Origin of the sequence: Pseudomonas sp. FP2254 (assembly GCF_030687695.1) — a bacterium.
Lineage (GTDB): Bacteria > Pseudomonadota > Gammaproteobacteria > Pseudomonadales > Pseudomonadaceae > Aquipseudomonas > Aquipseudomonas quebecensis.
The window spans coordinates 113,694-171,364 of sequence record NZ_CP117444.1; the positions used below are offsets into that span (position 1 = coordinate 113,694).

Annotated in this window: 35 protein-coding genes, 2 tRNA genes, 4 rRNA genes and 1 pseudogene (2 of these 42 cut by a window edge); 32 read left to right on the forward strand and 10 right to left on the reverse strand. The window is 60.6% G+C overall.

Annotated features, from left to right (window positions below):
• From PSH94_RS00550 to PSH94_RS00560, 3 genes are all read right to left on the reverse strand, one after another.
• Positions 1 to 236 carry the 5' portion of an NAD(P) transhydrogenase subunit alpha gene (locus PSH94_RS00550; protein WP_124413458.1) on the reverse strand. The gene continues 88 nt to the left of window position 1, outside the view, so the window shows 236 of its 324 coding nt (coding positions 1-236); its start codon is at positions 234 to 236; the stop codon falls past the left edge of the window.
• A 15-nt stretch (positions 237 to 251) separates the two neighbouring features.
• Positions 252 to 1,373, reverse strand: a complete 1,122-nt coding sequence (locus tag PSH94_RS00555; RefSeq protein ID WP_266245315.1) for a Re/Si-specific NAD(P)(+) transhydrogenase subunit alpha — start codon at positions 1,371 to 1,373, stop codon at positions 252 to 254.
• 438 nt (positions 1,374 to 1,811) lie between these two features.
• Positions 1,812 to 2,723 carry a LysR family transcriptional regulator gene (locus tag PSH94_RS00560; protein WP_181081878.1) on the reverse strand — a complete coding sequence of 304 codons (912 nt, stop codon included), beginning with the start codon at positions 2,721 to 2,723 and terminating at the stop codon, positions 1,812 to 1,814.
• Between the two features lie 158 nt (positions 2,724 to 2,881).
• Between PSH94_RS00560 and PSH94_RS00565 the strand changes: the two genes are divergently transcribed.
• The 9 genes from PSH94_RS00565 (at position 2,882) to PSH94_RS00605 (ending at position 13,567) form a co-directional block, all read left to right on the forward strand.
• Positions 2,882 to 4,063 (forward strand): acyl-CoA dehydrogenase, encoded by a 1,182-nt coding sequence (locus PSH94_RS00565; protein ID WP_305436082.1) that lies wholly within the window; start codon positions 2,882 to 2,884, stop codon positions 4,061 to 4,063.
• A 13-nt stretch (positions 4,064 to 4,076) separates the two neighbouring features.
• The gene (locus tag PSH94_RS00570) at positions 4,077 to 5,297 is read left to right on the forward strand and encodes a CaiB/BaiF CoA-transferase family protein (protein ID WP_305436084.1); all 1,221 of its coding nucleotides are present in this window, start codon (positions 4,077 to 4,079) and stop codon (positions 5,295 to 5,297) included.
• Positions 5,298 to 5,916: 619 nt separating this feature from the next.
• Positions 5,917 to 7,453 (forward strand): 16S ribosomal RNA (locus PSH94_RS00575).
• 82 nt (positions 7,454 to 7,535) lie between these two features.
• Positions 7,536 to 7,612, forward strand: a tRNA-Ile gene (locus PSH94_RS00580).
• Between the two features lie 30 nt (positions 7,613 to 7,642).
• A tRNA-Ala gene (locus PSH94_RS00585) sits at positions 7,643 to 7,718 on the forward strand.
• 246 nt (positions 7,719 to 7,964) lie between these two features.
• A 23S ribosomal RNA gene (locus PSH94_RS00590) occupies positions 7,965 to 10,858 on the forward strand.
• A 151-nt stretch (positions 10,859 to 11,009) separates the two neighbouring features.
• Positions 11,010 to 11,125: ribosomal RNA gene (gene rrf, locus PSH94_RS00595) — 5S ribosomal RNA — on the forward strand.
• Between the two features lie 107 nt (positions 11,126 to 11,232).
• Positions 11,233 to 11,348, forward strand: a 5S ribosomal RNA gene (gene rrf / locus PSH94_RS00600).
• Together the 16S, 23S and 5S rRNA genes with 2 tRNA genes alongside form the textbook arrangement of a ribosomal RNA operon.
• Before the next feature lie 338 nt (positions 11,349 to 11,686).
• Positions 11,687 to 13,567, forward strand: coding sequence for a methyl-accepting chemotaxis protein (locus PSH94_RS00605; protein ID WP_181081784.1), 1,881 nt, complete (start codon positions 11,687 to 11,689; stop codon positions 13,565 to 13,567).
• A gap of 38 nt (positions 13,568 to 13,605) precedes the next feature.
• Here PSH94_RS00605 and PSH94_RS00610 read toward each other — a convergent pair whose 3' ends face one another.
• From PSH94_RS00610 to PSH94_RS00630, 5 genes are all read right to left on the reverse strand, one after another.
• A complete protein-coding gene (locus PSH94_RS00610) occupies positions 13,606 to 14,070 on the reverse strand; it encodes an SRPBCC family protein (protein WP_305436086.1) in 465 nt (154 codons plus the stop codon).
• A 19-nt stretch (positions 14,071 to 14,089) separates the two neighbouring features.
• The gene (locus PSH94_RS00615) at positions 14,090 to 17,461 is read right to left on the reverse strand and encodes an amino acid adenylation domain-containing protein (protein ID WP_305436088.1); all 3,372 of its coding nucleotides are present in this window, start codon (positions 17,459 to 17,461) and stop codon (positions 14,090 to 14,092) included.
• The gene (locus PSH94_RS00620) at positions 17,458 to 18,405 is read right to left on the reverse strand and encodes a diiron oxygenase (protein ID WP_305436089.1); all 948 of its coding nucleotides are present in this window, start codon (positions 18,403 to 18,405) and stop codon (positions 17,458 to 17,460) included. Before PSH94_RS00620 ends, PSH94_RS00615 begins: the two co-directional genes overlap by 4 nt.
• Complete coding sequence (locus PSH94_RS00625) at positions 18,402 to 19,160, reverse strand: DUF3050 domain-containing protein (protein WP_181081780.1); 759 nt, start codon at positions 19,158 to 19,160, stop codon at positions 18,402 to 18,404. The genes PSH94_RS00620 and PSH94_RS00625 overlap by 4 nt, the downstream gene beginning before the upstream one ends.
• Before the next feature lie 381 nt (positions 19,161 to 19,541).
• Complete coding sequence (locus tag PSH94_RS00630; protein ID WP_181081779.1) at positions 19,542 to 20,252, reverse strand: GntR family transcriptional regulator; 711 nt, start codon at positions 20,250 to 20,252, stop codon at positions 19,542 to 19,544.
• A 311-nt stretch (positions 20,253 to 20,563) separates the two neighbouring features.
• Here PSH94_RS00630 and PSH94_RS00635 point away from each other — a divergent pair, with 311 nt between their 5' ends.
• The 8 genes from PSH94_RS00635 to PSH94_RS00670 all read left to right on the forward strand — a co-directional run bounded on the left by PSH94_RS00635 (position 20,564) and on the right by PSH94_RS00670 (position 29,599).
• Positions 20,564 to 21,457 carry a TauD/TfdA family dioxygenase gene (locus PSH94_RS00635; protein WP_305436091.1) on the forward strand — a complete coding sequence of 298 codons (894 nt, stop codon included), beginning with the start codon at positions 20,564 to 20,566 and terminating at the stop codon, positions 21,455 to 21,457.
• 13 nt (positions 21,458 to 21,470) lie between these two features.
• On the forward strand, positions 21,471 to 22,496 hold the full coding sequence (locus PSH94_RS00640; RefSeq protein WP_253509895.1) for an ABC transporter substrate-binding protein: 1,026 nt from the start codon (positions 21,471 to 21,473) through the stop codon (positions 22,494 to 22,496).
• Position 22,497: 1 nt separating this feature from the next.
• Complete coding sequence (locus PSH94_RS00645; RefSeq protein WP_266245330.1) at positions 22,498 to 23,349, forward strand: ABC transporter ATP-binding protein; 852 nt, start codon at positions 22,498 to 22,500, stop codon at positions 23,347 to 23,349.
• Between the two features lie 10 nt (positions 23,350 to 23,359).
• Positions 23,360 to 24,208, forward strand: coding sequence for an ABC transporter permease (locus PSH94_RS00650; protein WP_253509896.1), 849 nt, complete (start codon positions 23,360 to 23,362; stop codon positions 24,206 to 24,208).
• 60 nt (positions 24,209 to 24,268) lie between these two features.
• Positions 24,269 to 25,189: a LysR family transcriptional regulator gene (locus PSH94_RS00655; RefSeq protein ID WP_253509897.1), complete on the forward strand. Its 921-nt coding sequence runs from the start codon at positions 24,269 to 24,271 to the stop codon at positions 25,187 to 25,189.
• Positions 25,190 to 25,547: 358 nt separating this feature from the next.
• On the forward strand, positions 25,548 to 27,083 hold the full coding sequence (locus PSH94_RS00660; RefSeq protein ID WP_305436096.1) for an MFS transporter: 1,536 nt from the start codon (positions 25,548 to 25,550) through the stop codon (positions 27,081 to 27,083).
• A gap of 15 nt (positions 27,084 to 27,098) precedes the next feature.
• Complete coding sequence (locus tag PSH94_RS00665; RefSeq protein ID WP_181081772.1) at positions 27,099 to 28,157, forward strand: HlyD family secretion protein; 1,059 nt, start codon at positions 27,099 to 27,101, stop codon at positions 28,155 to 28,157.
• Positions 28,154 to 29,599 (forward strand): efflux transporter outer membrane subunit, encoded by a 1,446-nt coding sequence (locus tag PSH94_RS00670; RefSeq protein ID WP_181081771.1) that lies wholly within the window; start codon positions 28,154 to 28,156, stop codon positions 29,597 to 29,599. Before PSH94_RS00665 ends, PSH94_RS00670 begins: the two co-directional genes overlap by 4 nt.
• A gap of 8 nt (positions 29,600 to 29,607) precedes the next feature.
• Here the strand turns inward: PSH94_RS00670 and PSH94_RS00675 are convergent, their stop codons facing one another.
• Both PSH94_RS00675 and PSH94_RS00680 read right to left on the reverse strand, forming a co-directional pair.
• The gene (locus PSH94_RS00675) at positions 29,608 to 30,312 is read right to left on the reverse strand and encodes a DUF3142 domain-containing protein (protein ID WP_181081770.1); all 705 of its coding nucleotides are present in this window, start codon (positions 30,310 to 30,312) and stop codon (positions 29,608 to 29,610) included.
• Entirely contained in the window at positions 30,309 to 32,480 is a 2,172-nt protein-coding gene (locus tag PSH94_RS00680) for an outer membrane assembly lipoprotein YfiO (RefSeq protein WP_181081769.1), read from the reverse strand. The genes PSH94_RS00675 and PSH94_RS00680 overlap by 4 nt, the downstream gene beginning before the upstream one ends.
• A 192-nt stretch (positions 32,481 to 32,672) precedes the next feature.
• On the opposite strand from PSH94_RS00680, the gene PSH94_RS00685 reads away from it, so the two are divergent.
• The 15 genes and pseudogenes from PSH94_RS00685 to PSH94_RS00755 form a co-directional block, all read left to right on the forward strand.
• Entirely contained in the window at positions 32,673 to 34,283 is a 1,611-nt protein-coding gene (locus PSH94_RS00685) for a glycosyltransferase family 39 protein (RefSeq protein WP_305436097.1), read from the forward strand.
• A 33-nt stretch (positions 34,284 to 34,316) separates the two neighbouring features.
• Complete coding sequence (locus tag PSH94_RS00690; RefSeq protein ID WP_253509901.1) at positions 34,317 to 34,562, forward strand: DUF2789 domain-containing protein; 246 nt, start codon at positions 34,317 to 34,319, stop codon at positions 34,560 to 34,562.
• Between the two features lie 301 nt (positions 34,563 to 34,863).
• Positions 34,864 to 35,274: a MarR family winged helix-turn-helix transcriptional regulator gene (locus PSH94_RS00695; RefSeq protein WP_181081766.1), complete on the forward strand. Its 411-nt coding sequence runs from the start codon at positions 34,864 to 34,866 to the stop codon at positions 35,272 to 35,274.
• On the forward strand, positions 35,271 to 37,349 hold the full coding sequence (locus tag PSH94_RS00700; RefSeq protein ID WP_253509902.1) for an FUSC family protein: 2,079 nt from the start codon (positions 35,271 to 35,273) through the stop codon (positions 37,347 to 37,349). The genes PSH94_RS00695 and PSH94_RS00700 overlap by 4 nt, the downstream gene beginning before the upstream one ends.
• Positions 37,346 to 37,555, forward strand: a complete 210-nt coding sequence (locus PSH94_RS00705; protein WP_010214247.1) for a DUF1656 domain-containing protein — start codon at positions 37,346 to 37,348, stop codon at positions 37,553 to 37,555. Before PSH94_RS00700 ends, PSH94_RS00705 begins: the two co-directional genes overlap by 4 nt.
• Positions 37,552 to 38,442 (forward strand): efflux RND transporter periplasmic adaptor subunit, encoded by an 891-nt coding sequence (locus tag PSH94_RS00710; RefSeq protein ID WP_181081764.1) that lies wholly within the window; start codon positions 37,552 to 37,554, stop codon positions 38,440 to 38,442. The genes PSH94_RS00705 and PSH94_RS00710 overlap by 4 nt, the downstream gene beginning before the upstream one ends.
• The gene (locus PSH94_RS00715; RefSeq protein WP_305436098.1) at positions 38,439 to 39,881 is read left to right on the forward strand and encodes an efflux transporter outer membrane subunit; all 1,443 of its coding nucleotides are present in this window, start codon (positions 38,439 to 38,441) and stop codon (positions 39,879 to 39,881) included. The genes PSH94_RS00710 and PSH94_RS00715 overlap by 4 nt, the downstream gene beginning before the upstream one ends.
• 92 nt (positions 39,882 to 39,973) lie before the next feature.
• Entirely contained in the window at positions 39,974 to 40,606 is a 633-nt protein-coding gene (locus PSH94_RS00720) for an NADH:ubiquinone oxidoreductase subunit N (RefSeq protein WP_181081762.1), read from the forward strand.
• A gap of 146 nt (positions 40,607 to 40,752) precedes the next feature.
• Complete coding sequence (locus PSH94_RS00725) at positions 40,753 to 42,249, forward strand: YdgA family protein (RefSeq protein WP_181081761.1); 1,497 nt, start codon at positions 40,753 to 40,755, stop codon at positions 42,247 to 42,249.
• A gap of 255 nt (positions 42,250 to 42,504) precedes the next feature.
• Entirely contained in the window at positions 42,505 to 44,985 is a 2,481-nt protein-coding gene (gene pgaA, locus PSH94_RS00730; RefSeq protein WP_305436100.1) for a poly-beta-1,6 N-acetyl-D-glucosamine export porin PgaA, read from the forward strand.
• Positions 44,986 to 44,997: 12 nt separating this feature from the next.
• Positions 44,998 to 46,995: a poly-beta-1,6-N-acetyl-D-glucosamine N-deacetylase PgaB gene (pgaB, locus tag PSH94_RS00735; protein ID WP_305436101.1), complete on the forward strand. Its 1,998-nt coding sequence runs from the start codon at positions 44,998 to 45,000 to the stop codon at positions 46,993 to 46,995.
• A gap of 2 nt (positions 46,996 to 46,997) precedes the next feature.
• Positions 46,998 to 48,338 (forward strand): poly-beta-1,6-N-acetyl-D-glucosamine synthase, encoded by a 1,341-nt coding sequence (gene pgaC / locus PSH94_RS00740; RefSeq protein ID WP_305436102.1) that lies wholly within the window; start codon positions 46,998 to 47,000, stop codon positions 48,336 to 48,338.
• Positions 48,339 to 48,340: 2 nt separating this feature from the next.
• Positions 48,341 to 48,823, forward strand: coding sequence for a poly-beta-1,6-N-acetyl-D-glucosamine biosynthesis protein PgaD (pgaD, locus tag PSH94_RS00745; RefSeq protein ID WP_266245348.1), 483 nt, complete (start codon positions 48,341 to 48,343; stop codon positions 48,821 to 48,823).
• Between the two features lie 515 nt (positions 48,824 to 49,338).
• Complete coding sequence (locus tag PSH94_RS00750) at positions 49,339 to 51,060, forward strand: ShlB/FhaC/HecB family hemolysin secretion/activation protein (RefSeq protein ID WP_305436104.1); 1,722 nt, start codon at positions 49,339 to 49,341, stop codon at positions 51,058 to 51,060.
• 31 nt (positions 51,061 to 51,091) lie between these two features.
• Positions 51,092 to 57,671, forward strand: a pseudogene (locus PSH94_RS00755) (DUF637 domain-containing protein) (its annotated part continues 2,195 nt past the right edge of the window); the annotation flags it as partial.

The following is a 57,671-nucleotide window of genomic DNA, read 5'->3' on the forward strand; positions in this document are numbered from 1 at the left end:
ACGTTGACTGCGGCCAGGGCCACCGCCAGGGTGCCCATGGTTTTGCCCAGCGGCGTCACGGTGAGGGCGGCAGCCAGCATGGCGCCGACGATCACAATGGCGGAAATCGCGTTGGTCACCGCCATCAATGGAGTGTGCAGCGCGGGCGTGACGTTCCAGACCACGTGATAGCCGACATAGATCGCCAGCACAAAGATGATCAGGTTGTAGATACCGGGGGAGATAAGCTCTTCCATCGTCTGAATCCCTGCTTAGGCGTTTTTGCGGATGACTTGGCCGTCGCGGCACATCAGGCACGCGGCGACGATGTCGTCTTCGAGGTTGATTTCGAACTGCCCTTCCTTGGTGAAGACCAGCTTCAGGAAGTCCAGCAGGTTGCGCGCGTACAACGCAGACGCATCGGCAGCGACGGCCCCGGCCAGATTGGTTGGGCCGCAAATGATCACGCCGTTTTCCACCACGACCTGGTCGGCGACGGTCAACGGGCAGTTCCCACCCTGGGCGGCGGCAAGGTCGATGACCACCGAGCCAGGCTTCATCTGTGCGACGGTGTCGGCGCTGAGCAGCGTGGGTGCCTTGCGGCCGGGGATCAGGGCCGTGGTAATCACGATATCGGCTTGTTTTGCGCGCTCGTGCACGGCAAGGGCCTGACGCTGCATCCAGCTTGCGGGCATCGGGCGCGCGTAACCGCCGACACCGACGGCGCACTCGCGTTCTTCATCGGTTTCGTAAGGCACCTCCACAAACTTGGCGCCGAGGGACTCGATCTGCTCCTTGACGGCCGGGCGTACGTCAGACGCTTCGATCACGGCCCCCAGACGTTTCGCCGTAGCAATTGCCTGCAGCCCGGCAACCCCCGCGCCGAGGATCAGCACGCGTGCGGCTTTTACGGTGCCTGCGGCGGTCATCAGCATCGGCATGAAGCGCGGATAGTGATGCGCGGCGAGCAGCACGGCTTTATAGCCTGCGATGTTGGCTTGGGAGGACAGTACGTCGAGGCTCTGGGCACGCGAGGTGCGTGGTGCAGCCTCGAGCGCAAAGGCAGTGACACCCTGTTCGGCCAGTTTGGTAATGGTTTCGTTGCTGAACGGATTGAGCATGCCCACCAGTACGGTGCCGCTTTTGATCAGCGCGAGCTCGCTGTCGCTGGGAGCCACGACCTTGAGGATCAGCTCGGCGCCAAATGCGTCGTTGGCACTGCCAAGGGTGGCGCCTGCTGCTTCATAGGCACTGTCGACGACGCTGGCCTTGAGGCCCGCTCCGCTTTGTACAGTGACCTTATGGCCCTGGCCGATCAGCTTTTTGATGGTTTCCGGGGTGGCAGCCACCCGCGTTTCACCGGTCTGGGTTTCGAGAGGAACACCAATGTGCACGTCAAATCTCCTGCATGATCTTTTTGCTTTTGATCTTTTTGTAAAAAGGCCAGTGCACCGCGAGTGGCGCAACTGGGGCGGCCGATCAGCACGATCCCGCTGAAATGACAGCGGGGCGCGGCATTTTGCAGGCGAACTTTACGGCCTTCAAGGGATTATGACGGGTGACGAAAAATTAACTACAAGTCACCCTGTGACTGATTGTCGCAAGGCACTGGAATAACCGCTTTAAATACAAGTGATTATGGCGTTCTAGGTGTTTTTCGCGAGGATTTTTATATTTACTGTGAATAGTCGTGTATTGACTCGTCATGGTCGTTGTAAGCCATAGGAATCATGGCTTTGAGGGTATTTCGGGCCGATGAATACAGTCTGTTTAAATGCGACATATACGTACATCTGTAGGGATAAAAAATATCTGACTACAAAGTCAGTAAGCTATTGAAGTCCTTTGATTGCTGGGCTGTAGCGTTGTGACTGATCAATAAGCCAGTCTCTGAACGCGTGCAACGAGGCGGACTCGACCTTTCGGTCAGGAATCATCAGGTAATAAGCCTTGGAGCTGGTCAGTGCTTCAGGGCTTGCGATCACCAGTTGATGCTCGTCCAGCTCGCGCTGGATCAGGAACGGCGGGATCAGCGCGATGCCCATGTCATGCGTGGCGGCTTGAGACAACATCGAGAATAGCTCGTAACGAGGGCCTGTCATGTCACGGGGAACGTTCAGTTGCCTGGCACTGAACCACTGCCGCCAGGCATAGGGGCGCGTGGTTTGCTGCAGCAGCGGTAGCTCTGCGATTTCTTCGGCGCTGAACTGAGTGCGCTCGCCCAGCAACTGCGGACTGCAGACGGGCACGGGGTTCTCCCCCATCAATCGGTGCGATTCAGTGCCGGACCAGTCGGCGTCCCCGAAGTAAATGGCCGCGTCGAAATCGGTATCCGCAAACAGGAACGGCCGCGTGCGGTTGGTGAGGTTGACTGTCACTTCCGGATGCTGGCGCTGGAAGTCCTTGAGCCTGGGGATCAGCCACTGCGTGCCGAACGTGGGGACCACGGCCAGTTCAATTACGTTGGCGCCCTGCTGACCCATTACGGACAGCGTGTCGCGTTCCACCGCGTCCAGTTGCGTCGCGACGCGACGACTATAAGACAGCCCCGCTTCGGTTAGCTTCACTCCGCGTCGCGAGCGTCGAAACAGTTCGACACCTAAAAACTCTTCAAGGCTGGCGATCTGTCGGCAAATGGCGCCTTGGGTGAGGGATAACTCCTGCGCTGCCTTGGTGAAGCTCTCATGGCGAGCCGCCGCCTCAAAACTGACAAGCGCGGTCGTGCTGGGTATTTTTCTGCGCATGTACTCTGTCCTCACTCATAAAGCCGCTGGGGGCGGATTACAACTATTACGAAGTGAGAAATTAGCACAACCCTATGCATAATCCTCGTTTGCCCCGAATGGTTACCGGGCCTAGGCTTGGTCCACGACTTCCTATGTTCTTTGCGAGGACTTGACTCATGGCTGGCAAGGCAAGCTTCAACTGGATCGATCCACTGCTGCTGGATCAACAGCTCACCGAAGAAGAGCGCATGGTGCGCGACAGTGCCGAGCAATTTGCTCAGGACAAGCTGGCGCCGCGTGTACTTGAGGCCTTCCGTCATGAGCGGACTGACCCGGCAATTTTTCGCGAGATGGGTGAGACCGGTTTGCTGGGGGCGATGATTCCCGAACAGTACGGCGGCAGTGGCTTGAATTACGTCAGCTACGGCTTGATCGCGCGCGAAGTGGAACGTGTCGACTCCGGCTACCGCTCGATGATGAGCGTGCAGTCTTCTCTGGTCATGGTGCCGATCAATGAATTCGGTACCGAGGCGCAGAAGCAGAAGTACTTACCAAAGCTGGCCTCTGGCGAATGGATCGGTTGCTTTGGTCTGACAGAGCCTAACCACGGGTCTGACCCAGGCGCGATGATTACTCGCGCACGCAAGGTGGACGGCGGCTACAGCCTGACGGGCGCGAAGATGTGGATCACCAACAGCCCGATCGCTGATGTATTTGTGGTTTGGGGCAAGGACGATGCCGGCGATATTCGAGGCTTCGTGCTGGAAAAGGGATGGAAGGGCCTAAGCGCTCCGGCGATTCACGGAAAGGTCGGCCTGCGGGCCTCGATCACCGGCGAGATCGTAATGGATAACGTGTTTGTGCCTGAAGAGAACATCTTTCCGGATGTGCGCGGCTTGAAAGGGCCTTTCACTTGCCTGAATTCTGCGCGCTATGGCATTTCCTGGGGGGCCTTGGGGGCTGCCGAATTCTGTTGGCACACCGCTCGCCAGTACACGTTGGACCGTCATCAGTTTGGTCGGCCGTTGGCGGCAACTCAATTGATCCAGAAGAAACTGGCTGATATGCAGACTGAGATCACGCTGGCCCTGCAGGGCTGCCTGCGGCTGGGGCGTATGAAGGACGAAGGCACGGCTGGGGTGGAAATCACCTCGATCATGAAGCGCAATTCGTGTGGCAAGTCCTTGGATATCGCCCGCATGGCACGGGACATGCTGGGCGGCAACGGTATTTCCGATGAGTTCGGCGTGGCGCGTCATTTGGTGAACCTTGAAGTGGTCAACACTTATGAAGGCACTCATGACGTGCACGCCTTGATACTGGGGCGCGCGCAAACCGGTCTTCAGGCCTTCTATTAATAGGAGCATTGGCATGGGCGCGCTTTCGCATTTGCGGGTACTGGATTTGTCGCGGGTATTGGCAGGCCCCTGGTCGGGACAGATCCTTGCAGATCTTGGGGCTGAGGTGATCAAGGTCGAGCGGCCAGGTAGCGGTGACGATACGCGCGCCTGGGGACCGCCCTTTTTGAAGGACGCTTATGGTGAGAACACCAGTGAGGCGGCTTACTACCTGGCGGCCAATCGCAATAAAGAGTCGGTGACAATTGATTTCACTCGGCCGGAGGGGCAAAAGCTCGTACGGGATCTGGCGGCGAAGTCCGACATCCTTATCGAGAACTTCAAGGTCGGTGGTCTCGCGGCTTATGGGCTGGATTATGAATCACTCAAGGAGATCAATCCTGAATTGATCTACTGCTCAATCACTGGGTTTGGCCAGACAGGGCCTTATGCGGCGCGGGCGGGTTACGACTTCATGATCCAAGGGTTGGGCGGGCTCATGAGTCTGACGGGGCGGCCCGAGGGCGATGAAGGGGCCGGGCCTGTAAAGGTCGGAGTGGCGTTGACCGATATCTTGACGGGGCTTTACTCAACTGTCGCGATTCTGGCTGCGCTGGCGCATCGTGATCATGACGGTGGTGGTCAGCACATTGATATGGCCCTGCTGGACGTGCAGGTCGCTTGCTTGGCCAACCAGGCGATGAATTACCTGACAACTGGGAGCGCGCCAAAGCGTCTGGGTAACGCTCACCCCAATATCGTGCCCTATCAGGACTTTCCTACGGCGGATGGCGACTTCATCCTGACGGTGGGTAATGACGGGCAGTTCCGCAAATTCGCCGAGGTGGCTGGGCAGCCCCACTGGGCGGACGACCCGCGTTTCTCTACTAATAGAATGCGGGTGGCTAATCGTGCCGAGTTGATTCCATTGATTCGTCAGGCAACAGTCTTCAAAACGACGGCGCAGTGGGTGGCGCAATTGGAGCGCGCTGGGGTTCCCTGTGGGCCGATCAACGATTTGGCGCAGGTATTTGCTGATCCGCAGGTCAAGGCGCGTGGATTGGCAATGCAACTGCCTCATGCGCTGGCGGGGGTAGTGCCCCAGGTTGCCAGTCCAATACGTTTATCCAAGACGCCCGTGGAGTATCGTAGTGCGCCCCCCTTGTTAGGTGAGCATACAGTCCAGGTGCTGCAGGGCGTGCTGGGTCTTGGAGCGGAGAATGTGGCGGCTTTGAAAGATGCAGGTGTTATCTGAATCTTTCCTTCTATATAGCTAGCTAGTGTTGGTTAGTTTTTAGCCAGATATAAGTAATTGATAGAAAGAGCAAATTAAGGGTTGACGGCAGATTCCAGAAGTCTATAATTCGCCCCACTTCCGGCGCAGTCGAAACGGAAAACTCCTTGGTAAACAAAGAGTTACGCAGAATTCGACAGCGGATCGCTTCAGTTCATCGAAGCCCAGAAGGAGTTGGTAGGGCAAGGTTGTTTGGCTCTATTAACGTTTCGATCTTCTCGGTCGAAAGCGGAGAAAAAGAGGTGTTGACAGCAGCGTGTAACGCTGTAGAATTCGCCTCCCGCTAACGAGAGATCGGAAGCGCAAGTGGTTGAAGTTGTTGAAGAAATCTTCGAAAACTTCTGAAAATAATCACTTGACAGCAAATGAGGCTGCTGTAGAATGCGCGCCTCGGTTGAGACGAAAGATCTTAACCAACCGCTCTTTAACAACTGAATCAAGCAATTCGTGTGGGTGCTTGTGGAGTCAGACTGATAGTCAACAAGATTATCAGCATCACAAGTTACTCCGCGAGAAATCAAAGATGTAACCAACGATTGCTGAGCCAAGTTTAGGGTTTCTTAAAAACCCAAAGATGTTTGAACTGAAGAGTTTGATCATGGCTCAGATTGAACGCTGGCGGCAGGCCTAACACATGCAAGTCGAGCGGTAGAGAGAAGCTTGCTTCTCTTGAGAGCGGCGGACGGGTGAGTAATGCCTAGGAATCTGCCTGGTAGTGGGGGATAACGTTCGGAAACGGACGCTAATACCGCATACGTCCTACGGGAGAAAGCAGGGGACCTTCGGGCCTTGCGCTATCAGATGAGCCTAGGTCGGATTAGCTAGTTGGTGGGGTAATGGCTCACCAAGGCGACGATCCGTAACTGGTCTGAGAGGATGATCAGTCACACTGGAACTGAGACACGGTCCAGACTCCTACGGGAGGCAGCAGTGGGGAATATTGGACAATGGGCGAAAGCCTGATCCAGCCATGCCGCGTGTGTGAAGAAGGTCTTCGGATTGTAAAGCACTTTAAGTTGGGAGGAAGGGCCATTACCTAATACGTGATGGTTTTGACGTTACCGACAGAATAAGCACCGGCTAACTCTGTGCCAGCAGCCGCGGTAATACAGAGGGTGCAAGCGTTAATCGGAATTACTGGGCGTAAAGCGCGCGTAGGTGGTTTGTTAAGTTGGATGTGAAATCCCCGGGCTCAACCTGGGAACTGCATTCAAAACTGACTGACTAGAGTATGGTAGAGGGTGGTGGAATTTCCTGTGTAGCGGTGAAATGCGTAGATATAGGAAGGAACACCAGTGGCGAAGGCGACCACCTGGACTGATACTGACACTGAGGTGCGAAAGCGTGGGGAGCAAACAGGATTAGATACCCTGGTAGTCCACGCCGTAAACGATGTCAACTAGCCGTTGGGAGCCTTGAGCTCTTAGTGGCGCAGCTAACGCATTAAGTTGACCGCCTGGGGAGTACGGCCGCAAGGTTAAAACTCAAATGAATTGACGGGGGCCCGCACAAGCGGTGGAGCATGTGGTTTAATTCGAAGCAACGCGAAGAACCTTACCAGGCCTTGACATCCAATGAACTTTCTAGAGATAGATTGGTGCCTTCGGGAACATTGAGACAGGTGCTGCATGGCTGTCGTCAGCTCGTGTCGTGAGATGTTGGGTTAAGTCCCGTAACGAGCGCAACCCTTGTCCTTAGTTACCAGCACGTTATGGTGGGCACTCTAAGGAGACTGCCGGTGACAAACCGGAGGAAGGTGGGGATGACGTCAAGTCATCATGGCCCTTACGGCCTGGGCTACACACGTGCTACAATGGTCGGTACAAAGGGTTGCCAAGCCGCGAGGTGGAGCTAATCCCATAAAACCGATCGTAGTCCGGATCGCAGTCTGCAACTCGACTGCGTGAAGTCGGAATCGCTAGTAATCGCGAATCAGAATGTCGCGGTGAATACGTTCCCGGGCCTTGTACACACCGCCCGTCACACCATGGGAGTGGGTTGCACCAGAAGTAGCTAGTCTAACCTTCGGGGGGACGGTTACCACGGTGTGATTCATGACTGGGGTGAAGTCGTAACAAGGTAGCCGTAGGGGAACCTGCGGCTGGATCACCTCCTTAATCGACGACATCAGCTGCTCCATAAGTTCCCACACGAATTGCTTGATTCATTGAAGAAGACGATAAGAAGCAGCCCGAAATTGGGTCTGTAGCTCAGTTGGTTAGAGCGCACCCCTGATAAGGGTGAGGTCGGCAGTTCGAATCTGCCCAGACCCACCAATTTTGTGTGGGAAACGCCTGTAGAAATACGGGGCCATAGCTCAGCTGGGAGAGCGCCTGCCTTGCACGCAGGAGGTCAACGGTTCGATCCCGTTTGGCTCCACCACTACTGCTTCTGTTGTATAAAGCTTAGAAATGAGCATTCCATCACTGCGATGGTGAATGTTGATTTCTAGTCTTTGACTAGTTCGTTCTTTAAAAATTTGGGTATGTGATAGAAAGATAGACTGAACGTTACTTTCACTGGTAACGGATCAGGCTAAGGTAAAATTTGTGAGTTCTCTTAATTGAGAAATTCGAATTTTCGGCGAATGTCGTCTTCACAGTATAACCAGATTGCTTGGGGTTATATGGTCAAGTGAAGAAGCGCATACGGTGGATGCCTTGGCAGTCAGAGGCGATGAAAGACGTGGTAGCCTGCGAAAAGCTTCGGGGAGTCGGCAAACAGACTTTGATCCGGAGATGTCTGAATGGGGGAACCCAGCCATCATAAGATGGTTATCTTGTACTGAATACATAGGTGCAAGAGGCGAACCAGGGGAACTGAAACATCTAAGTACCCTGAGGAAAAGAAATCAACCGAGATTCCCTTAGTAGTGGCGAGCGAACGGGGACTAGCCCTTAAGTGGCTTTGAGATTAGCGGAACGCTCTGGAAAGTGCGGCCATAGTGGGTGATAGCCCTGTACGCGAAAATCTCTTAGTCATGAAATCGAGTAGGACGGAGCACGAGAAACTTTGTCTGAATATGGGGGGACCATCCTCCAAGGCTAAATACTACTGACTGACCGATAGTGAACTAGTACCGTGAGGGAAAGGCGAAAAGAACCCCGGAGAGGGGAGTGAAATAGATCCTGAAACCGTATGCGTACAAGCAGTGGGAGCCCACTTTGTTGGGTGACTGCGTACCTTTTGTATAATGGGTCAGCGACTTATTTTCAGTGGCGAGCTTAACCGAATAGGGGAGGCGTAGCGAAAGCGAGTCTTAATAGGGCGTCTAGTCGCTGGGAATAGACCCGAAACCGGGCGATCTATCCATGGGCAGGTTGAAGGTTGGGTAACACTAACTGGAGGACCGAACCGACTACCGTTGAAAAGTTAGCGGATGACCTGTGGATCGGAGTGAAAGGCTAATCAAGCTCGGAGATAGCTGGTTCTCCTCGAAAGCTATTTAGGTAGCGCCTCATGTATCACTGTAGGGGGTAGAGCACTGTTTCGGCTAGGGGGTCATCCCGACTTACCAAACCGAAGCAAACTCCGAATACCTACAAGTGCCGAGCATGGGAGACACACGGCGGGTGCTAACGTCCGTCGTGAAAAGGGAAACAACCCAGACCGTCAGCTAAGGTCCCAAAGTTATGGTTAAGTGGGAAACGATGTGGGAAGGCTTAGACAGCTAGGAGGTTGGCTTAGAAGCAGCCACCCTTTAAAGAAAGCGTAATAGCTCACTAGTCGAGTCGGCCTGCGCGGAAGATGTAACGGGGCTCAAACCATACACCGAAGCTACGGGTATCACGTAAGTGATGCGGTAGAGGAGCGTTCTGTAAGCCTGTGAAGGTGAGTTGAGAAGCTTGCTGGAGGTATCAGAAGTGCGAATGCTGACATGAGTAACGACAATGGGTGTGAAAAACACCCACGCCGAAAGACCAAGGTTTCCTGCGCAACGTTAATCGACGCAGGGTTAGTCGGTCCCTAAGGCGAGGCTGAAAAGCGTAGTCGATGGAAAACAGGTTAATATTCCTGTACTTCTGGTTATTGCGATGGAGGGACGGAGAAGGCTAGGCCAGCTTGGCGTTGGTTGTCCAAGTTTAAGGTGGTAGGCTGAGATCTTAGGTAAATCCGGGATCTTAAGGCCGAGAGCTGATGACGAGTCATCTTTTAGATGACGAAGTGGTTGATGCCATGCTTCCAAGAAAAGCTTCTAAGCTTCAGGTAACCAGGAACCGTACCCCAAACCGACACAGGTGGTTGGGTAGAGAATACCAAGGCGCTTGAGAGAACTCGGGTGAAGGAACTAGGCAAAATGGCACCGTAACTTCGGGAGAAGGTGCGCCGGTGAGGGTGAAGGACTTGCTCCGTAAGCTCATGCCGGTCGAAGATACCAGGCCGCTGCGACTGTTTATTAAAAACACAGCACTCTGCAAACACGAAAGTGGACGTATAGGGTGTGACGCCTGCCCGGTGCCGGAAGGTTAATTGATGGGGTTAGCTAACGCGAAGCTCTTGATCGAAGCCCCGGTAAACGGCGGCCGTAACTATAACGGTCCTAAGGTAGCGAAATTCCTTGTCGGGTAAGTTCCGACCTGCACGAATGGCGTAACGATGGCGGCGCTGTCTCCACCCGAGACTCAGTGAAATTGAAATCGCTGTGAAGATGCAGTGTATCCGCGGCTAGACGGAAAGACCCCGTGAACCTTTACTATAGCTTTGCACTGGACTTTGAATTTGCTTGTGTAGGATAGGTGGGAGGCTTTGAAGCGTGGACGCCAGTCTGCGTGGAGCCATCCTTGAAATACCACCCTGGCAACTTTGAGGTTCTAACTCAGGTCCGTTATCCGGATCGAGGACAGTGTATGGTGGGTAGTTTGACTGGGGCGGTCTCCTCCTAAAGAGTAACGGAGGAGTACGAAGGTGCGCTCAGACCGGTCGGAAATCGGTCGTAGAGTATAAAGGCAAAAGCGCGCTTGACTGCGAGACAGACACGTCGAGCAGGTACGAAAGTAGGTCTTAGTGATCCGGTGGTTCTGTATGGAAGGGCCATCGCTCAACGGATAAAAGGTACTCCGGGGATAACAGGCTGATTACCGCCCAAGAAGTTCATATCGACGGCGGTGTTTGGCACCTCGATGTCGGCTCATCACATCCTGGGGCTGAAGCCGGTCCCAAGGGTATGGCTGTTCGCCATTTAAAGTGGTACGCGAGCTGGGTTTAGAACGTCGTGAGACAGTTCGGTCCCTATCTGCCGTGGACGTTTGAGATTTGAGAGGGGCTGCTCCTAGTACGAGAGGACCGGAGTGGACGAACCTCTGGTGTTCCGGTTGTCACGCCAGTGGCATTGCCGGGTAGCTATGTTCGGAATAGATAACCGCTGAAAGCATCTAAGCGGGAAACTAGCCTCAAGATGAGATCTCACTGGAACCTTGAGTTCCCTGAAGGGCCGTCGAAGACTACGACGTTGATAGGTTGGGTGTGTAAGCGCTGTGAGGCGTTGAGCTAACCAATACTAATTGCCCGTGAGGCTTGACCATATAACACCCAAGCAATTTGAGTCGAAAGGCCAGATTGCGGTGTATGAAGACGCAATGAACCGAAAGTTCGACGCTCACAAAACACCGACAGCTGTCACATACCCAATTTGCTGAAGCGAGGCCATCTGGCCGCGACTCAGTACCCGAATTTCTTGACGACCATAGAGCATTGGAACCACCTGATCCCATCCCGAACTCAGCAGTGAAACGATGCATCGCCGATGGTAGTGTGGGGTTTCCCCATGTGAGAGTAGGTCATCGTCAAGATTAAATTCCGAAACCCCAATTGCGAGAGCAGTTGGGGTTTTGTTTTATGTAGAAGTCCATGAATTTCACTGGCACGCTGCAATGCATCGTTCTGGTACACAGAATTTCTTGACGACCATAGAGCATTGGAACCACCTGATCCCATCCCGAACTCAGCAGTGAAACGATGCATCGCCGATGGTAGTGTGGGGTTTCCCCATGTGAGAGTAGGTCATCGTCAAGATCAAATTCCGAAACCCCTGTCTGCTAACGCAGGCAGGGGTTTTGTCGTTTAGGCAATCGGTATTTTCCACTCAGTATCCAACCGCAATATCCTTATATGGCGTGCGCGCAAGTGCCGGTGTGCTGCATTCCCGCAATGAATCGGTGTACCACCGGTCCGGTTTCTCGCTCAAAAAGAAGATGTTTCCTACAAACCCTTAAGATTTCACTCGATTTGGCCGAAAGCCTGATGAGCCATGCGTGCACCGAAATAGAGCGGCCCGCGAAGCCGGCTATACCGTTACATGGAATGTTCCGCTCGGCACGCTCATCCCCCTTTGGCAAAAAGAAGTCGATGAAATGAATCTCAAGTTCAGTCATAAAATTTTGTTGGCCGCGTCAGGCGTGGTGGTCCTAGCCTTCGCGTTATTTACGCTTTACAACGATTACCTGCAACGCAGTACGATCAAGCAGAATCTGGAGTCATCTATCCAGCAATCCGGTGAGCTCACCGCCAGCAGTGTGCAAAACTGGCTCAGTGGTCGAATCCTGGTACTCGAAAGTCTGACTCAGAACATTGCCCACCAAGGCAGTGCTGCGGACCTGCCAGGTTTGGTAGATCAACCTGCACTGACATCGAACTTCCAGTTCACTTATGTCGGGCAAACCAACGGTGTATTCACCCAACGCCCTGACGCCAAAATGCCGGACGACTATGATCCTCGTCAGCGCCCTTGGTACAAACAAGCTGTTGCTGCAGATAAACCCATGCTGACGCCGCCTTATATGGCGGCAGTAGGTGGTCAGATCGTTACCATCGCGATGCCGGTGAAAAAGAACGGCGAATTGCTTGGTGTGGTGGGTGGCGACCTTAGTCTGCAAACCTTGGTGAAAATCATCAACTCGGTGGACTTTGGTGGTATCGGCCATGCTTTTCTGGTCAGCGGCGACGGCCAGGTCATCGTCAGTCCAGACGAAGATCAGGTGATGAAAAACCTCAAGGACATCTATCCAGGCACCACACTTCGCATAGAAAAGCTCAACCAGGACGTAGTACTCAAAGGCCATGATCGCATTTTGTCCTTTACGCCCATCAGCGGCCTGCCAGGTGCCGATTGGTATATCGGATTGTCGATCGACAAAGACAAAGCCTACGCGCCGCTCGGTAAATTCCGCACCTCAGCCTTGATTGCCATGTTGATCGCCGTGGTAGCGATTGCGGTGTTGCTGAGCCTGTTGATCCAAGTGCTACTGCGCCCCTTGACCACCATGGGCGTCGCCATGCAGGACATCGCCCAAGGCGAGGGCGACCTGACTCGTCGCCTGGCTGTCACCAGCAAGGACGAATTTGGCGAAGTAGGCAGTGCGTTCAACCGGTTCGTTGAGCGTATTCACGCTTCGATTTCGGAAGTCTCTTCGGCCACGCGCCAGGTTCATGATTTGTCCCAGCGCGTGATGGCGTCGTCCAACGCGTCGATCATCGGCTCCGACGAGCAAAGTGCACGTACCAACAGCGTTGCTGCGGCGATCAACGAGCTGGGGGCCGCCACTCAGGAGATTGCGCGGAACGCGGCTGATGCATCTCAACACGCCAGCGGTGCCAGTGAGCAGGCTGACGATGGGCGCAAAGTGGTTGAGCAGACCATTTTGGCAATGTCTGAGCTGTCTCAGAAGATCAGTCTTTCGTGCACACAGATTGAAACGCTTAACGCCAGTACCGACAACATTGGTCACATTCTGGATGTGATCAAAGGCATTTCTCAGCAAACCAACTTGCTTGCTCTCAACGCCGCGATCGAAGCCGCGCGTGCTGGTGAGGCCGGGCGTGGCTTTGCTGTGGTGGCCGATGAAGTACGCAACCTGGCTCACCGTACCCAGGAGTCCGCCGAAGAAATTCATAAAATGATCACTTCACTGCAAGTGGGCTCCCGCGAGGCGGTGACCACCATGAATGCCAGCCAGGTCTCAAGTGAGGAAAGTGTTGAGGTCGCCAACCAGGCGGGTGAACGCCTGGTGAGCGTGACGCAGCGAATCGTTGAGATTGACGGCATGAACCAGTCCGTCGCTGCGGCCACTGAGGAGCAAACCGCCGTGGTGGAAACGCTCAACGTGGACATCAACCAGATCAATCTGCTTAACCAGCAGGGCGTAGCCAATCTCAACGAGACACTCAGAGACTGCGATGCCCTGTCGCAACAGGCCAATCGCTTGAAGCAACTGGTCGACAGCTTCAAGATCTGACTTGTCTGGGCGGTGCGTAGGAGCGAGCAGCTTCGCTCCTACGCACCGCCCAGCAGCTTACGCACGTTTGCCAGGGCGCTGTCGGCAAAGTCCTGCACAAACGCTTCGAAACCCACCTGCGTCTTGTCCACTGGCTCGGCAATGATGGTCCAGCTCACCTTGGCGCATTGCACGCCATGTGCCTGCACACGAATCCCTGCCCACAACCTGGCCACGCCCAGCGTGTTATAGATCATGGTCCAGGTCATGTGCATGGCATGATCATCTCGACTATTGAGTTGCTCGACGACACAGTTGCCATCACGGAACGTTTTGGTACGCAATGCACCCACGCCTGTGCCGATCATCTCGACAGACGCCAAGGCCGGGATGAAGGCATCAAAGCTCGAAAACTGCCCCACCATCTCCCACACGCGAAGCGCTTCGCAGTTGATGACGACGCTCGCCACAATCGGCGGGCCGTTCGGGTTGCAGATTAAAGTATCGGGTTGCAGCGGTTTCATATCGTGGTCCTGGAACGGTTCAAAGAAAGCCAATGGCCTTGAGGTACTCAAAGCCTTTGTTCAACAGCGCCGGGTCTTTTTCCGGATAGTGCTCGCCCATCTGCTCAACACCCCGTCGGGCATTGTCATGCACAATCATCTTGGTATCTCCAATGTCATCATCCAGGCGATCAAGGTAAAACCCGAGTACCCCAAACATTGCGTTGTCCTGGCTCACCGTGCGCAGGGCTTGTTGCCATTGCGCAACGCATACCCGCTCGAATCCGCCCCCCACCCGGCTTAATTCATCCAAGTAGCGCTCCCAACTCAACGGCTGTGGGTTATGCAGGTTGAACACGCAGCTATTGGCGTGAAAGCTCATGCAATGGAACGCGATGAAGCGCGCCAGGAAGTCCACCGGCATCAGGTCGAAATCCAGTTCCAAGCGGGGCAACAGGCCTAACTGCAGCGACCCCTTGAGCATCAGCATCAAGCGATTTTTTTGCGGTTGGCAAACGCCGGTGCGGCTGTTGAAACTGACGTTGCCCGGACGAAGGATGTTGACCCATGCACCTTGCTCGATCGCACGCCCCAACAGCCGTTCAGCCGTCCACTTGGACAGGTTGTAGCCATTCTTGATGAACAGCGGCGGCGCGGCACCGGCCTGAGCTTCCAGCACATGGCCCTGGGTATCGATGCAGCTGGCGGCTGAAAGCGTCGAGACAAAATTGAACACCTTCTTGCAGTGGGTCTCGCATAGACGCAGGCATTCGAAGATGGGTTCGACGTTGTCCCTGGCCAGTGAGGCGTAGTCCATCACATGGTTGACCTGCGCCGCGTTGTGCACCAGTACGCCGAACTCCCTCGCAAGCTCGTCATACACTGCGTCGGCCAACCCCAATCGAGGTTGGCTGATGTCGGCGGCCAATACCCGCACCCGGCCAAGGTCCAGGTGGTCGAGGCGGTAGTCGCGCAGTGCCTGACTGAACCGCGCCGCTGCGCACTGCCCCGGCTGTTCGCGTACCAGACACGCCACTTGGGCCGCCCCGCCGGCCAGAAGCGCTTCGACAATATGAACGCCCACAAAGCTATTGGCCCCTGTGACCACGACCTTCTTCGGATTGCCCCCAAGCCGCTCGGGCAAGGTTTTCACGCGCCACTCACGTTGCGCATCCCGAACGGCCTGGCCACAGGAGGCGTCAGGCCGCTCTCCCTCTTGCATCAACATGGCGAGCGTGCGGATCGTGGGCACTTCAATGAACTGGCTCAACGCGAAACTGCGGCCAAACTCTTCGCGTACGCGCAGCAACAGCGTCGACAGCAAAATCGAGTGACCGCCCAGGTCGAAGAAGCTGGCATCGACCGACAACTGCGCGGCGGGTACCTCCAGCACCCCGCCCCACAATTGCGCCACTCGTGCTTGAAGCGATGTCGGCGTCACGCCGCCGTTGACCTGCCTGCCTGACCGCCCCGGCAATGCGAGCAGCGCCTGCCTGTCGACTTTCCCATTGCTGGAACAGGGCAATCCTGGCAGCTCGACCCATATTCCCGGCTGCATGTAATCCGGCAACCATTGCCGCGCATGCTGCTTCACGGTTTCTAGCGTAGCGTCCGGTTCGGGCTGCGCGACAAATGCGCAGATTCGGTGGTCACGGTCGATCGCCACGGCAACCTGGCGATACAGCCGGCCGCTGCGCAAACAGTGTTCGATTTCCTGAGGCTCCACCCGGAACCCACGGATTTTCACCTGGTCATCGCGTCGCCCGACCAGCAGGATCCCGTCGGGCGTCCACTGCGCCAGATCACCGCTGCGATAGGCTCGCGTTACCTGGCCTCCCGGCATGGGCAGGTCGACAAACGGTCCATCGTTCTGCTGCGGTACATTGACGTAACCCAGGCTTACCCCAGGGCCGACGATATACACATCGCCCGTTACATGTTCATCCACCGGCTGCAAATGTTCATCGAGGATCAGCACCCGGCTATTGGCAATAGGGCGGCCGAGGTTGCGATTACTGTCGCTCTGGACGAACGTGCGGTGAGTGGCCAGCACCGTGATTTCGGTAGGGCCATACAGGTTGTGGAACTGGCACTGCCCGGCCAGTTGCTCGATGACATGAGGTTCACAGACGTCGCCGCCGGTCAGCAGATGTGTCAGGCCCAGCGGTTGCTCCAGTGGCAGGATACTAAGCAGCGCGGGCGGCAGGAATGCGTGAGTAATACGCTGCCGGCGCAGCAGCGCCAGTAGTTGCACCGGATCACGCCGTTGCGCCTGGCTGGGGACGATCAACTCGGCACCCGCTATCAGGGCAGGGAAAATATCGATCAGCGACGAGTCGAAACTCAGTGGCGAAAACTGCAGCACGCGGCAGTGCTCATCCAGCGCCATGCACGACCCGAACCAGGCTGCGAAATGCGCCAGGTTGCCCTCGCTCAACACAACGCCTTTGGGTAGGCCCGTGGTGCCCGAGGTATAGAGCACCATGCACGGCGCATCCAGGCATGGTTGATGGCACATCAGTGCGGGCCCACCGTCGACTGACTCTACAGTGCTGACATCCAACGCAGTAAAACGCTCGCGCAATGGATGTTGACCAGCATCCAGCAATACGACGGCCCGGGCGCCTTCGAGCATGGCCTGATGACGTTGCGCGGGTTGGTCTGGCTCCAGTGGCAGGTACACCGCACCACTGCCGAGCACAGCAAGAATACTGGCATAAAGATCCAGGGATTTTTCCAGGCAGACGCCCACAACCGCAGGCGCTTCAAAGGGCTGCAGCACAGGGCGCAAGCGTTGTTGGATCGCCAGAGCGCGAAGATGCAATTCACGGTAAGTCACCGTGGTGCCGGCGATATTCAATGCCGGCCGCTCGGCGAAGGCCTGCAGGCTGGCTTGTATTCGGTCAATCATGACCACTTGCGCCCGCTGCATCACTTCGGGGTTTGCCGTGCGGTTGAATCGATGCAGGAACGCCAATGCCTCAAGCTCCTGCAGGCCTTGTTCGGGCCAGTCGTTGGTGGCTGCGGTCGGTGAGAAGTAGGCGGGGTCCCGCGAAAAACCGCTGACCAACAGCGCCACCCATTCGACCAGTGCATGGGTCACCTGTTGACGCTGCCGTTGGCCGTTTCCGCTGGGCTCGTCGACGACATCCAACATGGCCACCAGCCGGTGCCCACGGTCATAAGCGCGCAATTGCAGTACCGGCAGCCCGCTTTCGGTGATCGGACCAACGCCCATGCGTAGCAGGATGCAGGCCGCGTCACCGCCATCCAGGGGCTGCGATGAGCTGCCATCTTCAATCCATAGGTCAATGGCTTCGTCGGCCGAGGCGTGCCCGTACTCCTCCAATACCCGCCTGGTGGCCGCCAGGGCCGTGCTGGTGCCGCGCCAGCCGATGGTCAGGCGCCTCATGCCAGCCCCCAGGGGCCCGGCGCGAAGGCGTTCAACGCGTCCGCCACACTCGGCGTCTGCAACAGGCCGCTGTTCTGCAGGAAACCGAGGATATTGCTCATCAAGGGGTGCTGGCGATGGATGGGAAACGCCAGCGCCCTGACGTCATCACGCAGCGCATTGCGCACGTTCGGGCTGATGTCGAGGTGGTCGATCAGGTGCAGGTCGAAATTTTTCTGCAGCTCATGGGTCAGGTAGTGCCCTAGAAACGTCGGCAGAACATGCGCGATAGCATCCCGGTCCTGTGCGCTCGCCGCTTGCCAATACAGGCGGACCAGGCTGGTCCAGAACCGGGCGTGCCGACCTTCGTCAAACAGGTGGTCGGCCATCATGCCGCGGATGGCGCCCTTGACGCTGCTGTCCTTGGAAAACGCCGCCACATCGTGGGTCACGGTATTTTCGGCGATGGCCACGCCAATCAGCTCCACGGCGTCGCGCAGGTGAGCCGGTGCCTGTGCCTGCGCCGCCGGCAACGCGCGGCTCAGTTCAATGTGCGAGGGCAGATCGAGGGGGGCAATGCCCGTCAGCGCCACGGTCTGTTGCAGGAAGTCCAGCGCGACCAGAGCGTGGTAATCCTCGTCCACTACTACGGTCATCGCGTCCACGCGACAGGCGAGCGGGAAGGGCAGCGAGAAGCGATTCTTGGCGATGGCGCGCGCGGTTTTATCGACGATTTCGGTTTCGAAGATCACCACGTCATTGATGAATTTATAGAAGCTTTGCACCAGTACGAATTCGCGCCACTGCGGGCAGTGTTCAACGAACGTCGCGCTGAGCACCAATGGCTGGCGGCACACTGGAAAGATCAGCTTATTGTCGTTTTCCAGCAGACGTCGCGGGCGGGTGCGAATGGTTGCACGGCGTTCCCAATCGTCGGCAAAGCAATGGTAGCCGGCGAGGTTCATGGACGTACCTCCTGCAGCGACACCTGCACCTCATCCCAGAACGTGATTCGGCTGTCCAGCGCGACGATCGCGGTTTCGTTGGCTTGCTGCGCATACGTCGGGTGTGCGTCGGTCAGTTGTCTGAGCAAGCGCTCTGCTGCCGGCGCGTGATCCTGGGCGTCCAGCTCGATATGGCGTCTGAGGTAGGCACATAAGATGGGCGCGCGGTCCTCAATCAGCGCGTCGGCCAGCAGCAGGCGCTCGAACATGCTGGGGATTACACGCTCGCGACCATGAAGAAATACCGCCGCGACACAGTGAGTCGGCGCGTTCAACGCCACGCGCAGCGTGTCGCTGACAAAGCGCCTGGCGCCCGAGGGGGCTTTAGCCTCATGCAACGCTGTGATCGGCGCCACACCCTGGCGTAGCAGGGCCATGAAACGGTTGATCGCGTTGGCGTTGGCGCCGATTTCGCACATTGCCTCCAGATACAGCTCGAAGTGGCTGCAATGACCGTCGCGCGGGTGTGTGTCGGACTCTTCCGCCAGCACGATTTCATTGATCAGGCGAGCTGCCTGCGGGTTGGCAGGTGGCAGCCAGGGCAGTTGAGTACACGTCAACTCCCGTTGCAGCCGTTTGGTGATGGTCATGAAGTCCCAGACAGCAAATACATGGCTCTCCATGAAAAGTTGTAACTTGTTTAGAGATGTTATTTGTTTGAAGAGCGGATGAGCGCATAACTGCTGCTTTTTTTGTTCAAGTAAAAGTTGATGCATGGTTGCTGCCTATAAGTTGTTGCGTCTGCTGTGAATACAGCGATGAGCTTTTGTGATCGGCAAAGCGATAAGAGATTTAAATCAGGCTCGGCACGCGCCTTGTAACCTGCCCGAATGCACCGATGGATAAGGTGTCTGGTTTGATGGCGAAGATGATAGTCAGGTTAAACAGTTTGACGAGCATATAAATGTGTTAGATGTTTTTCCAAATAATATGGGCTGTCAGTAAGTTGGTTTTTGAAAGTGGGAAAGTTTCCGCACACAAGCAGGCAGCCTCGGCTTGGTTATTAAGCCAAAGCGAATGTGCCCTGTTTATTTAATGGGGAAATTGCGCAGGATCAGGTAGCCCTGCCTCGCTCAAGGGGCAGGGTGCACGCGGTTTTAGTGCGGGTTGTTTCGCTCGGCCTTGCCAAGGCCATCAAGGTAGGTAGAGATCACTTCCATCCCGCGCATCAGGTGATTGCGCAGGGTCAAAATGCTTTCCTGGATCTTCTTCTGCGCCACCAGGTTCAACAGCTCGCGGTGGTCCTCCTGGGACGTCTGACCCAGTCCCATGGCCTCCAGGTTGAAACGCAGGAAGCGCTCTTCCTCATTCAGGCCATGTTCCACCAGTTTCAGCAGCCGCTGATTAGGCGCTTTGCTGTACAGGGCCATGTGAAACAAGCGATTGAGTCGGCCAATCTCGGTGTAGTCCTTTTCCTGCTCCAGCGCACGAATGAGCCCGTCAGCATTGGCGATATCAGCCTCGGTCAGCCAGGGAATCGACAAGCGCAGCGCTTCGGATTCCAGCAACATCCGCAGCTCATAGGTTTCGGCCGAATTGTCTTCGATCAAGGGGGCAACCACGGCGCCCTTGTGAGTGACTACATGCAACAGCGATTGGGCCTCCAGCTGACGCAAAGCTTCGCGCACCGGCATGCGGCTGACCCCGAAGAGGCTGGCCAGTTCCTGCTGGCGCATGGCCGTCCCGCAAGGCAGGCGGCCATCGAGTATCGCATTGCGCAGGGTTTCTTCAATCACAGAGCGGGCAAGGTGGGCGGGGATGGGACCGCTGATCTTGATGCTGTTCAAAGGTGTCGGCTTCTGCGTCACGGTTACGCTGCCCTCCTTGCTGAAATGGATGATGGCTAATTGGATCCAATGCACACTAGAGGCTGCTCCCAGGCTTGTCAAACATGCACGGTTTCGGCTTGTAAGCGTATCAACACGGCGCTCTGCGGGCTCACGACAGGGTTTGATAACGTCTTACAGCAGGTGCCGAACTCGTCCAGGCTCGGACGATTCGGCGGCGAACTTCCTGGTGCTTGCCGTCAGTTTCACGCATATGGTTATTCTTTATTAGTATTTAAATTGAAGTTCTTATGCCTATAAAGTTCAGTTCCTGACTGACCGGGAGTGAACACATGTCCACCGTCTCTACCGTTGCATCCGAGGCTACTCACCTTCAAACGTTTGAAATTCGTGCGCTTCCCGGCAGCGTCGGCGCCGAGGTGGTTGGCCTGGACTTATCCCGGCCCGTCAACGACCGCGACTTCGCGCGCATCCACCGCGCGCATCTGGATCACCACGTGGTGGTGTTTCGCGACCAACGCATCACTCCCCAGCAGCAGATCGCTTTCAGCCGGCGCTTTGGCGTGCTGCAAATCCACGTGCTCAAGCAGTTCCTGCTGGCCAATCATCCGGAAATCCTGATCGTCTCCAATATCATCGAAAACGGCCAGGCCATTGGCCTCGGAGACGCCGGCAAATTCTGGCACTCGGACCTGTCCTATAAAGAGCTGCCCAGTCTCGGCTCGATGCTGCACGCCCAGGAGCTGCCGAGTGAGGGCGGCGACACGCTGTTCGCAGACATGCACAAAGCCTGGGATCAGTTGCCCGCGCATCTGCGCACGGCGGTCGAAGGCCGCCGCGCCGCGCACTCCTACACGGCGCGTTACAGCGAAACCAAATTCGAAGGCAACTGGCGCCCGACCCTGACGCCCGAGCAGCTGGCGCAAGTCGCCGAAGTGGTGCACCCCATCGTACGTACGCACCCGGAAAGCGGCCGCAAGGCGCTGTTTGTCAGTGAGGGGTTCACCACGCGCATCGTCGGGTTGCCGGAGGACGAAAGTCGCGACCTGCTAGCGCAGCTCTACGCCCACAGCGTGTTGGCGCACAACATCTACCGCCATCAATGGCAGCCCCACGACCTGGTGTTCTGGGACAACCGCTCGCTGATCCACCTGGCCGCCGGTTGCCCAAGCCATCTGCGCCGCAAGCTGTTTCGCACCACCATCCAGGGCGACGCGCCTTTCTGATCGGAGCACGACCATGTCCAGACACCTTCCATTTGCACGACTGGCCGCCAGCGTCGGCCTGGGTTTCAGCCTGTTGGTCGGCAGCCTCGCGGCCCCATCGGTGGCGCACGCCGAAGGCGAGATCCGCATCGCCGAACAGTTCGGCATCGTCTACCTGCTGCTCAACGTGGTACGCGACCAGCATCTGATTGAAAAATACGGCAAGCAGGAAGGCATCGACATCAAGGTCGACTGGACCCAGCTGTCCGGCGGCGCGGCAGTCAACGACGCATTGCTCTCCGGTTCCATCGACATCGCCGGGGCCGGCGTCGGCCCGTTGTTGACCATCTGGGACCGCACCCACGGCAAGCAGAACGTCAAAGCCGTCGCGTCCCTGGGTAACTTTCCGTACTACCTGGTCAGCAACAACCCCAAGGTCAAGACCATCGCCGATTTTACCGACCAGGACCGCATCGCGGTTCCGGCAGTCGGTGTGTCGGTGCAGTCGCGCTTCCTTCAATACGCCGCCGCTAAGCTGTGGGGCGACCAGGATTTCAACCGCCTCGACAAGTACACCGTCGCAGTTCCGCATCCCGACGCCACTGCAGCGTTGATCGCCGGCGGCACCGAACTGACCGGGCACTTTTCCAACCCGCCGTTCCAGGAGCAAGCCCTGGCCAACCCCAACGTGCACGTGGTGCTCAACACCTACGACCTGCTGGGCCCGAACTCGCCGACCGTGCTGTTCGCCACCGAAAAATTCCGCAACGACAACCCCAAGACTTACAAAGCGTTCGTCGACGCTTTGACCGAAGCCGCACAGTTCGCCCAGAACGACAAAGGCGCGGCGGCCGACACTTACCTGCGCGTGACCAAGGCCAGGATCGATCGCGCCGAGCTGCTTAAAATCATCGACAACCCACAGTTCGAATTCAGCGTCACGCCGAAGAACACCTACCCACTGGCAGAGTTCCTGTACCGCGTCGGCGCTATCAAGCACAAACCGCAGTCGTGGCAGGACTACTTCTTCCAAGACGCCAAACCCCTGCAGGGAAGCTGAAATGAACGCGCCTTTGCCAGGCCACGCAGCCAGCAGTCTGACCCCCTGCGCGCCGTTGCTGGCGGTGGATAACGTCAGCCTGGAATACCGCACGGCCGAGCGCGTGGTACGGGCCACCCACCAGGTCAGCTTCGAGATCGACCCGGCCGACCGCTACGTGTTGCTCGGCCCGTCCGGCTGCGGCAAATCCACGTTGCTCAAAGCCATCGCCGGGTTTATCAAACCTTGCGAAGGCGAGATTCGCCTGCTGGGGCAAAAAGTCGAGCAACCGGGCCCCGACCGCATCGTGGTGTTCCAGGAGTTCGACCAGTTGCCGCCGTGGAAAACCGTCAAACAGAACGTGATGTTCCCGCTGCTGGCGTCGAATACCTGCAAGCGCGCCGAAGCCGAAGACCGTGCGCGGCATTACCTCGACAAAGTTGGCCTTAGCGCTTTTGCCGATGCGTACCCTCACACCCTGTCCGGCGGTATGAAGGCGCGCGTGGCGATTGCCCGTGCGCTGGCGATGCAACCGAAAATTTTGTTGATGGACGAACCCTTCGCCGCCCTCGATGCGCTGACTCGGCGCAAGATGCAGGAAGAGCTGTTGTTGCTCTGGGAGGAGGTGCGCTTCACCTTGCTGTTCGTCACGCACTCCATCGAGGAGGCGCTGGTGGTGGGCAATCGCATCCTGTTGCTGTCACCGCATCCCGGGCGCGTGCGCGCGGAAATCCACAGTCACCAATATGATCTGCACAGCCTCGGCGGTGCCGACTTTCAGGCCTCGGCGCGACGGATTCATCGGCTGTTGTTCGACGAAGCCACCGAGGCGGAACCCGAGCTGGATTTTGCCGATATCCGCATCGCTTACTAAGGGGCTGCCCATGCGCCAGGAATATGAAATTACCCTTGAGCCGTTGCTCAGCGTGCCGGTGGAGCGAGTACTGCCGCTGCGCCAGCGCCTGTGGCAACAGGGCTGGTTGCGCAAAGGCCTGATCCTGCTCGTGCTCGCCGTCCTCTGGGAAGCCGTTGCGCGCTACCAGGACAACGACTTGTTGCTGCCGAGTGTTGTGCAGACCTTTCACGCGTTCTACGAGGGGCTGCTCAGCGGGGAACTGCTCGGCAAAGTCAGCATCTCGCTGGCGGTGCTGATCAAGGGCTATCTGATCGGCATTGTGCTGGCGTTCGCCTTGACTACCCTGGCGGTGTCGACGCAACTGGGCCGCGACCTGCTCAGCACACTGACCTCGATGTTCAACCCATTGCCGGCCATTGCCCTACTGCCGCTGGCGCTGCTGTGGTTTGGCCTGGGCCAGAACAGCCTGATCTTTGTGCTGGTGCATTCGGTGTTGTGGGCGCTGGCGCTCAACACCTATTCGGGGTTCCTGGGCGTGTCCGAAACCCTGCGCATGGCCGGTCGCAACTATGGCCTCAAAGGCATTCGCTTTGTACTGTTTATCCTGATCCCGGCGGCGCTGCCGTCCATTCTGGCAGGCCTGAAAATCGGCTGGGCCTTCGCCTGGCGCACGTTGATCGCCGCCGAGTTGGTGTTCGGCGCCACCAGCGGCAAAGGCGGCCTGGGCTGGTACATCTTCCAGAACCGCAACGAGCTGTACACCGACAAGGTATTTGCCGGGCTGGCGGTGGTCATCCTGATCGGCCTGCTGGTGGAGAACCTAGTGTTCGATACCTTCGAACGTCTTACCGTGAAGCGTTGGGGTATGCAGCGCTGAAAGACCCATCCCTGTTACGATTGCGCCCAGTTCACTCCCCACTGCTTATGAGTGCTTGGCATGCAACTACCGGACATGAACCTGCTGGTCGCCCTCGACGCCTTGCTCGATGAAGGCAGTGTGGTCGGCGCCGCGCGCCGCATGAACCTCAGCCCTGCGGCCATGAGCCGTACCCTCACGCGCATACGTGAAGCGGTGGGCGACCCGATCCTGGTGCGTGCCGGGCGCGGCCTGGTGCCGACACCCAAGGCCTTGCAGTTGCAGGATCAGGTGCGCAACGTGGTCGAGCAGGCGGCGCTGCTGTTTCGCTCGGCCGACCAAGTGGACCTGAGTACCCTGCGCCGCCGTTTCAGCGTGCGAGCCAATGACTTTTTTATCGGGGTGTACGGCGGTCGCCTGTTCGACACCATGGAGCGCATGGCGCCGCTGTGCGAGCTGTGTTTCGTGCCCGAAGGCGACACCGACGACGAAGCACTGCGCGAAGGGCGACTGGACCTGCGCGTGAGCAACACCATGCCGGCCAGCCCTGAAGTGAAAGTCCAGAACCTGTTCTCCACCACCTTCGTGGGCCTGGCGCGGCAAGACCACCCGCTGTTCGATGACGACATCACCGCCGCACGCTTCGCCAGCTATTCCCATATCAGCATCTCGCGGCGCGGCATTGCCCGTGGTCCGATCGATACCGCGCTCAATGCCCAAGGCCTGGAGCGCCGCGTGGCGATGATCGCGCCGGGTTTTCACGGCGCAATGTTCATGCTGCCCGACTCCGACCTGCTGCTGCCGGTGCCCAAGGAAGCGCTCTACAGCGCCAACCGGTTGAAGCTGCCGCTGCGCGCCTTCCCGCTGCCCATCTCCTTGCCGACACTGGTGCTGGCCCAGTCCTGGCACCCGCGCTTCGACAACGATCCGGCGCACAAATGGCTACGCGAGACCCTGCGCGAAAGCTGCCACGCCACCTGGCTGGAAGCGCAACCCACCTGACCTCCAAATCATGCAGGGTCAAAATGTGGGAAGGCGCTTGCCCTAATGCCAGTCAGTTAAGGCGAGAGGGGTAATGACTAAAAAACCAGAGCCAGTATGCGAATCCAAACCCCCTCCTCAGTATTAACTGAAAGAACCGGCTCAAAATGTGGGAGGGGGCTTGCCCCCGATAGCGGTCGATCAGATGAAAAATCTATGCCTGTCTTACAGCGTCGAGAGCAAACCCCTTCCCACCTGGAGATTTTTGTCGGATCAAGGATTGCGTTCAGCGCACTTATAAGCTGCCGACAAGTAACTTTTTGTCATGTTTTAGTCTGATTAAACTGCTCGGGTATTTCCTACGCCGAGTTACCTGTTCATGAGTTCCCTCGCTGCCCCCACCCTCGCGGCTGCAGCCCAACCCACCGCCATTACCCCGCCCGTATTCGGCCCGCGCATCATCGTCGGCCTGGTCGGCGTATTGCTGGCGGTGCTGGTGTCCGGTCTCAACGAGATGGTCACCAAGATTGCCCTTGCTGATATCCGCGGTGCGCTGTACATCGGCTTTGACGAAGGCACTTGGCTGGTCGCCGCTTATACCGCCACCTCTGTGGCGGCCATGGCTTTCGCGCCGTGGTGTGCGGTGACGTTCTCGCTGCGCCGCTTCACGCTGTGCGCCATCGGTTTGTTCACGGTGCTGGGCATCCTTTGCCCCTTTGCGCCCGACTACAAAAGCCTGCTGCTGTTGCGCACCGTACAAGGCCTGGCCGGCGGTGCATTGCCGCCGATGCTGATGACCGTAGCGCTGCGCTTCCTGCCGGCGAACGTCAAGCTGTACGGCCTGGCCGGCTACGCACTCACCGCCACCTTCGGCCCGAGCCTGGGCACGCCGCTGGCGGCGCTGTGGACCGAATACGTCGGCTGGCAGTGGGCGTTCTGGCAAATCGTCGCACCGTGCCTGCTGGCGATGGTTGCCGTGGCTTACGGGTTACCGCAGGACCCGTTGCGCCTGGAGCGTTTCAAGCAGTTCAACTGGCGCGGCCTGCTGCTGGGCTTCCCGGCGATCTGCATGCTGGTCATCGGCGTGCTGCAAGGCAATCGCCTGGACTGGTTCGAGTCCGGTCTGATCACCTTCCTGCTCAGTGGTGGCAGCCTGTTGATGGTGTTGTTCCTGTTTAACGAATGGTCGCATCCGCTGCCGTTTTTCAAGCTGCAGATGCTGGGCCTGCGCAACCTCGCGTTTGCCTTGATCGTGTTGGCGGGCGTGCTGATGGTGCTGACCTCGGTGATCCTCATTCCGTCGAGTTTTCTCGCCCAGGTGCAGGGTTACCGGCCACTGCAAACCGCACCGCTGATGCTGCTGATGGCGCTGCCGCAATTGATCGCACTGCCGTTGGTGGCGGCGCTGTGCAACCTGCGCTGGGTCGATTGCCGCTGGGTGTTGGGCACGGGCCTGGGCCTGCTGGTGCTGTCCTGCGTGGGCAGCGCACATCTGACATCGGCGTGGATCCGCGACGACTTCTACGTGCTGTACCTGCTGCAGATCTTCGGGCAACCCATGGCCGTGTTGCCGTTATTAATGCTCTCCACCGGCAGTATCCAACCGGTGGAAGGGCCGTTCGCCTCGGCCTGGTTCAACACCGTCAAAGGCCTGGCCGCCGTGATCGCCACCGGTGTGCTGGAGGTGCTGACCACCCGCCGCGTGCATTTCCACTCGAGCACACTGGTAGACGGCCTCGGCAACTCGCCGCTGGCCGACGCCGATGCACCGGGCCTGGCGCACCGCCTGCACGAACAGGCCGTGGTGCTCACCTCGTCGGATCTGTACTACGTCATGGCTGCGGTCGCGGCGGCTCTGATCCTGCTGATTTTCTGGATGCCCACGCGGATCTTTCCGCCGCGCGCACCGACCTAGTTCAAAGGACTCCCCATGAAACGCAAAGACAAAGTTGCCGTGTCCGTAATCGCCCTGTTCGCCGTCGGTGTGCTGGTGTACCTGGCCGCGCCTGGCCTGTTGGGCAGCCGGCAGCAGACCACCAACGACGCCTTCGTCGCCGCCGACTTCACCCTGGTCGCACCGCGCGTGGCCGGTTTTATCAAGCAAGTGCTGGTCGAAGACAACCAGCGCGTCAAAGCCGGGCAACTGCTGGCGCTGATCGACGACCGCGATTTTCGCGCTGCCGCTCAGGCCGCCGATGCCGACACACTGGTGGCCCAAGCCCAACTGAAAAACGCCACCGCGACACTGGAGCGGCAAACCTCGGTGATCGCCCAAGCTCAGGCCACGGTGGCGGCGGATCGCGCCGAAGTGGCCTTCGCCGAACACGAACTGAACCGCTACAACCATCTGGCCGGTGTCGGCGCCGGCACCGTGCAGAACGCCCAGCAGGCCAAGACCCGCATCGACCAGGCCACCGCTCGCCTGGCCAAGGCCACGGCCGTGCTGGCGGCCGAGCGCAAACAGGTGGAAATCCTCATGGCCCGGCGCGATGCCGCCGAGGGCGGGCTCAAACGCGCCCAGGCGGCGCTGGAAATGGCCAGTTATCAACTGTCCTACACACGCATCGTCGCGCCGGTGGATGGCATGGTCGGTGAGCGCGCTGTGCGGGTCGGTGCCTACGTGACACCGGGCAGCAAGTTGCTGGCGGTGGTGCCGTTGGCCGAGGCGTATGTGGTGGCCAATTTCCAGGAAACCCAGCTGTCCCACATGCATGCCGGTCAGGCTGTGCAGGTGCGCGTCGACAGCCTCGACGGTGAAGTGCTCAACGGCCACCTGGAAAGCCTGGCGCCCGCCACCGGAGTGACCTTCGCCTCGATCAAACCGGACAACGCCACCGGCAACTTCACCAAAGTCGTGCAGCGTGTTCCGGTGAAGATCGTGCTTGAGCCCAATCAGCCGCTGACCGAGCGTCTGCGGGTCGGTATGTCGGTGGAAGCCAGCGTCGACACCCAAGCCGCAGCACCACAGCGCGAGGTGGCCCAGCAATGAGACACCTCGCCTGGCTCACCCTCGGCCTCGTCAGCCTGAGCGCCTGCACCGTCGGCCCGGACTTCCAGCGCCCCCAAAGCGCGCAGCCCGCGCAGTGGACCGAACCCCAAGGCCGTCAGGCTGCCAGCCATGCCGTCAGCGATCCGTTGCAGGAGCGTTGGTGGGACGTGTTCCACGACGCGCAATTGTCGGCCCTGACCCGGCGCGCCCTCAGCGATAACCTCGACTTGAAACTGGCCAGCAGCCGTCTGCAACAAAGCCGTGCGGTGCGCCAGGTAACCACCGCCGAGCGTTACCCCAGCGCCAACGCCACCGGCGCCTACCAGCGCAAACGCAACAGCGCCAAAGGCCTCAACGACCCGTCCGGCGAAAACGGCCGCGCCGCGTTCAACCAATGGGATGTCGGATTTTCCGCCGCCTGGGAGCTGGACTTCTGGGGCCGCATCAAACGCGAAACCGAAGCGGCCGACGCCACGCTGCAAGTCGCGGAGAACGACCGCCGCGCCGTGCTGCTGTCGGTGCTGGCTGAAACCGCCCAGGACTACATCCAACTGCGCGGCGTGCAGAATACCCGCGCTGTCACCGAGCAAAACCTCGACGTGGCGCGGCACAGTCTCAAGCTCTCGCAATTGCGCCTGGCCGACGGCGTGGCGACCGACCTGGATGTGGCCGAAGCGGCCGCCCAAGTCGCTGCCATCGAAGCGCGCCTGCCCGACCTGCAGCAGCGCCAGGACCAGTTGATCAACGCCCTGAGCCTGCTGGTGGGCGAGCCGCCGCAAGCACTGCACGCACAATTGTCCAAGGACGCCGGCGTGCCACAGGCCCAGCGCCAGGTCGCCATCGGCCTGCCGTCTGAATTGGCCGAACGTCGCCCCGATATCCGCCAGGCCGAGGCACGGTTGCATGCCGCCACCGCCAGCATCGGCGTGGCCAAGGGCGATTTTTACCCGCGCATCACCTTGTCCGGCAGCCTCGGCTCCCAGGCCATGCAACTGTCGGATTTCGGTTCGTGGGGATCACGCGCCTTTGCCTTCGGCCCACAGCTGAGCCTGCCGCTGTTCAATGGCGGGCGCCTGCAAGGCATGCTCGAGCTGCGCGAAGCCCAGCAACAGGAAGCGGCAATCGCCTACCAGCAAACCGTTTTGCGCGCCTGGCATGAAATCGACGATCAACTGACCCGCTACAACGCCAGCCAACTGCGCCGCGACAGCCTGGCCGAAGCCGTGCGCCAGAACCAGATCGCCCTCACTACCGCGCAGCATCAATACGTCGAGGGCGTGGTGGACTTCGTCAACGTGCTCACCGTGCAGAGCGCGTTGCTGGCGACGCAAGAGCAATGGGTGGAGAGTTCCACCGGCGTGTCGCTGGCCATGGTTGGGTTGTACAAGGCATTGGGAGGAGGGTGGGAGTCGGTGTATCCGCTGCAGGCGACCGTGCCTTAGCCGAGTATTCAGGGATTGCGCAAAAACACCACATACCCCCGAAACCACTCATTGCCCTGCAAATACCCCGGCGCCTGCCATTCACCGCCCTGAATCAAGCCGATCTTGAATGGCAGCCCCAGCCGATTCATCCGCGGCAAGTACGCGGCGTAATCCGGGATGCTGTGGCGGCCTTGATAGGTCTGCACCACCACTTCATCCACCACGCCTTTGAGCTGGGCGATGGCGGCCGGGTCGGCGTTGCTGCTCCAGTCCATCAGGCCGGTGATGCTCAGCTGCAGGTCGGCGGGCAGGCGTTGGCGCAGGTCGCGCAGGAAGTCGGCGTATTCGTGCAGGTATTGGGTGCGGGCGTCGAAGTCGATCTGGATGCCCACCACCGGGTTGCCCGCGTCGCGCCAGCGTTGCACCTGGCCGAGCAGGCGGGTGTAGACCGTTTCGGGCCAGCGCAGGGTATGGGCGCGGTACACCACCCAGACTTCGCCCTGGGTCAGGCGCGGCACGCTCATGCCTTGGGCGATCAATTGCACACCGCGCTGGGGCGCGCGGCGGGAGGCGTTGATCTGACCCTGAAGGATGTACAGGGTCTTGGCCTGCTTGAGCACCGGTTGCGCAGCGACGCCACTCCACAGCCAGAAGGCGTCATAGTCGTGGGCGTCGACGGCGCCGAGGGCCGGGCTTGCCAGCAGCAGCAAGCCTAGCCACAGGTGCCTCACCAGTAGTACTGCAGCGATTTGCCCCACTGGGTGTCGGCGTAGCCGCTTTTGAGCTGGCGGAACCAGGCTTTACGCACGGCCGGCTCAACGTCCTGTCCGCCGCAGCTGTTATAACCGGCCGGGGCATAGCAGTTGATGGCGCGGAACAGGGCATAGGCCTTGTCAGTCTTCGGGGCCTTGGCGTCGCTGATCACCTGCTTGTAACCGTCGAGCCGCGAGAACGTCGCTCCTTTGAACTCCGATGCAGTGCTGCCCAGGCTGCCGGCGGTGCGCGCCTGTTCCAGCGGCATGCTGTCCAGGTTATTGCGCAGGATGAACTCGCCGAGGCAGTTCAGGGCCTGGGGGTTCCTGGCCTCGGTTTGCAGGGTCGCGGCGGTTTGCGCGATGGCCGGGCAGGTGTAGCCGGAGGCGGCTTGTTCGCCGTTCCACTGGAACAGCTTCAATGTCTGGCCTTCGCTGTACACATAACCCAGGCTGCTGCTCAGCTTGTCTTCGGGCGCCGGGGTCGGCAGTTGCTTGAAGTCCTCGGCAAAGGTAGCGAACTGGCCGCGCAGCAGGTCTTTGTAGAGCAATACGAATTGCGCAGTCTGGCGCTCCACCGGATCGCTGGCCTGGGCGATCTGCTGGCGCAGCAGCTCGGGTCCTGCGTTATTGCGCAGCAGGATGTAACGCACCTGCTTGGCGCTGATTGGCGAGTCGGCGGCAAATACCTTGGCCAGCTGGCCGCTGCGCTCGTAGTTCATCGCCAGGGCCAGCTCCAGTTGATCACGCTGCAACGGCAATTTGGCCAGCGGCAGCAGTTGCAGCCACAGTGCCTCTGCGCCTTTCCAGTCCTGCTTGGCTTCCAGCGCCAGGGCGCGCAGGGTCTGCTGGCTGAAGGCGAAGTAATTCAGGCTGGACGGCACGCTTTGCGGCAGCTGCTTCAAAGCGGCATCCGGCTGATGCTCGATGTACAGCGCGCACACCGCCAGCAGGTAATCGTAGAGTTCGGGCTCGCTGGCAAACAGGGCTTTTTGCTTTTCCAAGTCTGCGCGGGAAAGGGTCGGCTGGTTGCCGCCGCGCATCACCATCAGGTCGCTGACCAGCTGGATCATCGGCGTTTTCACCGGCTGGCTGTTGACCATCAGTAACTTGAGGTCAGCTTCTTCCACCAACTCATCCTCGGACACGTTGCGCTGCGCGTCGCTGGCCTGCGTCAGGCTCCAGGCATAGGCCTCGGCGAGTTTGCCGCCGTCGTCGGCCAACCAGTAGACGCGACGCAGCAGACCGCGCGCCGAAGCGCTGTAGTCGCCCTGTGGGTAAGTGCTCAGGTAGCTGTCGAAGGCCTGTTCGGCGTTGGCCAGCGCCGACTTATCCACACGCTGCAGATTCGGCACGCCGTCGGCGTCGTAAGTATCGGCCTGGGCCTGGTTCAGCGCAGTGCGCGCGGTCATGTACAGGGCGGCTTCCTTGAGCCAGGGCAGGGCGCTGCTGCGGGCGGCGCTGAAACCGCGCTCGGCTTCGGCAAACCGGCCACTGTAAAAGTCGGCGGCGGCTTGCAGGTAGGTGTACAGCTGCTGGCCGTCGGTCGATTGCAGTTGCTGGGCATTCGCCACGACCGGGCCATCCCACTCGCAGGTGGTGAGCAGTTGCAGGCGCGCCTTGACCAGCAGTTCGCGCTCGGCGGCCGGCATGTCGGCCTTGACCGCCTGACGCACAAACGCGGTGGCGCTGTCATCGTCGTTGCTGCGGCAGCGGCTGCCTTCACCTGTAACAAACGCCTCGCCGGCGGTGGTGTAGTCCTCGCGCTTGATGCCCAGGGGCTGCAACAGATTGTCGAGTTCGGCAGTCGACGAACTGTCGCCGCCGTCATCCGGCTCGGTTTCCGAGCTGCCGCGCAGCGTCAGGCGATACACCGGGAATGGCACCGGACCAAAACCCTCGGCCAGGTCATCTTCGCTCAGGGCGTTGGGGGTCAGGGCGGTGTTTTTTTTGTCGGCCAACAGCAGGCGCAGGTTGACCCGGCTGTCGTTGCCGGGGTTGAGGAACGGCTGGTTGCTGCACGGGTCCAGGGTGTCACGGGTAATGCGCCAGTCGGGGTAACACGAGTCGTCGGAGCTGGCCTGGGCCTGCAGGGAAGTGGCAGCCAGCAGGGCGAGTGCCAGAGGTGACAAAAAACCGATGCGCATGAGGTGTCCTTGATCCTGGGTGCTGGGAGGACAGCAATAATAACGTGATCTTACGATCACTAAGGTGAAGGCCTACACAAATTGCCGATTTGTCCGATTACTGAAGCGATTCGCAGGCTTTTGACCTAAAGTGGCGGCAAATGCGCATGCGCAGTAGTTGTCCTGCAGTGGGGCAGTAGTCGCGGAGGCGGTATGCGTCGGTCGGTATCAGAACCGTACGAAAAAACGAGTGCGTGGGGTTCCATCAGTCAGTACGCGTCGGGTTGGCAGCGCGTTGTGGGGCTCAGTCATCTGTGGTGGGTGCCCGTCATCGCATTCGCCGTGGCGCTGAGGCTGTACAACCTGACCGCCGCCGCGATCTGGGGGGATGAAGGTTCGAGTCTGCTCCTGAGCGAGTACGCACTGGACGACCTTTGGTTTCATGCCGCCCATGACGTGCACCCGCCGCTGTACTTTTTCATGCTGCGCGGTTGGATCGAGTGCTTCGGTGACAGCATCGCCTCGATACGCAGCATGAGCGTGCTGCCCGGCGTCATTGCCGTGGGCCTGGGCGTGTGGCTCACGCGACAACTGTCCACCCGCCGCGCCGCGTTGCTGGCCGGTGTCATGCTGGCGCTGTTGCCCACGGCCGTGCGCTACAGCCAGGAAGTGCGCATGTATTCGCTGCTCGGCGTGTGGCTGTTAGGCGCCACCCTGGCACTGGCGTATTGGGTTCGCCAGCCCACGCGCGCACGTTACCTGGTGCTGTACGCACTGCTGATGAGCGCCGGTTTCTATACCCATTACTTCACTGCGCTGTGTGTGCTGGTGCACTGGGCTTATCTGGGGGTGGTGAGCGCAAGGCAATCCAGTGGCGAGCGTCTGCTTATGCGCCCGGCGTGGTGGGCGGCCAACGCGGCCATTGTGCTGGTGTACCTGCCTTGGCTACCGAACCTGCTGGACCTGGTGCAACACGTCGACCAGCTCAAGGTGGGAGGTGACATAGGCTGGGAAGAGCCGGTGGACATGCTGTCGCTGCCGTCGATGATCTGGCAGTTCCTGCTGCAGGACGAAGGCCTTGAACTCTGGCGCCCTTTATTCTGGGCTTTCCCGTTGGTGCTGGCAGCTGTCGTGGTGGTCACTGGATGGCTGGATCGCGAGCCCGGCCGGCCGGCCGTTCTGCTGGGGCTGTTTTTCCTGCTCCCGGTGTTGCTGGTGTACGGGGTGTCTTTTATTTCTCCCGTGTTTATCGAGCGTTACCTCACCGTCTATGCCTTGGGTCTGCCCATCGTGGTTGCCATGGCCATTGACCGCCTGCCCTCACGGCTATCGCTTTTGGGGGCGGCGCTGTTTGTGCTGTTCGTCGTCGCAGAGCTGGCAGGGCTCAAAAACAACTACACAGTGGATGAGCGTGACCAATTCAACGTGCCGGTGGAATTCGTTAACCAGCACTATCAAGAAGACGACCGCATCATCCTCAGCGACATGATGTGGTACCTCAGTTACGTGTATTACGACCAGACCGATGCTCAGCTGCAGCTCTACACCCCGCCCAAGCCCGACGGCACGCCGACCCGGCCGAACGCGTACGGCTTCGGCACCCTGGTCGACCAGGACGGCGGGCGCATTTACCTCGACCATCTGTCGGCTCTGCCCGCCGACACTCGCCGCGTCTGGCTGATCAGCAGCAACGATGCACCGGACGAGTTTGCGCCGCTGCCCGTGGGCTGGCGCGAGCTGAGTCGCCAGGATGGCGGCGGCGCCAGGGCGCGCTTGTTTGTGCTGTGCGCTGTGCCGCAACCGCAACCCGAAAGCTGCCGCTAGACTCAGTTAACGACCTTGTTTAAGGAACCCATCATGGAATCGCCCGTGCACAGCTTGCCATCGTTGTTCAAACAACTTGGCCTGGAGCATGACCCGGTCAGCATTGAGCGGTTTGTGACCGCCCACTCGCCACTCAAGCCGGATCTGAAATTGGCAGATGCGTTTTTCTGGACGCAGAGCCAGAAAGCGTTTTTGCGTGAGGAAATACTGGACGACGCCGATTGGGCGGAAGTAGTGGATGCGTTGAATCTGATGTTGCGCGATGGCCGAGGGGTGTAAAAAAATCTTTTGGAAATTGTGGTTTTGTAAAAAAAAAGGTGAGTGGTAAAAAAATCTGGGCTCAAATCGCCAACATCCACTGGCGGATTTCAACGGCGTGGGCTCTCTGCATTGTTGCGCCACCGTGGAGCGAACGTCCCCAACCCTCCCACATGCGTCCTGCGGTGTTGCTGCTGAATCGCTCCATCGATCGCGAAATTGTTTCAAAACTTGACGCAATTCGATCCTTCCACCATATTGATAGTTAGCAAACTAACTGTATGCGAACTATCCAGTGCCTCACTCTCTCGAACAACTCCAGATGAACCTCAGCAGCAGCATGGTGGTGGGCGCCCGTAACTGGCGCAAAATCTGCCAGACCACGCTGGTGAGCTACGGTATTTCCGAAGCCTGCGCCGTGCCGTTGTTGATGATCGGCCGTCTGGGCGACGGCGTGCATCAGGTCAAGGTCGCCCATGCGTCGGGGATGGAAAGCCCATCTCTGGTGCGCCTGCTCGACCAGCTGTGCAACGGCGGCTACGTGTGCCGCACCGAAGATGTCCATGACCGTCGCGCCAAGGCCTTGAGCCTCACCGAACGTGGTCGCGAACTGGTGCAGGCGGTGGAGGTGCAACTGGTGCGCCTGCGTAAAGACGTGCTGGCGGATATCGCGCCGGCCGATATGGAGGCGGCGCTGCGGGTGTTGCGTGCCTTTGAGGCGGCGACGCTTTGAACGGATTCTTCACCGGTTTCCCGCCTGCTCGCGACTGGTTCTATGGCGTACGCACCTTTGCGGCGTCGATGATCGCCCTGTACATCGCCATGCTGATGCAGATGCCCCGTCCGTATTGGGCGATGGCAACGGTCTACATCGTTTCTAGCCCGTTTGTCGGCCCCACCAGTTCCAAAGCGCTGTACCGCGCCATCGGCACCCTGATGGGGGCGGCGGCGGCGGTGTTTTTTGTGCCGATGTTCGTGCAGTCGCCGTACATCCTGGTGGTGGTGATCGCCTTGTGGACGGGCACCTTGCTGTTTCTGTCCATGCACCTGCGCACCGCCAACAACTACGCGTTGATGCTGGCTGGCTACACCTTGCCGTTGATTGCCCTGCCGGTGGTGGACAACCCCCTGGCGGTATGGGACGTGGCCGAGGCGCGTACCGAAGAAATCTTCCTCGGCATCGTGGTGGCCGCCGTGGTCGGCGCGATGTTCTGGCCGCGGCGCCTGGCGCCGGTGTTCGACGGTTCGGTGGCCAAATGGTTTGCCGACGCACAGGTCTACAGCCAGCGGTTCCTCACGCGTACGGTGCAGCCTGACGAAATCAGCACTTTGCGCGGCGGCATGGTCGCCACCTTCAACACCCTGGAACTGATGATCGGCCAGCTGCCCCACGAAGGCGCGCGGCCGCAGACGGTGCGCAATACCAAGGAGCTGCGCGGGCGCATGATCCACCTGCTGCCGGTGGTGGAGGAGTTGGATGACGCCTTGTACGCCGTCGAACAGCGCGCGCCGCAGTTTCTCGAACGCCTCAAACCGCTGCTGGACGCCACCGCCCAGTGGCTGCAAAGCAGCACCGACAACCCGTCGCTGGACAGTTGGCGCGCCCTGCGTGACCGGATCGAAGCTCAACAACCCGAGGGCGATGCGCTGGATGACCGCCACACCCTGCTGTTTTCCAACGCCCTGTACCGCCTCGGCGAATGGGTCGACCTGTGGCAGGACTGCCGCAGCCTGCAAGCCGCCATCCACTGCGAGAGCCAGGACACCTGGCGCGCCGTCTATCGCCACTGGCGCTTGGGCCGGCTCACTCCGTTCCTCGACCGTGGCCTGATGTTCTACTCGGCGTTTTCCACCGTCACCGCGATTATCGTCGCCTCGGTGCTGTGGATTCTGCTGGGCTGGACCGACGGCGGCAGCGCGGTGATCCTGGCCGCCGTGGCGTGCAGTTTCTTCGCCTCGATGGACGACCCCGCGCCGCAGATCTACCGGTTCTTTTTCTGGACGGCGATGTCGGTGCTGTTTGCCAGCCTCTATCTGTTTTTGGTGCTGCCCAACCTGCACGATTTTCCGATGCTGGTACTGGCATTCGCCGTGCCGTTTATCTGCATCGGCACGCTGACCGTGCAGCCGCGCTTCTACCTGGGCATGCTGCTGACGCTGGTCAACACCTCGTCGTTTATCAGCATCCAGGGCGCCTATGACGCCGACTTCCTCAACTTCGCCAACGTCAACCTGGCCGGGCCCGTGGGCCTGCTGTTCGCGTTTGTGTGGACGCTGATCGCCCGCCCGTTCGGCGCCGAGCTGGCCGCCAAGCGCCTGACCCGTTTCAGCTGGCACGACATCGTCGGCCTCACCGAGCCGGCCACATTGGCCGAACACCGGCACCTGGCGGTGCAAATGCTTGACCGCTTGATGCAGCACCTGCCGCGCCTGGCCCTGATCAACCAGGACACCGGCATCGCCCTGCGCGACTTGCGCGTGGCGCTCAACCTGCTCGACCTGCTGGCCTACTCGCCGCGCATCCTCGGCGTGCCGCGTGTGCTGCTCAACCAAGTGGTGGAAGGCGTGGGCGGTTACTTCAAGGCCTGCCTGAAAGCGGGTGAACGCTTGCCTGCGCCCAGCGGTCTGCTGATGACCCTCGACCGCACGCGCCGTGCCCTCAACGGTCAGGGCCTGCAAGACGAAGACGACACCCGCCTGCACCTGCTGCATGCGCTGGCGGGCCTGCGCCTGGCGTTGTTGCCCGGCGTGGAATTTATTGGCGGCACGGAGATGGAAGCGCCGCTGCCCGATGGAGCGCCTTTATGATCGGTGATCTGGATATCAGTGGGGTGTTCCTGCCCACGCTGCTGGTGCTGATGGGCATTACGTACGTGCTGTTTCTGGTGGTGCACGGGTTATTGACGCGCCTCCACTTCTATCGCCTGGTCTGGCACCGGGCATTGTTCAATGTGGGGCTCTACGCGCTGTTGCTGGGCGCGGTGGACTCACTCAGTCGATACCTGATGACATGAAAAAACCTTTTTTGACTATTGGCCGTGTGGTCCTGACGCTGCTGATCGTGAGTTTTGCGGTGGTGGTGGTGTGGCGCATGGTCATGTACTACATGTTTGCGCCCTGGACCCGTGACGGGCACATCCGTGCCGACATCGTACAGATCGCCCCGGACGTGTCCGGGCTGATCCAGCGCGTGGATGTGCACGACAACCAATTGGTAAGCAAAGGCCAGGTGCTGTTTGCGGTCGACCAGGACCGCTTCAAACTGGCGCTGCGTCAGGCCCAGGCCGCCGTGGCCGACCGCCAGGAAACCCTGGCGCAGGCCCAGCGCGAATATAAGCGCAACCGTGGCCTCGGCAACCTGGTGCCCAGCGAACAGTTGGAAGAAAGCCAGTCTCGCGTGGCCCGCGCCCAATCGGCCCTGGCCGAAGCCCAGGTGACGGTGGATTCGGCGCAGCTCAACCTCGACCGTTCGGTAATCCGCAGCCCCGTGGACGGCTACGTCAACGACCGCGCGCCGCGCACCCAGGAGTTCGTCACCGCGGGGCGCCCGGTGCTGTCGGTGGTGGACAGCAACTCGTTTCACATCGACGGCTATTTCGAAGAGACCAAGCTCGACGGTATCCACGTCGGCATGGGCGTCGACATCCGCGTGATCGGCGACAACGCCCGTTTGCACGGGCATGTGCAGAGCATCGTCGCCGGCATCGAAGACCGCGACCGCAGCAGTGGCTCCAACCTGCTGCCTAACGTCAACCCGGCGTTCAGTTGGGTACGGCTTGCCCAGCGAATCCCGGTGCGCATTGCCTTTGACGAGGTGCCGGCGGACTTTCGCATGATCGCCGGGCGTACCGCCACGGTGTCGATCATCGACGACCAACCCAAGGACGGAGCCCGGCCATGAAGCAGTTGTTGGCCATCGTTGCCCTGGGTTCTCTGCTGTCGGCCTGCCAGATGGTCGGCCCGGATTACCAGGTGCCGGACACCGCCGCGGTCAAGCGCGGCGACCTGCAAGGGCAACTGCCGGCCGATGGCAAGAACGTAGTGTCGGCGCCGGTGCCGGCTGACTGGTGGAAGCTCTACAACGACCCGCGCCTGGATGAGCTGGTACGCCAGGCCATGGCCTCCAACACCGACCTGCGCGTGGCTGCGGCCAACCTGCAACGCGCGCGGTATCAGGTGCAGCAGGCCGAATCCGCCGGGGGCTGGAGCGCCGGCGCCAAGGCCGAGGCGCAACGCCTGCAGGAATCGGGCGAAGCCTTCCTGCTGCCGGAAAAGGTCCCCGTGGGCAATATCGGCAGCGTGGGCATCACCACGTCTTATCAATTCGACCTGTTCGGCACCTTGCAGCGCGGCATCGAAAGCGCCCAGGCCAGCGCCGACGCGACCCAGGCCGCCGCCGATATAGCACGCATCACCCTGGTGGCCGATGTGGTGCGCTCTTACACGCAAGTCTGCGCCGCTAACGAAGAACTGGCGATTGCCAACCATTCCCTGCAGCTGCAGGCGCAAAGCACCACGCTGACTCAACGCCTGCGCGATGCCGGCCGGGGCGACGAAACCCAGGTGACCCGCTCGCAGACGCAATACAAGTCCCTGCGCGCCGACATGCCGCGCTACCAGGCGGCGCGCCAGGCCGGCCTTTATCGCCTGTCGATGCTGCTGGCCAAACCCGTCGAGCAACTGCCGGCGGGCACCGGCGACTGTGCCGAGCTGCCGCACATCGCCCAATTGCTGCCGGTGGGCGACGGCGCCACGCTGCTCAAGCGCCGCCCCGACGTGCGCCAGGCCGAACGCCAGCTGGCTGCCGCCACCGCGCGCATCGGCGTGGCCACCGGCGCGCTGTACCCGGACATCGCCATCGGCGCCAGCGTCGGCACCGTGGGCCTGCTCGACAACCTCGGCGAACCGGCGACCAACCGCTGGGGCTTCGGCCCGATGATCAGTTGGACCGTACCGACCAACGGCGCCCGCGCACGCATCCATGAGGCCGAAGCCGCCACCCAGGCCGCCCTGGCGCATTTCGATGGGGTGGTGCTCAACGCGATCCGCGAAACCCAGACCGGCCTGGCCCAGTACACCGCCGTGTTGCAGCGCCGCGACGCATTGGCCGAGGCCGAGCAATCGGCGCAACAGGCGGCGGACCAGACCCACCGCTTCTTCCAGGCCGGTCGTGCGTCGTTCCTGGCCGACCTGCAGGCCACGCGCACCTACACCGATATGCGTGCCCAATTGGCGGCGGCCAACACCCAGGTCGCCATGAGCCAGATCGACCTGTTCCTGGCCCTCGGCGGTGGTTGGGAAAGCGGACGAACGCAAGCCTCCGCGCCCGGCAAACCCTGAGCGAATAGCTATGCTTTGACAGGCGGGCGCCGTGGCTGTTGAGCCAGGCGCGCGCCTGACACTGCTCGCGTTTGCTCATGGGGATTCCAATAATGAAAAACCCTTATGCTCCCGCTTTCTGGTGCGTGCTCTTCGCACTGGTGCTGTTATCGGCCGCGTATTTCTACGGCGTCATGCTCGCCCACCCCCTCGACAAGGCCATGGTGTTCCTCGACAGCGCCTGCCTGGTGATCGGCACCTTGTCCATCGGCGTGGTGGCCTGGGCGTCCTACCAGAATCAACGCGTCAAGAAAAAACTCCTCGAACAAGGCAAGACCCGCGTGGCCATCTGGGACACCAAGGTCGCGCTGCGCCGCGTCGAAACCGTGTTCGACCGCTACTTCTGGGGCAGCTACTGGCAGCCGGGGCGTACCTTCCAGGAAGTCATGGGCGACCTCACCGGCACGCCGTTGGAAAAAAGTCTCGAAACCCTGAAAAAACAGTGCGTGGTGCTCGACAAGCAGATCGCCGAAGGTCGGCATTGGCTGAATAACGCGCGGGAATTGTCCGATGTCGCCACGCAGATGGCCCGCGAACGCTACCAGCTGGACTTCTGCGATCCCAAGGTCGACACCCCCGGCAATGCCGTGATCCACCGCGAGTTCGAGGTGCTGGTGTACACCTGGACAGCACGTTTGAAGAGCTTCGATCACCAGCTTGACGAAATCGAGTTGGAGTATTCGTGAACCAGTAGCGATCTGATGCCTCTGAAAGGTTGCGCCGTTTAAGGCCGCCAGTGCTAATCTTCCCCCGTTTTCGGCGGGCTTGAGCCAACCCCTACATGGTTCAAGGAAGACAGCCCACTTCTCACAGGATTTGATCAGGTCACTTCATGAATAAGCCAGCAGTCGTTCTTTTGGGTTTTGTTGTCGCCGTCGGCGTCGTCAGTGCAGGCGGCGCCTGGTACACCGGCAAGCAGCTGGAGCCGGTGTTGCAGACCGCAATCCAGAACGCCAACAAGGAACTGCAAACCTCCATGGCCGGCGTCGACGGCAGCGTCGCCCTTGAATTGGTGTCGCTGGAACGTGGCGTGTTCAGCAGCACCGCGCATTACCGCCTGAAAGCGCAGGGCTCGGTGTTCGGCGAAGAAAACCCGAACCCGGAGCTGCTGTTCGTCGACCATATCGAACACGGCCCGTTGCCGTTCTCGCGCCTGGTCACGCTTAAATGGCTGCCGGTCATGGCCACCAGTCATTACCAGCTGGAAAAGAACGCCACCACCGAGAAGTGGTTTGCCGCCGCCAAAGACGTGTCGCCGCTCAAGGGCGTGGCCAATATCAGCTACACCCGCGCGGTCAACGGCAATGTCGAACTGCTGCCCCTGGAGTTCAAGGATGACAAGTCCTCGGTTAGCTTCTCCGGCGCCAACATGAATTTCGACAGCACCGCCGAAGGCCAGAAGGTCAAGGCCGACGGTTTCATGAACAGCCTCAAGGTCGCCGCCGTGGATGCCCAGGGCGCGCCGTTCGAAGCCGAACTGGCCGGCCTGACCGTGGCCAGCAACCTGGCCAAGTCCACCTTCGGTTTCTACACCGGGCAGAACACCGTGGAACTGACGGACGCCAAGTTCACCGTCGGCGTGCAGAAAGACGTGATCTCGCTCAAAGGCTTTGAGCAGAAAGACTCCAGCGAAACCAAGGACAACAACCTGGCCGGCCGCGTCGACTACAAAATCGACGAGATCGGCTACAAGGGCAAACCCGTCGGCTCGGCCGCCATGGCGCTGAGCATGAAAAACGTCGACGTCCCCGCCATGCTGGTGTTGACCAAGCTCTACCAGGACAAGCTGCAGCCGGTTCAAGCCGCCGCCGCCGCTGGCGAACCCGCGCCTGAATTGCAGTTGACCGAAGCCGAGCAGGCCCTGGCCGAAGCCAACGTCAACCAACTGCTGGCCGCCAAGCCGCAATTGGCGCTGGAAAACCTGTCGTTGAAAACCACCCACGGCGAAAGCAAGTTCAACCTGGTGGTCGACCTGGCCAAACCCGCGTCGATGGAATTGCCGCCGGTGGAACTGGGCAAGCAGATGGTGTCGCTGCTGGACGCCAACCTGACCCTGTCCAAGCCAATGATCGCCGATGTGTCGGCCCTGCAGGCCCAGGCCGTTGGCCTGACCGACCCTAAAGCCATCGAGCAGCAAGCCCAGATGGCCGCCGAGATGGTCAGCGGCACGGCCGTGGGCGCACAACTGGCGACCCTGGTCGGCAACGACGTGGTGTCCAAACTGCACTACGCCAACAATGAAGTGACCTTCAACGGCCAGAAAATGACCGTCGAGCAGTTCATCGGCTTTGTGATGTCCAAAGTCGGCGCGGTCAGCGGCGAGCAATAATCGCGTCAGTGCACTGAGTAAGCTGTGGCGAGGGAGATTGCTCCTTCGCCACACGCAGCGTTCCCTCCCGTCCCGCGTATAAATCCCACGTCCTTATCCAAATCTGAACAATTGTTCTGATTTGCGCTTTTGCGCCCCGCGCTCGGCGATAGTGCCCACAGGAAAGCTAGGCCGGGTCATGAGACGTCGGCACCCTGAAGCGAAACGCCCAGGACTACCTATCGTTACAGCTTTCCCTGTAAGGAAGCTCACGATATGTTGCCAAACCCTCCACTCAGTGCATCAGGCCGGTTGCGACTGCTTATCGGGGTCGCCTTGTGCAGCCAATTGTTGATGCCCGCTTACGCCCTGGCCGACTCGGCCTACGATGCGCTGATCATTCAGGCGCGCAATGGCAACTTCACCCCCGCCCTTACGCAATTGCGCCAGTTGTCCGCCGAGCGCCAGACGCCCGGCCAGGTCAGCGATCACCTGGTGATTGCCGGTTGGGCCGGCCAGGACGCCGAAGTGCTGCAGGTCTACGAGGCCCAGGGCAAGCATCGCAACCTCAGCACCCAGGCGCTCGCCACGGTGGCGCGCACCTATCGCAACCAGAAACAGTGGGCCCAGGCCGAGGCGGTGTACCGTCAGGCGTTGCTGCGCGAACCGAACAACATCGACCTGCAACTGGGCCTGGCCCTTACCCAGGCCGATGGCGGCAAGGCCAACGAGGCGGTGCAGAGCACCCGTGCATTGGTGGCCGCCAAGCCTGACGACCCCAACCGCCGCATGGCCCTGGGTTATGCGCTGACCCGTGCCGGCTTGAACTACGACGCCCTGTTCGAATTCGACCAGGCTTTTATGCGCGCCGGCGATAAACCCGAAGTTGCTCGCGAGTACATCGTTGCCCTGCAAAAGGCTCGCTTGCCGGAGGCTGCGTTGCGCCTGTCGGCCCAGCGTCCGGGCCTGCTGGATGCGGTTACCCAACGCCGCCTGGAAGGCGACCTGGCCGCCGAGCGCGTGCGCATGGCCGAGTTCGCCACCCGCAGCGAACAGGAGCGCTACGTGATCGCCGACCGTGCGCTGCAGGCTTACGACAACCTGCTCGCACGCTGGACCCCCGACGCCAGCGCCCACGATGACGTGGTGCGCTGGCGCATCGATCGCCTGGGCGCCCTCAAGGCTCGGGCGCGCACGGCGGATGTGGTGCGCGAATACGAAACCTTGACCCGCGAAGGCGTGCAATTACCCACCTACGCCGTGCGCTGGGTGGCGGCGTCCTACCTGGACCAACGCCAGCCGGAAAAGGCCGAGCCGCTCTACCGTCAGGCCCTGAGCGCCGCCGATGCCGAGCCGGATGACCGTGTCGAAGACACCACCGCGTTGTTCTACGCCCTGCAGGAGAGCGATCAGGGCGAGCAAGCGCGTGAAGTCGCCAATGGCCTGGCCAACAGCCAGAAACCCCGGGTTGAACTCAAGGGCCTGCCCATCGGCAACCCCAACGATTCATGGATGGACGCCCAACAACTGGCCGCCCAGTCCGGCGTCTACGGCGGTGACCTGCCGGGCAGCGAGGCCGGGTTGGATGCACTGGTGGCCAAGGCCCCGGGCAACGTCGGCCTGCGCCTGGCCCAGGCCGACATGTACCGCGCCCGCGACCTGCCGCGCCGCGCCGAAGGCATCCTGAAGGAAACCGAAGCCCAGGCCCCGCGCGACATCGGCCTGGAAGTGTCCCAGGCTTACACCGCCATGGACTTGCAGGAGTGGCGCCAGCTCGACGTGCTTACCGACGACGTGGTCGCGCGCAACCCCGACAGTCGCCAGGTGCAGCGCCTCAACCGTCTGCGCAATGTGCATGACATGGCCGAACTGCGCGTCGAGGCCTACACCGGCAAAAGCTACGGTGGCGGCAATGACAGCGACGCCGGTGCGGTGGCCGGCAGCCGTGACTGGGGCATCGAGAGCGTGATCTACACGCCGCCCATCGACGAAGACTGGCGCCTGTTCGCCGGTGCCGGTTACGCCACCGCCGACTTTGAAGAAGGCACCGGTCAGCACCGCTGGCAGCGCGTCGGCGTGGAACGGCGCACCCGTGACTTGACCCTGGAAGCCGAGGTGTCCAACCACTCCTACGGCTTTGGTTCCAAGCAGGGCGCGCGCGTGGCGTTTGCCCATGACCTCAACGACCATTGGCAATACGGGGCTAGCCTCGATTACCTCGCCGCCACCACTCCGTTGCGGGCGTTGAACGCCGATATCACCGCCAATGGCGGCAGCGGCTTTATCCGCTGGCGCGCCAACGAAAGCCGCGAGTGGAAGTTGTCCGTCAGCCCGTCCCATTTCAGTGACGGCAATGATCGCGTCGAAGCAGTGCTCACCGGCCGCGAGGGCCTCTACAGCTCGCCGAAGGTGCAAGTGGACCTGGGCCTGGAAGTTGCCACCAGCCGCAACAGCAAGGAAGACACGGTGTATTTCAACCCGAAGTCGGACTTCAGCGTGTTGCCCACCGTCAACGTCAACCATGTGCTCTACCACCGCTACGAGACCCAGTGGAGTCAGCAGTTCCAAGTCGGTGCGGGTACTTACAGCCAGCGGGATTATTCCACCGGTGGCGTCGGCCTGATCGGCTATGGCCAACGCTTTCGCTGGAACGACGTATTGGAAGTCGGCGCCAACCTGAGCCTGATCAGCCGACCCTACGACGGTGATCGCGAACGCGATCTGCGCCTGCTCGTCGACCTCACTTACCGTTTCTAAAAGAGCCTGACCATGACTGTTCTCAGCCGTTGCTTGTTGCTCCTGGGTGTATTGCTGGCCAGCGCCTGCGCCCAGCAACCCGCGCCCTTCACCCCACCCGCCGAGCGGCCGACCCCGGCCAACGAAGCGGCGTGGCCGAAGAACCATTTCCTGGGGATCGCTTACCACGACGTGTCGGACCGCGATCCCGACCAGGCCGTGGTGGCGGTGCGTACCGAGCGGCTGATCGAACAATTGGCCTGGCTGCGCGAGAACGGTTACCAGGCGGTCAGCGTCGACCAGATCCTCGCCGCCCGCCGTGGCGGCCCGGCATTGCCGCCCAAGGCGATCATGCTGAGTTTCGACGACGGCTATTCGAGCTTCTACACCCGCGTGATGCCGATTCTGCGCGCCTATCACTGGCCGGCATTGCTGGCGCCGGTGGGCTACTGGATCGACACGCCGTTGAACAAACCCGTGGACTTCGCCGGCATGCCGCGGCCTCGGGGTGAGTTCCTCACCTGGGAGCAGATTCGCGAGGTGTCGCAATCGGGCCTGGTAGAAATCGCCGCGCACACCGACGCCAACCACAAAGGCATCCTGGCCAACCCCCAGGGCAACCTGGAGCCGGCCGCGACCACCCGCCGCTACGATCCGGCGACCCAGCGCTACGAAACCGAAGCGCAGTTCCAGGCGCGCATGCGCGCCGACGTGGTGGCGATCTCCAACAAGATCCGCGCCGTCACCGGCAAGGCGCCACGGGTGTGGGTATGGCCGTATGGCGCAGCCGACGGCACGTCGCTGGCGGTGGTCGGCGAGCAGGGTTACCAGATGGCCCTCACCCTCGAAGACGGCCTCGACAACCTCGGCGACCTGATGAGCAGCCCGCGCTTTCTGGTGGCCTCCGACCCGGACGGCGAGCACTTCGCCAACAGCATCGTGGCCGTGCAGGCCAAGGCGCCGTTGCGCGTGCTGCATGTGGACCTGGACAACGTGTACGACCCGGACGCCGCCCAGCAGGCGCGCAACCTCGACCAACTGGTGCAGCGCGTGGTGGATATGGGCGCCGGCACAGTGTTCCTGCAAGCCTTCGCCGACCCCAAGGGCGACGGCCTGGTGCATTCACTGTATTTCCCTAACCGCCACTTGCCGATGCGCGCCGACCTGTTCAACCGCGTTGCCTGGCAGCTGCGTACCCGCGCCCATGCCAGCGTGTATGCCTGGATGCCGGTGCTCAGCTTTGCCCTTGACCCCAAGCTCCCACGTGTAACGCGCTGGGACCCGAAAACCGGCAGCGTCGGCCTCGATCCCGACCAGTACCAGCGCCTGTCGCCATTCGATCCGGCCGTGCGCAAAATCATCGGCGAGATCTACGAGGACCTGGCGCGGGTGGGGCCGATCGACGGCATCCTTTATCACGACGATGCGGTGTTCAACGACTTCGAAGACGCCAGCCCCGCCGCGCTCAAGACCTACGCCGCCAACGGCTTGCCCGATAGCATTGCGGCCTTGCGCGCCGACCCGGCGGTGATGCAGCGCTGGACGCGTTTCAAGAGCCGCTACCTGATCGACTTCACCCACGAACTGACCGCCAAGGTGCGCGCCATCCGCGGCCCGCAGGTGCTGACCGCGCGCAACATCTTCGCCGAGCCGATGCTTAACCCGCCGAGCGAAGCCTGGTTCGCGCAGAACCTCGACGATTTCCTCCAGGCTTACGACTGGACCGCACCGATGGCCATGCCGTTGATGGAAGGACAGCAGGTAAACACCTCCAATGCCTGGCTGGAAAAACTGGTAGCCACCGTTAAAAAGCGCCCCGGCGCGCTGGAGCGCACGGTGTTTGAACTGCAGGCCAAAGACTGGCGCACCAAAGACGCCACCGATATCAACGGTGCGCAAATGGCCGAATGGATGGGTGTGCTCAAACGCCAGGGGGTCACGAGTTTTGGTTATTACCCGGACAACTTCCTGGAAAACTCTCCGGACCTGAAGACCGTGCGTCCGGCCCTTTCCAACCAATGGAACCCTTGACCATGTTCGACAGAATCCTGGCTTTATTCGTACTGGCGCTGGTGTTGGGCGTGCCTCTGGGCCTGATCTTCCTGGTCACCGGGCAGTTCCTGATGGACTTCGTATTCTTCTACCCGCTGTTCATGTCGGCGCTGTGGATTGCCGGCGGCCTGTACTTCTGGCTGCACTGGGAACGCCACTGGCCCTGGCAGGAAGACACTCCGGCGCCGATCCTGGCCGGCAATCCGCTGATCTCGATCATCATCCCTTGCTACAACGAAGGGGATAACGCCGCCGATACCATCCATGCGGCGCTCGGCCAGCTGTACACGAACATTGAAGTGATCGCGGTCAACGATGGCTCCAAGGACAACACCGCAGCGGTGCTCGATGCCCTGGCATTGGAGCATCCACGCCTGCGCGTGCTGCACCTGGCACAGAACCAGGGCAAGGCCGTGGCCCTGCGCATGGGTGCGGTGGCGGCGCGCAGCGAATACCTGGTGTGCATCGACGGCGATGCGTTGCTCGACAAAAACGCGGCGGCTTATCTGGTCGCGCCGATGCTCGATAACCCCCGGCTGGGCGCTGTTACCGGCAACCCACGGATTCGCACGCGGTCGACTTTGATCGGCCGTGTGCAGGTGGGCGAGTTCTCGTCGATCATCGGTTTGATCAAGCGCACCCAGCGCGTGTTCGGCCGGATCTTCACGGTGTCGGGTGTGGTGGTGGCGTTCCGTAAGAAAGCGCTGGACCGCATCGACTACTGGAGCACCGACATGATCACCGAGGACATCGACGTGAGTTGGAAGCTGCAGTTGGACCACTGGAGCATTTTCTACGAGCCGCGCGCGTTGTGCTGGATCCTGATGCCCGAAACCGTCGGCGGCCTGTGGAAGCAGCGTTTGCGCTGGGCCCAGGGCGGCGCCGAAGTGCTGTTCAAGAACATCCGCGGCATCTGGCAATGGCGTCACCGCTATCTGTGGCCGTTGCTGTTCGAGTACTGCCTGTCCACCGGCTGGGCGTTTACCTTCCTGCTGTCGGTGATTTTCTGGGGCGTGGGCAAGTTTATTCCGCTGCCGCAGGCAATCGCCGTCGACGCCCTGATGCCGCCGGCGTTTACCGGTCTGGTGCTGGCGATGGTGTGTCTGCTGCAGTTCGCGGTCAGCATTATCATCGACCGCCGTTACGAGAAAGACCTATGGAAAACCCTGTTCTGGACGGTGTGGTACCCGATGGTGTTCTGGCTGGTCAGCCTGTTTACCACGCTGGTGAGTTTCCCCAAGGTGCTGTTCAACCAGCATCAGAAACGCGCGCGCTGGGTGAGCCCGGACCGTGGTATCAAACCTGTCAGTGAGGAGGCGTGATCATGAACCTGGTCAGAACTCGCCAAAGCCTGGTGATGTGGATTATCGACGTGCTGTTGACCCTGATGGCCTGGGCCGGCTTGATCTGGTTGCTCGCGCGCGGCATCACTTCGATGCTCGACACCCATGGCGGCCCGCGGATCGAAGCACCGATTTTCGCAGCGCTCAACACCCTGCAGATCTACCTGTGGATCGCCTTGTTCAACGCGGTGATCCTGGTCTCCTGGGCGCGCTATCAGCAACGCAAAGGCCGCAAATTCGCCCAGCGCCGCGCACAAACCAGCGGCCTGAGCGACAAGCATCTCAGTGAGAGCTTCAAATTGGGCGCGGGCGACTTGGAACAACTGCGCCGTCCGGGCGTACTGGTGATTCACAACGATGAAGACGGCGGTGTGGGCGAAGTTAAATCCCACGTCTCCCGTGACGTGGAACGCCCGCCACTGACCCTCGTGCCCGGCCAGGAAAAAGGCCAGGACATCGGCTGAATCCCCTGGATGGATAGCTTCCGGCCGTGCAGTCATGGGGTGAGCGGGCTTATTGTGGTGAGCAGGGCAAGCCTGCTCACCACGACAACCTCATTTTCTCAGGTTATGTTTACGCCGAAGCTGTGTAGACACCTGTACCTGCAAGGGGGCACGAAAAACAGGTGGCCCTGCCGGTGAGCGTTTCCTGCCTTGCAGCGCAATCCCGACAAATGGGATCCAATTCACAAAACGCCCGCGAACTTTTCCTGCTTTCTCGGTACTAACCTATCTCGGCGGAACCTTGATGGCGAAATAATGGCTATTTATCAAGGTGCTCGGCTCATATTCAAAAAGAATCGCCACTGGTCGGAATAATCACTCCAGCGAATGGCATTAGTTCTTTTTGATGTTTTTTTATTATTAATAATCAATAGGTTAGGCGTTAAGTAAGTGCGAGCGTGCAACTAACCCCTGTGCTTGGGTTAGAGCAAGTTCGATGTTAGTTTGCGCCCCCTTGATTTTTCGACGGATCGAACATGCCCCTGTTATTGCCACGGATTCGGTTATCGCTGTGCACTTTCCTGCTCGCTTGTTTAAGCGTGAACAGTGCGTCCGCCGCGCCTACGCCCGGCGATCAGGACCTGATCCGCGACCGGCAGAATCGCCTGCTCGAAGAACAGAGCCGTCGCCTGCAGGAGCTTCAGGACCTGCCCGGCAAACAGACCAAGCCCGCCGCTCCAACGACGCCGGCAGACACTCGTTGCTTCCCGATCCAAGACATCGAACTCAAGGGCGCCGACAGCCTGTCCGTCGCCGACCGCGCGCGCCTGCTCAAACCCTACATCGGCCAGTGCCTGGGCGTGTCGCAGCTCAATGAACTGCTCAAGGTCATCACCGACTATTACATCGCCAAAGGCCGCGTCACCAGCCGTGCCTACTTGCCGCAGCAAGACCTGTCCAGCGGCCACCTGCAGGTGCTGGTGGTCGAAGGCAAACTCGAAGCGCTGAAAAGCGCCGAGGGCAGCAGCGTGACCGACCGCGAACTGGCCATGGCCTTTCCCGGCAAGGTCGGCGAGGCGCTGAACCTGCGCGAAATCGAGCAACTGGTGGACCAACTCAACCGCTTGCCCTCCAAGCAGGCGCAGATGGAACTGACCCCAGGCCAGCAGATCGGCGGCAGTGACGTGGTGGTCAAGAACACCCCGCAAAAGCCCTGGCGCGCCAGCCTGTCGCGTAACAACGACGGCCAGAAAAGCACCGGCGAACAGCAGTGGGGCGCCGGCCTGGAATGGGACAGCCCGCTGGGCCTGGGCGACCAACTGATGCTGCGCGGCGGCCACGATGCGGTCAGCGATCACCAGAAAACCTCGAAGAACAGCATGCTGTATTACAACGTGCCGTGGGGCTGGTGGAACTTCAGCTACACCTACAGCGAAAGCGACTACCGCACGTACGGCCAGACCGACAGCACCAAATTCAAGCTCAATGGCGACAATGAGAACCACCAGCTGCGCGCCGAGCGGGTGATCCACCGCGACGACGTGAGCAAGACCTCGGTGAACGTCGGCCTGGCCCATCTGCGTACCAACAACTACGTCCTCGACGTGCGCACCGCGCCGAGCAGCAACCGCCTCAGCGAACTCCAGTTCGGCATCAACCACGGTCGGCGCATCGGCAATGCGTTCGTCAACCTCGACCTGGGCATGCAGAACGGCATCGGCCTGCTCGATGCCCAGTCTGAAGAAGAACGCGATCAGTTCGGCAACCGCCAGGCCAATTCGCGCTACCGCAAATACACCGCCACCGTCAGCTATCTGCAGCCGTTCACGCTGTGGGGCGAGTCGTTGAGTTTTTCCAGCCTGGCCACCGGTCAGCGCAGCGAAGACATTCTGTTCAGCCCGCAACGCGTGAGCCTGGGCGGCTCGGCCTCGGTACGCGGTTTCAAGGATCAGCAACTGACCGGCGACAGCGGCGGCTACTGGCGCAACGAGGTGCGCTGGGCGCGCCCGGTGACCCTGGACTGGATGCGCCCGGCCTTTGCCGAGTACGGCGCCAGCGTCGGCTACGACCAGGGCGTGATCAGCAACGACCGCTACAACGGCGATGTGCATGGCCGCGTGTCCAGCAACTCCGTGGAACTGTTCGCCCGGGGCAAGCACGTCAGCACCAGCGTGACCTTTGCCCATTCTTTGGAAAGACCGGCCGTAGTGAGCGAGCGCGAAGCGCCGATCTACTTCCGTATGGACTTCTTCCTGTAATTCAACGCCCCGCCGCAATGAGAATCTGACAATGGATGTTCGCCAATTTGCCTTCCTGGCCCGCCAACCTTCCGCCGCTTTGAAGCCGCGTGACGCGTTCTTCGGCCTGCCCAAGCGCGGGCTGGCGTTGATCCTGGCCAACGCGCTGTTCTGGCAGCCGCTGCTGGCCCGGGCCGAAGGCATTGTGGTCAGCGCGCCGGGCACCACTGTTGGCGCGGCGGGCAATGGCGTGCCCGTGGTGAACATCGCCACGCCCAACGGCGCCGGCTTGTCCCATAACCAGTTCCAGCAATACAACGTCGGCCCCAACGGCGTGATCCTCAACAACGCCAGCGGCGCGGTGACCAACACCCAGTTGGGCGGCTACATCGTCGGCAACCCCAACCTCAAAGGCGGCGCGGCCAGCGTCATCCTCAACGAAGTCACCGGCAGCAACCCCAGCCAACTGCGCGGGTACACCGAAGTGGCGGGGCAGTCGGCCAAAGTCATCGTCGCCAACCCGTACGGCGTCACCTGCAGCGGCTGCGGCTTTATCAACACGCCGAACGTCACCCTCACCACCGGCAAACCGGTACTTGACGCGAACGGCCAACTGCAGCGCTACCAGGTTGACGGCGGCGCGGTGACCATCGACGGCGAAGGCTTGAACGCCAGCAATGTCGACCGCTTCGACATCATCACCCGCTCGGCCAAGATCAACGCGCAGATCAACGCGCGCGAACTGAACGTAATCGCCGGGCGCAACGATGTGGACGCCCAAAGCCTGAAAACCACACCGCGCGCCGACGACGGCAGCGCCAAGCCCGAGCTGGCGATCGACTCCAGCGCGTTGGGCGGCATGTACGCCGGCGCGATCAAGCTGGTGGGCACCGAGGCCGGGGTGGGGGTGAAACTCGACGGCACGCTGGCGGCCAGTGGTGGGGATATCCAGCTCGATGCCAATGGGCGTCTGAGCATGGCGCAGGCGGCGGCCACTGCCGGCAACATCAAGGTCACTGCGCAGAACGTCGACCTCACCGATAAGGTCTACGCCACCGGCAACGTGCAGATCACCAGCGCCCAGGCCCTGGTCAACCAGAAGAGCGTGGCGGCCGGCCAGCGCATTGAACTCAACGCCGCGACCGTCACCAACCCCGGCATCGTCGAAGCCGGCGTCGCTTCCGACAACAGCCGCAATACCACCGGCGACCTGGTAGTCAACGCGCAAACCGTCACCACCTCCGGCAACCTGCTGGCCAGCCGCGCCCTGGCGATCGCCGCCGCGCAGGCGCTGACCAACCAGGGCGCGATCATCCAGGCCAAGACCGTCGACGTCAGCAGCGCCAAACTGACCAACCAGGGCGCCACCGCGCGCCTGTACGGCGAACAAAGCCTGGCGATCAGCTCACCAGCCATCGTCAACCTCGGCGGCCTGATTCGCTTCGGTGAAGGCCAGGCCGCCACGCTCAACAGCGCATCCCTGAACAACCAGGGCCGTATCGAGATGGCCGGCGGCAGCCTGGTACTCACCAGTGCCGACCTGAACAACAGCGGCGGGCAAATCATCGCCAACGAGCTGACGCTCAACGCCGGCAAGCTCAATAACCAGAACGGCGTGCTGGTGGGCAAGACCGCCAACGTCAATGCCACCGAGCTCGACAACAGCCTCAAGGGCCTGATCCAGGCCGACGGCGGCGCGCTCAACCTCACCGTCACCAACGGCTTCAACAACGCCCAGGGTTTCGCCCAGGCCAGCACCGACCTGACCGTCAACGCCGGCACCCTCGGCAGCAATGCCGGCGGCGTATTGAGCGCCGACACCGGCAAGCTGACCCTCACCGCCGCACAACAGCTCAACAACGCCCAGGGCCGCGTGCAGGCCGGGCAGGGCAATATCGAACTGCACGCCGCGAACCTGGATAACCAGAGCGGCGTCATCGTCGGCAAACAATTGCTGCTCGACGTCGCCGGTGGCGATATCGATAACCGCGCCGGACGCGTATTGGGTGACCAACTCGACGTACGCGCCTCCGGCCTCGACAACCGCAGCGCCGGCTTGCTCGCCGGTGGCGCCCAGGGCGTAAGCCTGCTGCTCAAAGGCCCGGGCCAATTGCTCAACGCCCAGGGCCGCATCCAGAGCGAAGGCCTGCTGCAACTGCGCGGCGAGCGTTTCGACAACAGTGCCGGCATCCTGCTCGGCCAAACCGTCGATGTGACGGCGCAGCGCTTCACCAACAGCAACAAAGGCGCGTTGGTCAGCGATGGCGGCGACGTGGTGCTCAACGTCAGCGACCTGTTGACTAACGTCGGCGGCCAGATCGACGCGGGCGAGCGCAGTGTGTTGGTCAAGCAACTCACCACCCTCGACAACAGCGGCGGCACCCTGCGTGGCAAGCGCCTGGACATCACCGCCCAGCACCTGAATAACAACGACGACGGCCAACTGCTGGCCGGCTCCGGGGGCTTGAGCTACAGCGGCCAGGATGTGAGCAACCGCAAGGGCTTGATCCTCAGCGGCGGCGCCCTCACCGAGTTGCACACCACCAGCCTGGATAACCAGGGCGGCACGGTGCAAGGCGACAGCCTGACCGTCACCGCCGACAAGGTCGACAACGGCAGCGGCGGCCTGATGGCGAGCCTGGTCGGCAACCTGCAACTGACCGTCGAAGCGCTGGCCAACCGTGGCGGCAAACTGTTCGGCAAAGAACAGCTGACCGTCAGCGGCGCCACCCTCGACAACAGCGAGGGCGGCCAGGTCAGCGGCAACCTGCTCAACCTGACCTCACGCGACACCCTCACCAACCAGGGCGGCCTGATCGAAGCCAACCAGGGGCTGAGCCTCAACGGTGGCAACCTGGACAACAGCGCCAACGGCCAACTGCGCGCGCTTGGCGGTGCCAGCAGCAGCCTCAACCTCAGCGGCGCGGTGAACAACCAGGGCGGCACCCTCGAATTCGGCAGCACGGCCTTCAGCCTCGACGCCACCAGCCTGAATAACCAGGCCGGCCTGTTGCAGCACGCCGGCAGCGGCCTGTTTCGCATCAACACCGCCAGCCTCAACGGCAGCCAGGGCACTATCAACGGCATGGGCACCGCCGACTGGGCGTTCGGCAAAGTCGACGGGCTCGGTCGCCTGCAACTCAACGAAGTGCTTACCTACAAAAGTGCTCAAGGCCTGGCCCTCAAGGCCGGCGACCGCATGGCCAGCGGCAAGGGCCTGGTCCTCAATGTGGCAAGCCTGGACAACGGCGGCGAACTGCTCAGCGACGGTGACCTGAGCATCACCACTGGCGACATGAGCAACAGCGGCCGCGTGTCGGCCCTGCAGACACTCACCGTGGCGGCGAACAACCTCAGCCAGAACGGCGGCCGCCTGGCGGCCAACAATACCCGCCTGACCCTGGGCGGCACCCTGGACAACCTCGGTTTCCTCACTGCGCGTCAGCAACTGGATATCGCCGCGGCGCAGATCAATAACCGCGGCACCCTCGGCGCCCAGGGTGCGGTAAATCTCACTGCGGTCAATGGCATCACCAACGCGGCCGATTCGCTGCTGTTCAGCGGTGGCAACCTGACTCTGCGCGCCAATGGTTTCAGCAACCTTCATGGCGACGTCTACAGCAAAGGCGACTTGAGCTTCGCCGCGCGCGATGGCGGCCGTGCCGCGCTGTTCAGTAACCGTTCCGGCACCGTGGAAAGCGAAGGCTCGATCGGTATCAATGCGGGCTTTATCGAAAACGCCAAAGATGAATTCGAACTCGGGCAGACGCTGACCACCGGCAGCTTGAGTTGGATCTGTGGCCAGCACTGCGGCGAAAAAGATTGGTGGGAAAAAGGCATCATCACCATCTACGAGACCTACCTTGAGGCGGCGACCAAGGATTCGGCAGCGGCGCGCCTGGTAGCTGGCAAAAACATGCTGCTGCAAGGCGACAATGTGCAGAATCGCTACAGCCTGATGGCTGCCAATGGCGACCTGAGTATTGCCGCCGGTGACCTGCTTAACCAGGGTGCCGCCACGCGCACAGGGCAGCGCAAGATTGTCGTCACCACGCCAGGACGTGTCTCCGACGATTTATTTGAACGCATGCAATGGGTCGACGTTCCCGCTTTCAATGCGGCCACGGCGGCTGGGCATTTCGATAAGGCGCGCTTCGAAGAGCTGAAAAACCGCTCACCCAATAGCTATCCTTTCGAGCACATAAGCGACGTCACCACCTGGACCAACAACAGCGGCCCCGGCTACGACGCCACCCTGCAAGCCGGCGGCACGGTCAACCTCAACGTCGCCCGCACCCTGCAAAACGGCACGCTGTACAACAACACCCTGGCCCAGTTGACCGGCACCCTCGGCGACGACCAGACCGGCATCCCCGTCGGTGGCATCAACATCAACCTGAGCAAACACGCCAACGACCCGAGCGCCAAGGCCGCCGGCAGCATCCTGCCCGTAGCAGGCGCGGCCCCCGGCGGCGGCTTCGTGCCCGTGGACTACACCGGCACCGCCTTCGCCCCGGTCGACCCGACCACCTCGCCCAACTTCCAACTGCCCAAGGGCGAGTACGGCCTGTTCGTTAAAAATCCTGATCCGACCAGCCATTACCTGATCGAGACCAACCCCGAGTTCGCCTCCCTCACGGGCTTCTTCAGCTCCGACTACATGCTCGGCAAACTCGGCTTCAGCTCCGACAACGCCTGGCGCCGCCTCGGCGATGGCCAATACGAAACCCGCTTGATCCGCGACGCCGTGCTCGCCCAAACCGGCCAACGCTTCCTCGCCGGCGGCCTGTACAGCGACGCCGACCAGTTCCGCTACCTGATGGACAACGCCTTGGCCAGCAAAGACGCGCTGCGCCTGAGCCTGGGTGTCACCCTCACCCGCCAGCAAGTCGGCGCCCTGACCCACGACATCGTGTGGATGGAAAACCGCGTGGTCGACGGCCAGACCGTCCTGGTGCCCGTGCTCTACCTGGCCCAGGCCGAGTCGCGCAACGTGCGCGGCAACAGCCTGATCCAGGGCCGCGACCTCAACCTGGTCACCGGCGGCGACCTGATCAACGTCGGCACCCTGCGCGCCAGCAACAACCTCTCCGCCGTCAGCAGCGGCAGCCTCTACACCGGCGGCCTGGTCGAGGCCGGCAACAACCTGAGCCTGCTGGCCCAGGACAGCATCCGAAACGCCATGGCCGGTGAGATTCGCGGCAAACAGGTCAGCCTCACCGCCCTCCGAGGCGACATCACCAACGAGACTACCGCCATCCAGGTGCGTGACGGCGCCGGCATGCGCACCCTCACCGACGGCAGCGGCGGCACCATCGTCGCCCGCGAAAACCTCGCCATCGACGCCGGCCGCGACCTCATCAACCGAGGCGCCCTCACCGCCGGCAACGACGCCAACCTCACCGCAGGCCGCGACCTCAACCTCATCGCCGCCAGCGACACCAGCGTCAAGCACGAGATCCGCGACGGCGGCGAGAAATCCAGCATCACCACCGACGTCAAAAACCTCGCCGCCAGCGTCACGGCGGGCGGCAGCATCAACATGCAAGCCGAGCAAGACGTCAACATCATCGGCAGCACCGCCACCGCCGGCAAAGACCTCAACATCGCCGCCGGCCGCGACCTCAACATCGCCTCCGTCAGCGACATGCACAACGTCGATGGCAAGGAAAAGCACGGCAAGAAACGCATCAAGACCGCAGACGAGCAGACCACCCAAGTGGCCAGCGTACTGACGGCGGGTGGGGATTTTGTCAGCCAGGCCGGGCGTGACACCACGATCGTGGCGAGCAGGATCAGCGCGGGGAATGAGGCTTATCTGTATAGCGGGGATAAGTTGAGTTTGTTGGCGGCGCAGAACAGTACGCATACCCTGTATGACATGAAGGAGAACGGCGGCTGGGGCGCCAAAAAAGCCAAGCGTGATGAAGTTACCCAGACCACCAACGTCGGCACTGAGATCAAAACCGCAGGCAACCTGACTTTGGTTAGCAATGGCGACCAGCTGTACCAGGTCGCCAAGCTCAACAGCGGCAACGACCTTATCCTGAAAAGCGGCGGCGCCGTGACGTTTGAAGGCGTAAAGGACTATCACGACGAGAGCCATACCAAGAGCAAGAGCAACATGGCTTGGTTCTCGATGAAGGGCAAAGGCAAGACCGATGAAACCTTGCGTCAGAGTGAACTGGTTGCCAAGGGGCAGACCGTCATCGAAGCCGTTAACGGCCTGAAGATCGACATCAAACAAGTCGACCAACAAACCGTCAGCCAGACCATCGACACCATGGTCAAGGCCGACCCGCAATTGGTCTGGCTCAAAGATGCCGAGAAGCGCGGCGACGTGGATTGGCGCCAGGTAAAAGAGTTGCATGACTCCTTCAAGTACAGCAACTCGGGCATGGGCCAGGGCGCCATGTTGGCGGTCATCATTATCGTCACCATTGTGACGGCGGGTGGCGCGAGTGCATTGGTGGGCGCAGGTGCATCGGCTGGTTCAACCATGGCCGCCGGCACAGCTGCGGTTGCGGCGACCAGTACGTCGGCGGCGGTTGCAGCCACAAGTGCGGGGCTAGGTAACATGATGGCCACCGCCGCGCTGACCTCGCTGGCCAGTACCGGTGCTGTGAGCACGA

Coding starts and splice junctions, on each gene's coding strand:
- PSH94_RS00620 (WP_305436089.1), bottom strand. CDS start 18,405: ATGAACCTCGCCGGCTACCATTGCTTTGCCGACGATTGGGAACGCCGT.
- PSH94_RS00650 (WP_253509896.1), top strand. CDS start 23,360: ATGCGCCAGGAATATGAAATTACCCTTGAGCCGTTGCTCAGCGTGCCG.
- PSH94_RS00750 (WP_305436104.1), top strand. CDS start 49,339: ATGCCCCTGTTATTGCCACGGATTCGGTTATCGCTGTGCACTTTCCTG.
- pgaC (WP_305436102.1), top strand. CDS start 46,998: ATGTTCGACAGAATCCTGGCTTTATTCGTACTGGCGCTGGTGTTGGGC.
- PSH94_RS00640 (WP_253509895.1), top strand. CDS start 21,471: ATGTCCAGACACCTTCCATTTGCACGACTGGCCGCCAGCGTCGGCCTG.
- PSH94_RS00625 (WP_181081780.1), bottom strand. CDS start 19,160: ATGCATCAACTTTTACTTGAACAAAAAAAGCAGCAGTTATGCGCTCAT.
- PSH94_RS00605 (WP_181081784.1), top strand. CDS start 11,687: ATGAATCTCAAGTTCAGTCATAAAATTTTGTTGGCCGCGTCAGGCGTG.
- PSH94_RS00635 (WP_305436091.1), top strand. CDS start 20,564: ATGTCCACCGTCTCTACCGTTGCATCCGAGGCTACTCACCTTCAAACG.
- pgaB (WP_305436101.1), top strand. CDS start 44,998: ATGACTGTTCTCAGCCGTTGCTTGTTGCTCCTGGGTGTATTGCTGGCC.
- PSH94_RS00710 (WP_181081764.1), top strand. CDS start 37,552: ATGAAAAAACCTTTTTTGACTATTGGCCGTGTGGTCCTGACGCTGCTG.
- PSH94_RS00570 (WP_305436084.1), top strand. CDS start 4,077: ATGGGCGCGCTTTCGCATTTGCGGGTACTGGATTTGTCGCGGGTATTG.
- PSH94_RS00680 (WP_181081769.1), bottom strand. CDS start 32,480: ATGCGCATCGGTTTTTTGTCACCTCTGGCACTCGCCCTGCTGGCTGCC.
- PSH94_RS00695 (WP_181081766.1), top strand. CDS start 34,864: ATGAACCTCAGCAGCAGCATGGTGGTGGGCGCCCGTAACTGGCGCAAA.
- PSH94_RS00670 (WP_181081771.1), top strand. CDS start 28,154: ATGAGACACCTCGCCTGGCTCACCCTCGGCCTCGTCAGCCTGAGCGCC.
- PSH94_RS00560 (WP_181081878.1), bottom strand. CDS start 2,723: ATGCGCAGAAAAATACCCAGCACGACCGCGCTTGTCAGTTTTGAGGCG.
- PSH94_RS00665 (WP_181081772.1), top strand. CDS start 27,099: ATGAAACGCAAAGACAAAGTTGCCGTGTCCGTAATCGCCCTGTTCGCC.
- PSH94_RS00660 (WP_305436096.1), top strand. CDS start 25,548: ATGAGTTCCCTCGCTGCCCCCACCCTCGCGGCTGCAGCCCAACCCACC.
- pgaD (WP_266245348.1), top strand. CDS start 48,341: ATGAACCTGGTCAGAACTCGCCAAAGCCTGGTGATGTGGATTATCGAC.
- PSH94_RS00690 (WP_253509901.1), top strand. CDS start 34,317: ATGGAATCGCCCGTGCACAGCTTGCCATCGTTGTTCAAACAACTTGGC.
- PSH94_RS00720 (WP_181081762.1), top strand. CDS start 39,974: ATGAAAAACCCTTATGCTCCCGCTTTCTGGTGCGTGCTCTTCGCACTG.
- PSH94_RS00685 (WP_305436097.1), top strand. CDS start 32,673: ATGCGTCGGTCGGTATCAGAACCGTACGAAAAAACGAGTGCGTGGGGT.
- PSH94_RS00615 (WP_305436088.1), bottom strand. CDS start 17,461: ATGAGGCGCCTGACCATCGGCTGGCGCGGCACCAGCACGGCCCTGGCG.
- PSH94_RS00715 (WP_305436098.1), top strand. CDS start 38,439: ATGAAGCAGTTGTTGGCCATCGTTGCCCTGGGTTCTCTGCTGTCGGCC.
- PSH94_RS00725 (WP_181081761.1), top strand. CDS start 40,753: ATGAATAAGCCAGCAGTCGTTCTTTTGGGTTTTGTTGTCGCCGTCGGC.
- PSH94_RS00705 (WP_010214247.1), top strand. CDS start 37,346: ATGATCGGTGATCTGGATATCAGTGGGGTGTTCCTGCCCACGCTGCTG.
- PSH94_RS00655 (WP_253509897.1), top strand. CDS start 24,269: ATGCAACTACCGGACATGAACCTGCTGGTCGCCCTCGACGCCTTGCTC.
- PSH94_RS00610 (WP_305436086.1), bottom strand. CDS start 14,070: ATGAAACCGCTGCAACCCGATACTTTAATCTGCAACCCGAACGGCCCG.
- PSH94_RS00565 (WP_305436082.1), top strand. CDS start 2,882: ATGGCTGGCAAGGCAAGCTTCAACTGGATCGATCCACTGCTGCTGGAT.
- pgaA (WP_305436100.1), top strand. CDS start 42,505: ATGTTGCCAAACCCTCCACTCAGTGCATCAGGCCGGTTGCGACTGCTT.
- PSH94_RS00645 (WP_266245330.1), top strand. CDS start 22,498: ATGAACGCGCCTTTGCCAGGCCACGCAGCCAGCAGTCTGACCCCCTGC.